The sequence below is a fragment of the Arthrobacter sp. DMZ02-1R genome, from assembly GCF_057747935.1.
Map to the genome: position 1 here is coordinate 342,275 of NZ_CM173230.1, position 57,671 is coordinate 399,945.

The 57,671-nt window shown below is 63.7% G+C and carries 46 protein-coding genes, 1 tRNA gene, 3 rRNA genes and 1 pseudogene (2 of these 51 running past the window's edge); 25 read left to right on the forward strand and 26 right to left on the reverse strand.

All coding sequences use genetic code 11. The features are described from left to right. Positions 1-2,484 carry the 3' portion of an ATP-binding protein gene (locus tag AC3ANQ_RS01590; protein WP_488303498.1) on the forward strand. It extends 969 nt beyond the left edge of the window, so the window shows 2,484 of its 3,453 coding nt (coding positions 970-3,453); its start codon lies off the left edge, out of view; its stop codon occupies positions 2,482-2,484. 114 nt (positions 2,485-2,598) lie between these two features. Here the strand turns inward: AC3ANQ_RS01590 and AC3ANQ_RS01595 are convergent. Then, positions 2,599-3,093, reverse strand: a pseudogene (locus AC3ANQ_RS01595) (FBP domain-containing protein). Between the two features lie 469 nt (positions 3,094-3,562). Here AC3ANQ_RS01595 and AC3ANQ_RS01600 point away from each other — a divergent pair. Both AC3ANQ_RS01600 and AC3ANQ_RS01605 read left to right on the forward strand, forming a co-directional pair. After that, entirely contained in the window at positions 3,563-4,417 is an 855-nt protein-coding gene (locus AC3ANQ_RS01600) for an SGNH/GDSL hydrolase family protein (protein ID WP_488303499.1), read from the forward strand. A gap of 2 nt (positions 4,418-4,419) precedes the next feature. Further along, positions 4,420-5,229, forward strand: coding sequence for an SGNH/GDSL hydrolase family protein (locus AC3ANQ_RS01605; RefSeq protein ID WP_488303500.1), 810 nt, complete (start codon positions 4,420-4,422; stop codon positions 5,227-5,229). Between the two features lie 129 nt (positions 5,230-5,358). Here AC3ANQ_RS01605 and AC3ANQ_RS01610 read toward each other — a convergent pair whose 3' ends face one another. Further along, positions 5,359-5,643, reverse strand: a complete 285-nt coding sequence (locus AC3ANQ_RS01610; protein ID WP_488303501.1) for a YciI family protein — start codon at positions 5,641-5,643, stop codon at positions 5,359-5,361. Between the two features lie 61 nt (positions 5,644-5,704). Then, complete coding sequence (locus AC3ANQ_RS01615; RefSeq protein ID WP_488303502.1) at positions 5,705-6,337, reverse strand: NADPH-dependent F420 reductase; 633 nt, start codon at positions 6,335-6,337, stop codon at positions 5,705-5,707. 121 nt (positions 6,338-6,458) lie between these two features. On the opposite strand from AC3ANQ_RS01615, the gene AC3ANQ_RS01620 reads away from it, so the two are divergent. Both AC3ANQ_RS01620 and AC3ANQ_RS01625 read left to right on the forward strand, forming a co-directional pair. Beyond that, positions 6,459-6,938 carry a MarR family winged helix-turn-helix transcriptional regulator gene (locus AC3ANQ_RS01620; protein WP_268020097.1) on the forward strand — a complete coding sequence of 160 codons (480 nt, stop codon included), beginning with the start codon at positions 6,459-6,461 and terminating at the stop codon, positions 6,936-6,938. Between the two features lie 66 nt (positions 6,939-7,004). Next, the gene (locus tag AC3ANQ_RS01625) at positions 7,005-7,766 is read left to right on the forward strand and encodes an SGNH/GDSL hydrolase family protein (protein ID WP_488303503.1); all 762 of its coding nucleotides are present in this window, start codon (positions 7,005-7,007) and stop codon (positions 7,764-7,766) included. On the opposite strand, the gene AC3ANQ_RS01630 is transcribed toward AC3ANQ_RS01625, so the two are convergent. The 3 genes from AC3ANQ_RS01630 to AC3ANQ_RS01640 all read right to left on the reverse strand — a co-directional run bounded on the left by AC3ANQ_RS01630 (position 7,753) and on the right by AC3ANQ_RS01640 (position 10,626). Then, entirely contained in the window at positions 7,753-8,523 is a 771-nt protein-coding gene (locus tag AC3ANQ_RS01630) for an FAD:protein FMN transferase (protein ID WP_488305237.1), read from the reverse strand. The genes AC3ANQ_RS01625 and AC3ANQ_RS01630 overlap by 14 nt on opposite strands. A 61-nt stretch (positions 8,524-8,584) precedes the next feature. Next, entirely contained in the window at positions 8,585-9,115 is a 531-nt protein-coding gene (locus tag AC3ANQ_RS01635; RefSeq protein ID WP_488303504.1) for an FMN-binding protein, read from the reverse strand. 14 nt (positions 9,116-9,129) lie between these two features. Next, positions 9,130-10,626 (reverse strand): ferredoxin reductase family protein, encoded by a 1,497-nt coding sequence (locus AC3ANQ_RS01640; protein WP_488303505.1) that lies wholly within the window; start codon positions 10,624-10,626, stop codon positions 9,130-9,132. 440 nt (positions 10,627-11,066) lie between these two features. Between AC3ANQ_RS01640 and rpmB the strand changes: the two genes are divergently transcribed. From rpmB to AC3ANQ_RS01685, 9 genes are all read left to right on the forward strand, one after another. Further along, positions 11,067-11,303: a 50S ribosomal protein L28 gene (gene rpmB, locus AC3ANQ_RS01645; RefSeq protein ID WP_011693744.1), complete on the forward strand. Its 237-nt coding sequence runs from the start codon at positions 11,067-11,069 to the stop codon at positions 11,301-11,303. After that, entirely contained in the window at positions 11,303-11,470 is a 168-nt protein-coding gene (gene rpmG / locus AC3ANQ_RS01650; RefSeq protein ID WP_003798558.1) for a 50S ribosomal protein L33, read from the forward strand. Before rpmB ends, rpmG begins: the two co-directional genes overlap by 1 nt. Before the next feature lie 4 nt (positions 11,471-11,474). After that, positions 11,475-11,780: a 30S ribosomal protein S14 gene (gene rpsN, locus AC3ANQ_RS01655; RefSeq protein ID WP_268020102.1), complete on the forward strand. Its 306-nt coding sequence runs from the start codon at positions 11,475-11,477 to the stop codon at positions 11,778-11,780. A 636-nt stretch (positions 11,781-12,416) separates the two neighbouring features. After that, positions 12,417-13,941 (forward strand): 16S ribosomal RNA (locus AC3ANQ_RS01660). A 542-nt stretch (positions 13,942-14,483) separates the two neighbouring features. Then, positions 14,484-17,620, forward strand: a 23S ribosomal RNA gene (locus AC3ANQ_RS01665). Between the two features lie 172 nt (positions 17,621-17,792). Beyond that, a 5S ribosomal RNA gene (gene rrf / locus AC3ANQ_RS01670) occupies positions 17,793-17,909 on the forward strand. Together the 16S, 23S and 5S rRNA genes form the textbook arrangement of a ribosomal RNA operon. A gap of 599 nt (positions 17,910-18,508) precedes the next feature. Beyond that, entirely contained in the window at positions 18,509-18,793 is a 285-nt protein-coding gene (locus tag AC3ANQ_RS01675) for an HU family DNA-binding protein (RefSeq protein ID WP_184739845.1), read from the forward strand. 106 nt (positions 18,794-18,899) lie between these two features. After that, positions 18,900-21,065 carry a bifunctional copper resistance protein CopD/cytochrome c oxidase assembly protein gene (locus AC3ANQ_RS01680; RefSeq protein WP_488303506.1) on the forward strand — a complete coding sequence of 722 codons (2,166 nt, stop codon included), beginning with the start codon at positions 18,900-18,902 and terminating at the stop codon, positions 21,063-21,065. Beyond that, positions 21,065-23,038 (forward strand): NHL domain-containing thioredoxin family protein, encoded by a 1,974-nt coding sequence (locus AC3ANQ_RS01685; protein ID WP_488303507.1) that lies wholly within the window; start codon positions 21,065-21,067, stop codon positions 23,036-23,038. Before AC3ANQ_RS01680 ends, AC3ANQ_RS01685 begins: the two co-directional genes overlap by 1 nt. 251 nt (positions 23,039-23,289) lie before the next feature. Here AC3ANQ_RS01685 and AC3ANQ_RS01690 read toward each other — a convergent pair whose 3' ends face one another. Together AC3ANQ_RS01690 and AC3ANQ_RS01695 are read right to left on the reverse strand one after the other, a co-directional pair. Continuing rightward, positions 23,290-24,282, reverse strand: coding sequence for a hypothetical protein (locus AC3ANQ_RS01690; protein WP_488305238.1), 993 nt, complete (start codon positions 24,280-24,282; stop codon positions 23,290-23,292). A gap of 197 nt (positions 24,283-24,479) precedes the next feature. Continuing rightward, on the reverse strand, positions 24,480-25,037 hold the full coding sequence (locus AC3ANQ_RS01695) for a dihydrofolate reductase family protein (protein WP_488303508.1): 558 nt from the start codon (positions 25,035-25,037) through the stop codon (positions 24,480-24,482). A gap of 45 nt (positions 25,038-25,082) precedes the next feature. Here AC3ANQ_RS01695 and AC3ANQ_RS01700 point away from each other — a divergent pair, with 45 nt between their 5' ends. The 7 genes from AC3ANQ_RS01700 to AC3ANQ_RS01730 all read left to right on the forward strand — a co-directional run bounded on the left by AC3ANQ_RS01700 (position 25,083) and on the right by AC3ANQ_RS01730 (position 33,387). After that, a complete protein-coding gene (locus tag AC3ANQ_RS01700; RefSeq protein ID WP_488303509.1) occupies positions 25,083-25,661 on the forward strand; it encodes a DinB family protein in 579 nt (192 codons plus the stop codon). A 248-nt stretch (positions 25,662-25,909) separates the two neighbouring features. Beyond that, complete coding sequence (locus AC3ANQ_RS01705; RefSeq protein ID WP_488303510.1) at positions 25,910-26,095, forward strand: EAL domain-containing protein; 186 nt, start codon at positions 25,910-25,912, stop codon at positions 26,093-26,095. Next, positions 26,092-28,293 carry a glycosyltransferase family 2 protein gene (locus AC3ANQ_RS01710; protein ID WP_488303511.1) on the forward strand — a complete coding sequence of 734 codons (2,202 nt, stop codon included), beginning with the start codon at positions 26,092-26,094 and terminating at the stop codon, positions 28,291-28,293. The genes AC3ANQ_RS01705 and AC3ANQ_RS01710 overlap by 4 nt, the downstream gene beginning before the upstream one ends. 8 nt (positions 28,294-28,301) lie before the next feature. Then, positions 28,302-28,607: a hypothetical protein gene (locus AC3ANQ_RS01715; RefSeq protein ID WP_488303512.1), complete on the forward strand. Its 306-nt coding sequence runs from the start codon at positions 28,302-28,304 to the stop codon at positions 28,605-28,607. Positions 28,608-28,992: 385 nt separating this feature from the next. Next, positions 28,993-29,421, forward strand: a complete 429-nt coding sequence (locus AC3ANQ_RS01720; RefSeq protein WP_488303513.1) for a YybH family protein — start codon at positions 28,993-28,995, stop codon at positions 29,419-29,421. Between the two features lie 112 nt (positions 29,422-29,533). Then, complete coding sequence (locus AC3ANQ_RS01725; protein WP_488303514.1) at positions 29,534-30,523, forward strand: LLM class flavin-dependent oxidoreductase; 990 nt, start codon at positions 29,534-29,536, stop codon at positions 30,521-30,523. A 224-nt stretch (positions 30,524-30,747) separates the two neighbouring features. Then, the gene (locus tag AC3ANQ_RS01730; protein WP_488303515.1) at positions 30,748-33,387 is read left to right on the forward strand and encodes a trehalase-like domain-containing protein; all 2,640 of its coding nucleotides are present in this window, start codon (positions 30,748-30,750) and stop codon (positions 33,385-33,387) included. A gap of 90 nt (positions 33,388-33,477) precedes the next feature. On the opposite strand, the gene AC3ANQ_RS01735 is transcribed toward AC3ANQ_RS01730, so the two are convergent. The 3 genes from AC3ANQ_RS01735 to AC3ANQ_RS01745 all read right to left on the reverse strand — a co-directional run bounded on the left by AC3ANQ_RS01735 (position 33,478) and on the right by AC3ANQ_RS01745 (position 35,362). Continuing rightward, on the reverse strand, positions 33,478-34,404 hold the full coding sequence (locus AC3ANQ_RS01735) for an AEC family transporter (RefSeq protein WP_488303516.1): 927 nt from the start codon (positions 34,402-34,404) through the stop codon (positions 33,478-33,480). 144 nt (positions 34,405-34,548) lie between these two features. Continuing rightward, positions 34,549-34,977, reverse strand: a complete 429-nt coding sequence (gene panD / locus AC3ANQ_RS01740; protein ID WP_184739749.1) for an aspartate 1-decarboxylase — start codon at positions 34,975-34,977, stop codon at positions 34,549-34,551. A gap of 55 nt (positions 34,978-35,032) precedes the next feature. Next, on the reverse strand, positions 35,033-35,362 hold the full coding sequence (locus AC3ANQ_RS01745; RefSeq protein ID WP_488303517.1) for a putative antibiotic biosynthesis monooxygenase: 330 nt from the start codon (positions 35,360-35,362) through the stop codon (positions 35,033-35,035). A gap of 99 nt (positions 35,363-35,461) precedes the next feature. Here AC3ANQ_RS01745 and AC3ANQ_RS01750 point away from each other — a divergent pair, with 99 nt between their 5' ends. Next, the gene (locus tag AC3ANQ_RS01750) at positions 35,462-36,058 is read left to right on the forward strand and encodes a TetR/AcrR family transcriptional regulator (protein WP_488303518.1); all 597 of its coding nucleotides are present in this window, start codon (positions 35,462-35,464) and stop codon (positions 36,056-36,058) included. A 32-nt stretch (positions 36,059-36,090) separates the two neighbouring features. Here the strand turns inward: AC3ANQ_RS01750 and AC3ANQ_RS01755 are convergent, their stop codons facing one another. Further along, positions 36,091-36,945: a LysR substrate-binding domain-containing protein gene (locus AC3ANQ_RS01755; protein WP_488303519.1), complete on the reverse strand. Its 855-nt coding sequence runs from the start codon at positions 36,943-36,945 to the stop codon at positions 36,091-36,093. Between the two features lie 149 nt (positions 36,946-37,094). Here AC3ANQ_RS01755 and AC3ANQ_RS01760 point away from each other — a divergent pair, with 149 nt between their 5' ends. Continuing rightward, complete coding sequence (locus tag AC3ANQ_RS01760; protein WP_488303520.1) at positions 37,095-38,495, forward strand: MFS transporter; 1,401 nt, start codon at positions 37,095-37,097, stop codon at positions 38,493-38,495. 68 nt (positions 38,496-38,563) lie between these two features. Here the strand turns inward: AC3ANQ_RS01760 and AC3ANQ_RS01765 are convergent, their stop codons facing one another. The 3 genes from AC3ANQ_RS01765 to AC3ANQ_RS01775 all read right to left on the reverse strand — a co-directional run bounded on the left by AC3ANQ_RS01765 (position 38,564) and on the right by AC3ANQ_RS01775 (position 40,045). Next, the gene (locus AC3ANQ_RS01765; protein ID WP_488303521.1) at positions 38,564-39,697 is read right to left on the reverse strand and encodes a N(5)-(carboxyethyl)ornithine synthase; all 1,134 of its coding nucleotides are present in this window, start codon (positions 39,695-39,697) and stop codon (positions 38,564-38,566) included. Between the two features lie 17 nt (positions 39,698-39,714). Beyond that, complete coding sequence (locus tag AC3ANQ_RS01770; protein ID WP_264637052.1) at positions 39,715-39,849, reverse strand: hypothetical protein; 135 nt, start codon at positions 39,847-39,849, stop codon at positions 39,715-39,717. 122 nt (positions 39,850-39,971) lie between these two features. Further along, a tRNA-Gly gene (locus AC3ANQ_RS01775) sits at positions 39,972-40,045 on the reverse strand. Positions 40,046-40,308: 263 nt separating this feature from the next. Between AC3ANQ_RS01775 and AC3ANQ_RS01780 the strand changes: the two genes are divergently transcribed. Continuing rightward, positions 40,309-40,755, forward strand: a complete 447-nt coding sequence (locus AC3ANQ_RS01780) for an SRPBCC family protein (RefSeq protein WP_488303522.1) — start codon at positions 40,309-40,311, stop codon at positions 40,753-40,755. Between the two features lie 3 nt (positions 40,756-40,758). Here the strand turns inward: AC3ANQ_RS01780 and AC3ANQ_RS01785 are convergent, their stop codons facing one another. Next, positions 40,759-42,543, reverse strand: a complete 1,785-nt coding sequence (locus tag AC3ANQ_RS01785; protein WP_488303523.1) for a CAP domain-containing protein — start codon at positions 42,541-42,543, stop codon at positions 40,759-40,761. A 131-nt stretch (positions 42,544-42,674) separates the two neighbouring features. On the opposite strand from AC3ANQ_RS01785, the gene dcd reads away from it, so the two are divergent. After that, positions 42,675-43,250, forward strand: a complete 576-nt coding sequence (gene dcd, locus AC3ANQ_RS01790; RefSeq protein WP_488305239.1) for a dCTP deaminase — start codon at positions 42,675-42,677, stop codon at positions 43,248-43,250. Positions 43,251-43,435: 185 nt separating this feature from the next. Here the strand turns inward: dcd and AC3ANQ_RS01795 are convergent, their stop codons facing one another. From AC3ANQ_RS01795 to AC3ANQ_RS01840, 10 genes are all read right to left on the reverse strand, one after another. Then, on the reverse strand, positions 43,436-44,641 hold the full coding sequence (locus AC3ANQ_RS01795) for a cation:proton antiporter (RefSeq protein WP_488303524.1): 1,206 nt from the start codon (positions 44,639-44,641) through the stop codon (positions 43,436-43,438). Positions 44,642-44,646: 5 nt separating this feature from the next. Beyond that, positions 44,647-45,129 carry a cation:proton antiporter regulatory subunit gene (locus AC3ANQ_RS01800; RefSeq protein WP_488303525.1) on the reverse strand — a complete coding sequence of 161 codons (483 nt, stop codon included), beginning with the start codon at positions 45,127-45,129 and terminating at the stop codon, positions 44,647-44,649. A gap of 77 nt (positions 45,130-45,206) precedes the next feature. Beyond that, a complete protein-coding gene (locus tag AC3ANQ_RS01805; protein ID WP_488303526.1) occupies positions 45,207-45,992 on the reverse strand; it encodes a glucosamine-6-phosphate deaminase in 786 nt (261 codons plus the stop codon). 40 nt (positions 45,993-46,032) lie between these two features. Beyond that, entirely contained in the window at positions 46,033-47,562 is a 1,530-nt protein-coding gene (locus AC3ANQ_RS01810) for a glycoside hydrolase family 3 protein (RefSeq protein WP_488303527.1), read from the reverse strand. A 62-nt stretch (positions 47,563-47,624) separates the two neighbouring features. After that, complete coding sequence (locus tag AC3ANQ_RS01815) at positions 47,625-48,791, reverse strand: ROK family transcriptional regulator (RefSeq protein WP_488303528.1); 1,167 nt, start codon at positions 48,789-48,791, stop codon at positions 47,625-47,627. 147 nt (positions 48,792-48,938) lie between these two features. Beyond that, the gene (locus AC3ANQ_RS01820; protein WP_488303529.1) at positions 48,939-50,342 is read right to left on the reverse strand and encodes an MFS transporter; all 1,404 of its coding nucleotides are present in this window, start codon (positions 50,340-50,342) and stop codon (positions 48,939-48,941) included. Positions 50,343-50,579: 237 nt separating this feature from the next. Then, positions 50,580-51,176, reverse strand: a complete 597-nt coding sequence (locus tag AC3ANQ_RS01825; RefSeq protein WP_488303530.1) for a recombinase family protein — start codon at positions 51,174-51,176, stop codon at positions 50,580-50,582. 298 nt (positions 51,177-51,474) lie between these two features. Further along, entirely contained in the window at positions 51,475-51,639 is a 165-nt protein-coding gene (locus AC3ANQ_RS01830; protein ID WP_488303531.1) for a hypothetical protein, read from the reverse strand. A 262-nt stretch (positions 51,640-51,901) separates the two neighbouring features. After that, complete coding sequence (locus tag AC3ANQ_RS01835; protein ID WP_488303532.1) at positions 51,902-57,430, reverse strand: RHS repeat-associated core domain-containing protein; 5,529 nt, start codon at positions 57,428-57,430, stop codon at positions 51,902-51,904. Continuing rightward, positions 57,367-57,671, reverse strand: partial view of a hypothetical protein gene (locus AC3ANQ_RS01840; RefSeq protein WP_488303533.1) — the 3' end only. It continues 1,609 nt past the right edge of the window; the window shows 305 of its 1,914 coding nt (coding positions 1,610-1,914); its start codon lies beyond the right edge, outside the window — the gene reads right to left on this strand; the stop codon is at positions 57,367-57,369. The genes AC3ANQ_RS01835 and AC3ANQ_RS01840 overlap by 64 nt, the downstream gene beginning before the upstream one ends.

Below are 57,671 nucleotides of genomic sequence, written 5' to 3' on the forward strand. Positions count from 1 at the left end.
GCGAAGGCCAAGGAACTGAGCGCTGAGCGCGGCATCAGGGACTCCCTGGCCAAGGAGCTGCGCCAGCTCGAATCGGATTACAACAACCAGGGCGGGAACGCGATTTCGGCGATCGAGCAGTCGCTGGAAAATGCCCGTGTCGGCCTCAAGCTCCGCCAGCAAGTGGAGGAAGCGGCCCGCCAGGCATTGGCCGACGCCGGGCTGAACCTTGAGTGGACGGCTGCGGGTTGGGAGCAGGCCCACGAGCAGGCCGCGAGCCGCTCCGCCGAGCTCAAGGACGATTCCGAAGCGCTGCGGGAACTTCGCTTCGAAGCCTTCGACGGCCACGCAACCAAGAAGCGCGAACTCGCCGCGGCCCAGCAGGAGCTTGTCTCGCTGAAGACGCGCAAGTCCCTGCTGCCGCCGTCGAGCATTGAAAACCGCGCCGCGATCGCCGCAGCCACCGGCGTCCCCGAGGACCGCATGCCGTTCGGCGGCGAGCTGATCGACCTCGCGGTGGGGGAGGAACAGTGGCGGCCCGCGGCCGAGCGTGCTTTGCGGAACCTGGCCACGACGCTCCTGGTTCCGGGGGAGCATTTCGCCGCCGTCACGCGCTACCTCAACGACAACACCGTCCGCGGCGCGCTGCGCGCAGTGGACGTCTCCAAACCGCTCGCGGGCGGCGCTTTGGCTGTGGAGGACGTGTCCGACGGCGACTTGCTAACGAAGCTGAACATCCTCACCTTGGGGGCGAACGCCGACGCCGGAGAGTGGATCCGCGAGCGGATCGCCCTCGATTTCGCCTACCCGTGTGTGGAAGACCCGGACGAACTCGCAAAGCTGGACAAGGGCCTGAGCCTGGGCGGTGTGGTCAAGCGCAACAGGCACACCGTCGAGAAGGATGACCGCTTTACGAGCCGGCAGGACTACGTTCTCGGTTTCGACAATGCTTCCAAGCTGGAGCTCGTGGCTGCGAAAGTCGGCGAGCTCGAAAACGAGCTTGCGAAGGCCGCCGAACTCGCTCAAAGCCGCGAGGATTCCCACCAAGGCATGACGCGCCAACTCGAGGCGCTGCGCCGCATTGCCGACGACGAACGTGGTTGGGAACAAGTCTCGGCAGCAGTTGCCTCAGAGGAGCTCGCGAAGATGGAACAGCGGCTCAAGGATGCGTTGGCAGCTCAGGCCGACTTGGAGCCCCTGCGTGCGAACATCGAGGCCGTGCGCGAAAAGCACCAGTCCTCCACAGGGTCGGCGGCGGTTTTGCAGAGCGAATACAAGACCGTCGACCATCAGATGACCACGGCTGACGCCCTCCTGGATGCCGCGCGCAACCGCCTCGACCAGGCGCCGCCGTCGGGCACTACCGTTACTTCCCTCGAACCGTACTTCAGCGCATTCGCCGGGGTGAGCGAGCTCCACGAACTCGATACCCTGGCTGCGGAAGTCCGGAGCAAGCTCTTGGCAGAGCTGCACGCCGCAGAGTCCCGCGGGCAGGCGTTGGCCGAGCGGCTGACGCGCATGTTCGAAGGCTTCGTGCGCGAATGGGGCACCGCGATTTCCGCGGACCACGGCACCTCCATCGGCGCAGCGGGCGAGTTTGAGTCCCGCTATCACCAGATCGTCAGCGAAGGCTTGCCAGCGCAGGAAGCTGAATTCCGGCAGTTCTTCAACCAGCGCACGCACGAATCGTTCAGCACGCTTCTGCACCTGCTCGACGAGGAACGCCGCGCCATCACCAGCCGCATCCTGCCCCTCAACGGCATCCTGTCCGAGGTCAATTTCCATGAGGGAAGCTTCCTGGAACTCGACATCAAACAGACGCTGCCCGCCACCGCGAAGCAGTTCAAGGACGCCATCCACAGCGCGTTGAAGACGCGTCACACGCGGCCCTCCCGTGCGGCGGGTGCCGGCGCCTCGCCCGAGGCGGACGACGACGTCGAACTCACCAATCGCTACAAGTCGCTCGAAACGCTGGTCAAGCGTCTCGGATCGCAAACCCCGGAGGACCGGCGTTGGCGCGCAGAGGTGTTGGATGTCCGTGGGCATCTTTTCATCCAGTGCAAGGAGCATCGCTCCGTCCAAGGCCCGCGGGGCGGCAAGAAGACCGAGGTGTACATGCACGCGGACACCGGCTCGATGTCCGGCGGGGAGCGGCAGCGATTCACGGCGTTCATCATGGCCGCCGCCCTGAGCTACCAGCTGGGTATCGCCGAGCAGGGATTCACGACCTACGGCACGGTGATGATGGACGAGGCGTTCGTTCTGGCCTCGGAGGAATTCGCCGGTGCGGGGATCAAGGCGCTGCACGAGTTCGGCTTCCAGTTGTTGCTGGCCGCGCCTGAGAACGTGATAGACCTTTCCCGGCACCTTGGCTCAGTCACCGAAATCCTGCGCGACAAACGAACCAACCGCTCCGGAGTGCTTACCGCTCCTGTGATCGGCGGCCCGGCGGTTCCGGGTGAATGGCGTTCCGAGGCCAACCCCGTGGACATCGTGCTCCGCTAGCTCCGACGCTCGCTCACCTTTGGGGCACTTCCGGCGGACGCTCGCTCACCTTTGGGGCCCTTCCGGCGGACGCTCGCTCACATCAGGTGAGCGAGCGTCCATCCCGCTGTGCGGCTACTTTCCTTGGACCCGACCCAGGAACTGGGTGGTCCGGGACTGCAGCCCGGCGATCTGGCGAACGACGACGGCGGCCGGGTCCGGATTGATTGCATTGGCCGGCGGCTCCTTCCGGACGTTGGTGCAGCAGCCGAATTCGGCGCAGATCAACGTCCCCACGGTGTTTCCGTCACGACCCGATTGGCCGGCACGCTTGGCCACCCAGAGGTAGACATCGTCCTTGGAGAACACATCGCGGCACAACTCGCAAAGCACCGAGCGTTTCTTGCCGGACCCACCTTCGGGCTCCCGGAGCACGATGCCAGTGAGAGATCCGTTGTGGGGAAGGACGAGGTAGCCCCGCATCGGCATCTTTTAGTCGCGCCAACCAAGGAACTCGAGGTTTTCCAAGTCGAGGGAATCGAAGTCCTTTGGGAGGTTGAGCTTGGCGGCCTCCGAGCGGCTCGCATTGATGAACGATGAACGGATTTGTTGGGCGGTGATTTTCTGCACGGCGAAGTTCTTTCGAATCGTTTGGACCCCCAGAAAGGGGAAGGACGCTGGCGTCTGACGATCCGGGAGCACAGCAAAGGAACCCTTCGTTGTGCTTCTTGGGTGGGACGGCGGGGGTTAGTTCCCCGGGCCGCCGAACGGGATGGCCGACGCATGGGGAGCTGCAAAGCAGGCCAACGCGGCCACCTCGCCAACCATGGCAGCGACGACGTGTGCAGTGCGCATGCTCATCCTCTCGATCCTTGCCGCTTTGACGGCCTTGGCACGGTTCGTTGAATCAACCCGCCCTGTCATCTTCGCAAACGGCGTGTTTGGTGTCCAAAAATCCCTGCGCATTGATGCCCGCTAGCCCGCACGCTCGCTCATCATCAAATGAGCGAGCGTTCCGGCAAACGGCCTCATAGGTGAGCGAGCGTCGAATTAACCTGGGCTTTGCCGGCGGGCAACCGGGCGGGGTTAGGCTGGCGTGGTGGCTGGGAACCTGCTTCATGCTGACCAGAACGGACGACGGCGGTTTGTTGCCTTGGGCGATTCCTTCACCGAGGGCGTGGGGGACCGGAACAAGACGCTCCCGAACGGCGTCCGGGGCTGGGCCGACCGCGTGGCCGAGAAACTGGCCAAGGCTGAACCTGGCTGGGAGTACGCCAACCTTGCCGTCCGGAGCAAGCGACTCCGCCATATCGTTGAGGAACAGTTGGACCGGGCCTTGGCCATGGAGCCCACGCTCGTCACTCTCTATGCCGGCGGCAACGACATCTTGGACTTCGGCACAGATATGGACCAGCTCATGGCCGAATACGAAAAGCTCGTAGCGCGCCTGGCAGCGACAGGAGCCACGCTGGTCCTGTTCACGGGGTACGACGTCAAGGTCTCCGCTGTGCTGGAACCCTTCAAGAAGCGGCACGCCCTCTACAACGAACGCGTCCGCGAATTGGCGGCCAAGTACGGGGCCGTGCTGGTGGACTATTGGTGCCTTGACGCCTACCACGACCGCCGAATGTGGGCCTCGGACCGCCTCCACATGTCCAAAGCGGGACACAAATACATGGCGGCGCAGGTCCTGGATCACCTCGGCGTGCCGCATAAGTTCTCTCCCAAGGATTGGGAACCGCCGCAGCGCCTCAAGCTGCGCGATTGGGAACGTCGTCAGCGCCGCTGGGTAAACGAGTGGGTCCTCCCGCTGTTCGGCCGGAAGCTCCGCGGCGTCACACTCGGGGACATGCTGAGCCCACGTTGGCCGGAGTTGGTGAAAGTTCCGCGGAAGGCGGGGCTGCGGAAACTCGCGGAACGCCAAAGCGCCGCTCAAAACAACGGGGGGACATGACCATGACCACGCATATGCCGCGATTCGTCGCCGTCGGGGATTCCTTCACGGAAGGGGTCGGCGATGCCGACCTTCGCCTTCCCAACGATTGCCGCGGCTGGGCCGATCGCGTCGCCGAGGAACTGGCCAGGCACCAGCCGCGGACGCAGTACGCCAACTTGGCCCTCCGCGGGCTGCGGCTCAAACAGATCGTGGAGAAACAACTCAAGCCCGCGCTTGGCATGGCTCCCACACTGGTCAGTTTCCACGCCGGCGGTAACGATCTCCTCGGTGCACGGCTTGACATGCGCGCCCTGATCGGCGGATTCGAGGACGCCGTTGCCAGGATCGCGGAGAGCGGTGCCAAAATCCTGCTTTTCACTGAGTACAACGTGCCGCTCTCGCCAGTGTTGGAACCGCTCAAGCTCCGCACGGCCGTTTTCAACAAGCACATCCGGCGCATTTCCGCAGCCTACGGAACACTTCTGGTGGACCACTGGTGCTTCGAAAAGTACCAGGACCGCCGGATGTGGGCTCCGGACCGGCTGCACATGTCCGGAATCGGACACGAATACATGGCGAAGAAGGTCTTGGAAGTTTTGGGTGCCACCCATTCGCTCGGCTCACCGGTGCTCGGGGCCCTTCAGCCGCGGAGCCGCGCCGAGATCGTGGCCGACGACGTCGCGTGGCTCAGGCGCGATGTGGCACCGTGGCTCTCGCGCCGTTTCAGGGGAGTTTCGAGCGGGGATCACCTCAGTGCCCGCTGGCCCGCACTCATGCCGGTGGTCTTGCCGGAGCGCCTGGGGATGTTCCCTCAACCAGTCCGGCTTTGAGGTGCGGCAGCGTCACGCCTGACATCTTTTTGGGGATGGGCGGGCATCTTACCAGCGAATTTCCGGCGTTCTCGCTTAGGCGCGGCGCCAAAAATGTGCTCTGCGTGACGCCCCGGAACCGCAGCCAGGCTAGTCCAGCAGGTTTTCGTACTCTGTGGACGCCGTGGTCACCGTGAATTCGATGATCTCGAAGTCGGCTACCCCGTTGACATAGAACGGGTCCGTCGCCAAGGAAGCGTCCAGCGTCGCACGGTCAACGTTGGACAACAGCACACCGCCGATCGCCGGAACGCGCCGTCCGGATGCAAGGAAAGTGCCGGCGTCGAACGCTTCTTTGACCCAATCCATGTGCGCGGGGCGGTGGAAGTCGACGATCTCGTCGGGAACCTTGTATGTCAGTGAAACGACGAACATGCCGCCAGCCTACAACGCGGAGGGCGGCCAAACGGGGGCCGCCCTCCGAAACCGCAACGCCCTACGGCAGGAGCTTGACCGCGGAGTTCCAGTTGTAGTCGGGGTGGGCTTCGCTGATCTGCAGGGTCATAACGAGCAGCTGGAAGGCTTCGAGCTCACGCGAGCGGCGCAGCGGCCCGACGTTCACCGGGCGCAGCCCGGCACCTTTGACGAAGTCGACGACGGCGGCTGTCGCCTCGGTGTCGTCGCCCGCCACCAGCACGTCGAGGGTCTGGCCGCTCACTTCGCCGTCAGCGAGGGTGGCCGCGAAGACGGTGTTGAACGCCTTGACTACCGACGCGCCTGGGACCAGGGCCTGGAGTTCTTCGGCTGCAGAGGTTCCAGCGGGGACAGTGAGGGAATCGAAGGTTTCGAAGTTGACGGGGTTGGAGATGTCCACGATCGTCTTCCCGTTGAGCGCTGATCGATAGGAAGAAAGGACTGCCTTGGAGGCGTCGAACGGAGTGGCCAGCACCACGATGCTGCCTTCCACCGCGGATCCCGTGATGCCGGAGGTTCCGTTGACCGTCGCAGCAAGCGCAGCAGCTGAGCTTGCGTCGCGGCTGAGGACCTGGACGCTCTTGCCTGCCACAGCCGCGCGGGCCGCAATGCCGGATGCCATGTTGCCGGTGCCGATGATGGTGATGTCAGCCATTGTTGTTTCCTTTGCTCGATTGCTCATGGTTGGTTCATGTTCATTTACTTGAAGCTTCAACTAAAACAATAATGACCTTAAGTTGAAGTGTCAAGTATTAATTTCCTTCTAAGATGAATCCATGACCGAACCGCGCTGGCTCAATGCCGACGAACGCCGTGCCTGGCTGGCCCTCCTGAGTATCAACACCCTCCTGCCCGCAGCCCTGGACACCCAGCTGCAAGCGGCCGGCAAATTGTCGCTGTTCGACTACAACGTGCTCGCCATGCTGTCCGAAGCGGATGGGCGGTTCCTCCCGATGAGTGAGCTCGCGGCACGCACCAGCGCGTCGCTGTCCAGGCTGTCGCACGTCGTCACCAAGCTGCAGAGGCGCGGCTGGGTGGAGCGCGAGGCGCACCCGGGCGATGCCCGCGTCACCGTGGCGCACCTGACGGACGCGGGCATGGACACTATCGTGTCCCTCGCTCCGGGGCATGTGGATGCCGTCCGCTCGTTGATGTTGGATGCCATGACCGACGACGACGTCGCGGACCTGGCGCGGATCGGCGAGAAGATCGTGGCGCGACTGGACGACGATCACTGGATCCTGCGCGAACGCTGAGCTGCGCGAACGCTAGCTGCGAGCCGCTGGGTGACGGCCGCCCCGCACTAATGAAAGACTGGCGCCATGGATTTTTCTGCCCGGTATGTGGCGTTGGGAGACTCGTTCACCGAAGGGCTTGGCGACGCCGACCCCTCACGCCCCAACGGAGTCAGGGGATGGGCGGACCTCGTTGCCCATCAGCTGGCCCAAAGCAACAACAATTTCGGCTACGCCAACCTGGCAATCCGCGGCAAGAAGCTCCGGCAAGTCATGGCAGAACAGGTGGACGCCGCCGTCGCGCTTCAACCGACGCTGGTGACCCTGTACGCCGGGGCGAACGACATCTTCCGGCCCAAGGTGGACATCGACAGGCTCATGGCCGACTACGAAGCCGGCATCGAGAAGCTAAGCGCCACCGGCGCCACGATGCTTCTCTTTACCGGTTTCGACGCCCGCAGTTCCAAGGTTTTCGGTACCATGCGCGGACGCACCGCGATCTACAACGAATTGCTGCGGGAAATCGCCGAAAACCATGGTGCGCTGCTGGTGGACTATTGGCGCTTCAGCGAATACCACGACTGGCACATGTGGGCGCAGGACCGAATGCACATGTCCACTGCTGGCCACATCAACATGGCCAACCGCGTCTTGGCAGTCCTGGAACACGAAGGTTCCCTTGAGGTGCCCTCACCTGTCCCTCAACCCCAGCTTGCTCGGGTGGAAGCTTTGCGTGCCAACGCGCGGTGGGCCCGCGAACACGCTGCCCCGTGGGTCGTCCGCCGCGTTACGGGCAAATCGTCGGGCGACGGCCTGAGCCCGAAGTACCCGCAGCTCACCCGGCCCTAGCAGCGGGGTTCCTGAATCCCGGCGTGGCGAGCAGTCCGCCGTCGTTCTTCACGGCGAGCACGTCCACGTCCCAGCGGGAGGTGGCCAGCGCGAGGGTCCGGGCGCCGCCGGCCATGATGGCGGTGGCCAGGACATCGGCTGTGACGATATCGGCCGCCGCGACGGAAACTTGCCGGAACCCCTCGGCGCGCTCGGTTTGAAGGCCTGCTGACCAAATGTGGTGGCCGCGTTCGCTGGTTCCGGAGGTTGCCAGCGCTCGCTTGTTGCTGACAAGCGGAAACGCGGTCAGGAGCGTCGTCCGATCCGCCGGGTCGACAATCCCCGCCAGCCACGGACGCGCGCTGCCCGGTGTCGGCGAACCGTCCACCAGCACATCCCCACCCGCATTGAGGCACCAGTCCTTCAGGCCCAGTGCGAGCAGCGACGTTCCGGCTTCCCGTATCGCATGTCCCTTGACGATCCCCGCCAAGTCCACGACGCCGTCGGGCCGTTCCGCTGTGAACGTACCTTCGGTGAGCGTGCGCCACTCCGAGGCCTGGACATACAGCTGGCGCATGTCCGCTGAGGCATCCGTCAGGACCAGCTCGCCCCGGGCCATCGCGCTCGCCTCGGAGTCGGGACGGTAGAGACTAAACGTCCGATCCAGCCCGTTGAACAACTGCTCGACGACGGCGATGGCCGCCTCGAGCTCGTCCACCGCAGCTTGGGGAGCGGTCGCCGGACCAACAGGGACGGCCAGGCTCACCACAGTGCCCATGCTCGTGAACGTGCGGGAACGCAGTCGCGGCTCTTTATTGCCCTGCCGGGGCCCGCTGGGCTTAGAGATGGGCTGCATCGAGGGCTGCCTGGAGCGACGTCAAATACGCATCGCTGGTCACGGTGGCGCCGCCGATGGTCTGGACGTTCGCCGACTGTGCGCTGAGGACCTCTGATCGGAGCAGGGGCGACGCCCTGTTGCTGATCTGGACGGACCGTTGCTCATTGTCGGTCAGATGCAGGGCGGTGACATCCGTGATCACGCCGGCCTTGACCGTTATCTGGACTTGTACTGTTCCAAAACGGGTTTGCACCGAGGTTCCCGCGTAGGTGCCGCCTGCCTTGGCCGCCGCGCCGGCCTTGGCGCTCGTGCCGGTGCCTGAGCTGGAACTGGAGCTGGAACTGGAGCCGGCTGCGGTTCCCGAGGACGATCCGGAAGCGCCGCTCCCGGCGGTTCCGTTCGTCGTCGAGCCCGTGCTGCCGGTCCCGCCTGTGGCGGACGTCGTGACGGCCGAGGCGTTGGAGTCCGCCACGTGTGAACCTGCCTGCCAACCGACCAGCAGGATCGCCGCCGACGCCAGCGCTGCTGACATTCCTGCCCTGAGCCTCACCAGTCGAACCTTTCGTAGTGGAGTTGTTCCTCCCGCACACCGGCGCTTTTCGCGTCTGCCAAGACGTTGCGGGCCCAAGCGGACGGGCCGCAGATGTAGATATCGGCGTCGGCGATGTCCGGCACGTAGTCCCGCAGCCTGGTGGTACCTGCCGAGGCCGGCAACCACGCGCGCTGAGGATTCTCAGCCCGCGGGCCGGTTAGGTGGAAGAGCGTGGCACCGCGCCTTCTACACAACTCCAGGATCTCGTCGCCGAGGAATAGCTCATCTGCACTGCTGCCCCGCAGCAGGACTGTCGCTTGGCCGGGAGCAAAGGGAGTGGACTCCAGAAGCGCCCGGAGAGGCGTGATACCGATTCCTGCCCCGATCATCACCACGCGTTCCTGGCTTCGTGCTGCCGTACTGAAGACCCCGTAAGGACCTTCGATGGCCACTTTCGTTCCCGGCCTGAGCGAGGCCAAGCGGGCCGACCCCGCACCCAGGTTCCGGACGGTGATACGCAAGCTTCCTTGCCGCGGCAGGAAGCCCGACGTCGGCCCGGTCGACGGCGGCGCGACCTGCGGTTCCGCCGACAAACTGAACGGGTGTGCCTGCCACCACATGCCGGGAGCCAAGAAGCGCCACACGAAGAACCGGCCCCCGCTACCCGACAATTCGTTCAATCGCAGACCGCTCATTTCGACGCTGAAGACGCCCGGCGCAAGGCCCACCACGCGGCGCACCGTCAACTGGTGCCGGAATGTGGCCATCACGGGCTGGGCGACGCGGAACCAAGCCAACGCCGAACCCGTGGCGATGCAAAGGAGCAGCCAGTACCAGCGTTGCCAAGTGCCTTCAGCGAACAGGCCGCCCACACTGAATTGGTGTGGCAATGCCGTTGCTACCGCCAGATACGTGAGCAGATGAACGAAGTACCAGAATTCATAGGGAAAGCGGCGCCGCAGAGCCACAAGCGAGGTGACAACAACGGCAATGAACAGTGCCATGGACACGAACGCCAGCCACATATCGGGTACCAGGACCCAGAGCGCAATGGCCTCACTGACGGGGTCCAAACCCTCGGCCATCCCATAGCCGATCGCCAGAAGAAGTCCGTGTGCCAAGAGGAGATAGAGGGCCGGTTTCCCGAGTTTCCGATGGAATTCCAGCGCCCTGTCATGCCCGACTGCGCCGTCTACAAAAGGCAATCGCGCCGCGAGCAGAAGCATGAGGAAGACCAGATCCATGCCGGAAAGCCCCGCCAGGATCCCGACGGCGGTAACCGCTTGGGTGACATTCCCGATGGATGACGCCCCGCCGTCGGCGAGCCACAAAGCCAGCGCTGCCGCGAGGGAAGCCCACAGCGCTACCGTGAGCATGTCCGTTCGGAACATGCGCCGGCGATGCTGCGCGGCAAACCTTCCCACGGTGGGATTGCGCCGCGTGGGCGCCGGAGGCTGACCCTGGGGCGTGCCCACATGTTGGCCTGGAGAGGCGAGGAGTTGTGACTTCATGACTCAAGATTGAACTCTCAACCTTTCGTTCTCCTGTGAAGGGACTGGCCGCTACTTATGATTTGAGTGGCCGTTTTGTGGGGGACTCTTATACACCCGATTGGCCTTAATTTGCCCTAGACCCTAGACTTATTAGGCGCTAGGTGGCGCGGAGCGTGCGCAATTGCTCCGGTTGGCGGTGACTGTTGGCAACAACGGGGCATCTGCGGGCCGGTAGTTAGGGGCTCAAGTTGCGTGCATTCCAGTATTCGCCCAGTATCCCGGCCTGTTGTCCGGGGCCCACTACCTTCGCCGCAACGGTGACCGTTGGCTGATTCCAGTCAACCGGTCCAGCCTGCGGGAACTACCGAAAACGGTGTGGACTGGTTGCGGACGTCGCCTGTCGCACGGGAAGCAGGAACTCTGCTGGCCGTTTCAGATTATTTTTTAGGAGAGTCGTCATGGCAGCACACTGCCAGGTGACCGGAGCCGAGCCGGGCTTTGGACACAGCATTTCGCACTCGCACCGCCGCAACAAGCGTCGGTTCGACCCCAACATCCAGAAGAAGCGCTACTGGGTTCCGTCCCTGCGCCGTAATGTCACCCTGCAGGTCTCTGCACGTGGCATCAAGACCATCGACGTACGTGGCATCGACGTAGTCGTCGCCGCAATCCTGGCACGAGGAGTGAAGCTCTAATGGCAAAGGACAAGGACGTACGTCCGATCATCAAGCTCAAGTCGACCGCGGGCACGGGCTACACCTACGTGACTCGCAAGAACCGTCGTAACGACCCGGACCGTCTGGTCCTGAAGAAGTACGACCCCAAAATCCGCCAGCACGTCGAATTCCGAGAGGAGCGCTAAACACATGGCTAAGAAGTCAATGATCGCTAAGAACGAACAGCGTAAAATCATCGTTGAGCGCTATGCTGCAAAGCGCCTCGAGCTGAAGAAGGCTCTGGTTGATCCCAACTCAACCGACGAAGCCCGCGAAGCTGCTCGCCTCGGCCTGCAGAAGCTGCCCCGCAACGCCTCCCCGGTCCGTCTGCGTAACCGCGACATCATCGACGGCCGCCCGCGCGGTACCTTCCAGAAGTTCGGTATCTCCCGTGTTCGCTTCCGCGACATGGCTCACCGTGGTGAGCTTCCGGGCATCACCAAGTCTTCCTGGTAATCCAGAAGCACTAGAGGGGCCGGCAACCGTTTGGTTGCCGGCCCTTCTTGCGTTTAACTGTTGCTTCGGTTTAAGTGGTGCAGCACACAGCGCCGGATCACGACGCCGACAGCTTCTTTTTGCGCGGAACCGTCCGTTTTGCCGCGGATTGCCGCGGTTCTCGATCCTCTGGGCGTGGATTTGCCTGTGGTCTTCGGGGTGTGTAAAGTGATTCGAGTCGCCGCCGCTGATGCGGAAAAATTGCGGCAGACTCCCTTCCAAATGGAAACCAAATTGTTGGTTCGCTTTTGTGCGTTCCGGGGCGGTTTCGGGGGGTCTCGGATGGTGTTTTGTCCGGCGCGGTTCCCGGTTTCGGGAGTTGTGCGGGGAGGGCAGGTCTGGTAAGTTTGGGAAGTTGCTCCGGAGCGATCCCGGGCCCTTTGTGGGTGTGGGTGGTGTCGGGTGTGTCTGTTGTTTGAGAACTCAATAGTGTGCCAAGTTTGTTGATACCGGTTTATTTTATATGAATTGGTTGTTTTGGCTGGTCCTGTGTCACCTCCGTGGTGCGGGGCTGGTTTTTTCAGCTGGTTTCAAATTTTGTGCAGTTCCCGTGTCCGTTATTTCCGGTGCGGGGGTTGTGTCTGTTTTTGTTTTACTTCAACGGAGAGTTTGATCCTGGCTCAGGATGAACGCTGGCGGCGTGCTTAACACATGCAAGTCGAACGATGATCCGGTGCTTGCACCGGGGATTAGTGGCGAACGGGTGAGTAACACGTGAGTAACCTGCCCTTGACTCTGGGATAAGCCTGGGAAACTGGGTCTAATACCGGATATGACCGCCCGCCGCATGGTGTGGTGGTGGAAAGCTTTTGCGGTTTTGGATGGACTCGCGGCCTATCAGCTTGTTGGTGGGGTAATGGCCTACCAAGGCGACGACGGGTAGCCGGCCTGAGAGGGTGACCGGCCACACTGGGACTGAGACACGGCCCAGACTCCTACGGGAGGCAGCAGTGGGGAATATTGCACAATGGGCGAAAGCCTGATGCAGCGACGCCGCGTGAGGGATGACGGCCTTCGGGTTGTAAACCTCTTTCAGTAGGGAAGAAGCTTTCGGGTGACGGTACCTGCAGAAGAAGCGCCGGCTAACTACGTGCCAGCAGCCGCGGTAATACGTAGGGCGCAAGCGTTATCCGGAATTATTGGGCGTAAAGAGCTCGTAGGCGGTTTGTCGCGTCTGCTGTGAAAGACCGGGGCTCAACTCCGGTTCTGCAGTGGGTACGGGCAGACTAGAGTGATGTAGGGGAGACTGGAATTCCTGGTGTAGCGGTGAAATGCGCAGATATCAGGAGGAACACCGATGGCGAAGGCAGGTCTCTGGGCATTAACTGACGCTGAGGAGCGAAAGCATGGGGAGCGAACAGGATTAGATACCCTGGTAGTCCATGCCGTAAACGTTGGGCACTAGGTGTGGGGGACATTCCACGTTTTCCGCGCCGTAGCTAACGCATTAAGTGCCCCGCCTGGGGAGTACGGCCGCAAGGCTAAAACTCAAAGGAATTGACGGGGGCCCGCACAAGCGGCGGAGCATGCGGATTAATTCGATGCAACGCGAAGAACCTTACCAAGGCTTGACATGAACCGGTAACGCCTGGAAACAGGTGCCCCGCTTGCGGTCGGTTTACAGGTGGTGCATGGTTGTCGTCAGCTCGTGTCGTGAGATGTTGGGTTAAGTCCCGCAACGAGCGCAACCCTCGTTCCATGTTGCCAGCACGTAGTGGTGGGGACTCATGGGAGACTGCCGGGGTCAACTCGGAGGAAGGTGGGGACGACGTCAAATCATCATGCCCCTTATGTCTTGGGCTTCACGCATGCTACAATGGCCGGTACAAAGGGTTGCGATACTGTGAGGTGGAGCTAATCCCAAAAAGCCGGTCTCAGTTCGGATTGGGGTCTGCAACTCGACCCCATGAAGTCGGAGTCGCTAGTAATCGCAGATCAGCAACGCTGCGGTGAATACGTTCCCGGGCCTTGTACACACCGCCCGTCAAGTCACGAAAGTTGGTAACACCCGAAGCCGGTGGCCTAACCCTTGTGGGGGGAGCCGTCGAAGGTGGGACCGGCGATTGGGACTAAGTCGTAACAAGGTAGCCGTACCGGAAGGTGCGGCTGGATCACCTCCTTTCTAAGGAGCACCATTTCCGCTTCCTGTCCTGCCGCATGGTTGGTTGGGGGGTGGGTGGAAGCAAAGCCCATTGCGCAGGCGTCTGTTCTGCGGTGGGTGCTCATGGGTGGAATATCAGCAGATAGCGGCCGGTGGTTTCCTTTTCCGCCCCTAGTACGGTTGTCTTGTCCCTTTGCGGGGCGGGGCGTCCTGGAACGGTGCGGGTGGGGGAGGGCCGGTTTTCGTGTTTGGCACACTGTTGGGTCCTGAGGCAACAGGGCCGCGGCCTGCGGGTCCTTCCTTTGGGGGGGTGCGGGGTTGCGGGTTTGGTGTTTCTGGTTTCCTGGCTGCATGTCTTCGTGCGTGGCGGCTGTCCCTGTCCTTTGTGGCGGGGGTGGTTGGTGCGGGGGGTGTGGTACGGGGTTGTTGTTTGAGAACTACATAGTGGACGCGAGCATCTGACACGGGCAGGCCTTTGTGCTTGTTTGTGTCTACAGCAATTTCTTTTTATGAACCTGGCCCTTGTGGCCTGGTTCTCTCGAGAAGTTTTTTGATCTTTGTGTGGTCAAGTTTTTAAGGGCACACGGTGGATGCCTTGGCATTAGGAGCCGAAGAAGGACGTAGGAATCTGCGATAAGCCTGGGGGAGTTGATAACCGAACGTTGATCCCAGGATGTCCGAATGGGGAAACCCCGCCAGGCGCTGTGAGGTGATCTGGTGACCCGCATCTGAACACATAGGGTGCGTGGGGGGAACGCGGGGAAGTGAAACATCTCAGTACCCGCAGGAAGAGAAAACAAGAGTGATTCCGTTAGTAGTGGCGAGCGAACGCGGATGAGGCTAAACCGTTCCATGTGTGATAGCCGGCGGGCGTTGCATGGGCGGGGTTGTGGGACTTTCCGTGCTGGTTCTGCCGGACCGGTGGGGTGAGAGCATGGACATAGGTGAACGGTCTTGAAAGGCCGGCCGTAGAGGGTGGGAGCCCCGTAACCGTAATGTTGTGTGCCGCCTGGAGAGGATCCCAAGTAGCACGGGGCCCGAGAAATCCCGTGCGAATCTGTCAGGACCACCTGATAAGCCTAAATACTTCCTAATGACCGATAGCGGACCAGTACCGTGAGGGAAAGGTGAAAAGTACCCCGGGAGGGGAGTGAAACAGTACCTGAAACCGTGTGCTTACAATCCGTCGGAGCAGCCTTGTAGTTGTGACGGCGTGCCTTTTGAAGAATGAGCCTGCGAGTTAGTGTTACGTCGCGAGGTTAACCCGTGTGGGGTAGCCGTAGCGAAAGCGAGTCTGAACAGGGCGATCGTAGTGGCGTGATCTAGACCCGAAGCGGAGTGATCTACCCATGGCCAGGTTGAAGCGACGGTAAGACGTCGTGGAGGACCGAACCCACTTCAGTTGAAAATGGAGGGGATGAGCTGTGGGTAGGGGTGAAAGGCCAATCAAACTCCGTGATAGCTGGTTCTCCCCGAAATGCATTTAGGTGCAGCGTTGCGTGTTTCTTGCCGGAGGTAGAGCTACTGGATGGCCGATGGGCCCTACAAGGTTACTGACGTCAGCCAAACTCCGAATGCCGGTAAGTGAGAGCGCAGCAGTGAGACTGTGGGGGATAAGCTTCATAGTCGAGAGGGAAACAGCCCAGACCACCAACTAAGGCCCCTAAGCGTGTGCTAAGTGGGAAAGGATGTGGAGTTGCGAAGACAACCAGGAGGTTGGCTTAGAAGCAGCCATCCTTGAAAGAGTGCGTAATAGCTCACTGGTCAAGTGATTCCGCGCCGACAATGTAGCGGGGCTCAAGTACACCGCCGAAGTTGTGGATTTCAGATAGTAGACAAGCCTTCGTGGTTCAGTCGTCTGGAGTGGTAGGGGAGCGTCGTGTGGGCGGTGAAGTCGCGGTGTAAACCAGCGGTGGAGCCTACACGAGTGAGAATGCAGGCATGAGTAGCGAAAGACGGGTGAGAAACCCGTCCGCCGAATGATCAAGGGTTCCAGGGTCAAGCTAATCTGCCCTGGGTAAGTCGGGACCTAAGGCGAGGCCGACAGGCGTAGTCGATGGACAACGGGTTGATATTCCCGTACCGGCGAAGGACCGCCCATGCCAAGCGGGGGATACTAACCGCCCGGAGCCTGCCCAAGCACCCTTGTGGTGTGCGGGTTTTGGCCGAGCGCGGGACCTGATCCCGGGAGGTAAGCGTATTAACAGGTGTGACGCAGGAAGGTAGCCGGGCCGGGCGATGGTTGCCCCGGTCTAAGGATGTAGGGTCAGCGATAGGCAAATCCGTCGCTGTGTCTTTGATGACGATCCTGAGATCTGACGGGACCCCCTTGCGGGGGGATCCGGTGATCCTATGCTGCCTAGAAAAGCATCGACGCGAGGTCCCAGCCGCCCGTACCCCAAACCGACACAGGTGATCAGGTAGAGAATACCAAGGCGATCGAGAGAATTATGGTTAAGGAACTCGGCAAAATGCCCCCGTAACTTCGGGAGAAGGGGGGCCCCAACCTTGAACACCACTTGCTGGTGGGAGGGGATCGGGGCCGCAGAGACCAGGGGGAAGCGACTGTTTACTAAAAACACAGGTCCGTGCGAAGTCGCAAGACGATGTATACGGACTGACTCCTGCCCGGTGCTGGAAGGTTAAGAGGACCGGTTAGCCGCAAGGCGAAGCTGAGAATTCAAGCCCCAGTAAACGGCGGTGGTAACTATAACCATCCTAAGGTAGCGAAATTCCTTGTCGGGTAAGTTCCGACCTGCACGAATGGAGTAACGACTTCCCCGCTGTCTCAACCATAAACTCGGCGAAATTGCAGTACGAGTAAAGATGCTCGTTACGCGCAGCAGGACGGAAAGACCCCGAGACCTTTACTATAGTTTGGTATTGGTGTTCGGAGTGGCTTGTGTAGGATAGGTGGGAGACGTTGAAGCCCGGACGCCAGTCCGGGTGGAGTCATCGTTGAAATACCACTCTGGTCACTTTGGACATCTAACTTCGGCCCGTGATCCGGGTCAGGGACAGTGCCTGATGGGTAGTTTAACTGGGGCGGTTGCCTCCTAAAAAGTAACGGAGGCGCCCAAAGGTTCCCTCAGCCTGGTTGGCAATCAGGTGTCGAGTGTAAGTGCACAAGGGAGCTTGACTGTGAGAGAGACATCTCAAGCAGGGACGAAAGTCGGGACTAGTGATCCGGCGGTACATTGTGGAATGGCCGTCGCTCAACGGATAAAAGGTACCTCGGGGATAACAGGCTGATCTTGCCCAAGAGTCCATATCGACGGCATGGTTTGGCACCTCGATGTCGGCTCGTCGCATCCTGGGGCTGGAGTAGGTCCCAAGGGTTGGGCTGTTCGCCCATTAAAGCGGTACGCGAGCTGGGTTTAGAACGTCGTGAGACAGTTCGGTCCCTATCCGCTGCGCGCGCAGGAAATTTGAGAAGGGCTGTCCTTAGTACGAGAGGACCGGGACGGACGAACCTCTGGTGTGTCAGTTGTACTGCCAAGTGCACCGCTGATTAGCTACGTTCGGATGGGATAACCGCTGAAAGCATCTAAGCGGGAAGCTCGCTTCAAGATGAGATTTCCATGCACCTCGTGTGTGAGAGGCCCCCAGCCAGACCACTGGGTTGATAGGCCGGATGTGGAAGACAGGACCAAAGACTGTTGAAGCTGACCGGTACTAATAGGCCGACAACTTACACCACACAAACACAACACTGCTTGCGTCCACTATGTGGTTCCCGGACAACAAACACCCGTCACGGCTGTTTGCCCGTTCCAGGAACCAACACAACTGAATAACAACACCACAATGTTGTAACCAGTCTTCCCACACCACCACCCCCCGCAGGGTGCGGCGGTGACGGGCAACAGGGTTACGGCGGTCATAGCGTGGGGGAAACGCCCGGTCCCATTCCGAACCCGGAAGCTAAGACCCACAGCGCCGATGGTACTGCACCCGGGAGGGTGTGGGAGAGTAGGACACCGCCGGACAACCATCCAGGTCGAGACCCCCCAACCACCACCACGGTGGCCGGGGGGTCTCCCGCATTTAAACACCCACACCCACCCCCGGACCCTCCATCACACATGGGGGGGTTCCCACGAACGCTCCATCACATATGCGCCGGAAACCCCGGACCCTCCATCACATATGGAACCGTACCGCGTGACCCGCACATGGCGAGGCCCCGGAACTGCAGCCGCGTCGGCTCAGGACCGGCCACAAGTGAGCGAGCGTCCGGCCGGAAGGCCCCAAAACTGCAGGAGCGTCCGGCCGGGAGGCCCCGGAACTGCAGGAGCGTCCGGCCGGGAGGCCCCGGAACTGCAGGAGCGTCCGGCCGGGAGGCCCCAAAACTGCAGGAGCGTCCGGCCGGAAGGCCCCATAAATGAGCGAGCGTCGGGGGTCGGGGAGTTCGCCCGCGGCGGAATTGGCCCCCAAAAGCGCCCGAAATCGGGTGAATTTGGTCAAAAAAGCGCGGAAACACGCGGAATTTGCTGGCCTCGTCCCTCCAAGCTGGTAAGTTTTCGAACAGTGGCTCGCGCGCATGCCGTGTGTGAGCTCCAAAATCGTAAAGTCCAGGAGGACACAAATGGCTAAGAACCGTAGCGAACTGGTTTCCGAGGTAGCTGGCAAGGCTGGCACCAGCCAGGCCGCAGTCAACTCCGTGCTCGATGCACTGTTCGAAGTTTTCGAGACTTCCGTCGCCGCCGGCGAAAAGATCACCATTCCGGGCTGGCTCGCAATCGAGCGCACCGACCGCGCAGCCCGCACGGGCCGCAACCCGCAGACCGGCGAGACCATCCAGATCGCCGCTGGCCACAGCGTCAAGCTGACCGCTGGCTCCAAGCTGAAGGCAGCTGTCGCCAAGAAGTAAGACACTTCGGCGAACGCCTCGGAAAGGCGGCAACCTGCGGGTTGCCGCCTTTCTGCTTTAACCCGGTCGATTCGCCGCGCCGCCTACGTTAACGGACAATGGATAGGTGCCATCTGCCAAAACTCCCGCCACCGCCCCTTCACCCGCCTCCAAGCCGGGAACCAAGGCTGGCGCTGCCGTGGAAGGGATCGGATTGCCGTGGCAGTTGGCAGGCTTCGCCGCGCTCTTCCTGGCCCTCGCGGCCGCACTGATCTTCTCCGGCGCCGCGGCCGGCCGGCAGGTCGCTGATCCCGGCGCGCTGGTCCGCTGGGGACTGCCGGTGGCCAAAGCCGTCCATAACGTGTCCTTGGCGACCGTGATCGGGGGGCTGATCTTCGCCGTCGGCATCCTTCCCAAACACGCGTCCCGAGCTAAAGGCGACGACGCCATAGAGCACCCCGCGTTCACCCGTGCCTTGGCCGTCGCAGCAGCGGCCGGAGCTGCCTGGACGCTCTCCGCCGTCGCGGTCCTTGTCCTCACGTACGCCGATGTTGCCGGCCAGAGCCTTTCCGGCACCGCGGAGTTCACCGCCTCCCTGGTCTACTTCATGACCGACATCCAGACGGGCCAGGCATGGCTCGCCGTGACCATCATCGCTGCGATTGTCACGACGGCGCTGTTCGGCGTCCGCTCGTTGGCAGGACTCGCGTTGACTCTTGTCTTGGCCCTGGGCGGCTTGGTGCCGAACGCACTGATCGGCCACTCGGCGAGTTCCAGCGACCATGAAGGCGCCATCAACTCTCTTGGACTCCACTTGGTGGGTGTGTCCACTTGGGTGGGCGGCATCATTATGCTCGCGATCCTCTCGGGCATCCTGCGGGGTTCCAAGGCAACAGGCACCGGAGACATTACGGAGCAGACGCTCCGCCGTTTCTCCGCCTTGGCATGCTTTGCCTTCGTGCTCGTCTTCGCCTCTGGGGTCGTCAACGCGAGCATTCGTGTCACCAGCTTTTCGGCCTTGGTCGGTACCCCCTATGGGCAGATCATCCTGGCGAAGGCGCTGGCCACTGTTGTCCTCGGCGGCATTGGTTTCATGCACCGCCAGTGGGTGATCCCGCAACTGGGCCGCAAGTCCATGACCGCGCGTCGCGTGCTTTGGCAGCTTGTGTTGGTTGAACTTCTGGTGATGGGCGCGACGTCGGGACTCGCCGTCGCGCTGGCCAGTTCGGCACCGCCGCTGCCCACCACCTATGCGCCCGACGCCTCACCGGCCTTTATCCTGTCCGGTTACGAGTTGCCGCCCGAGCTGACCCCCGCCCGCTGGCTGACGGAATGGCGGCTCGACTGGCTCTGGGTAGCCGTTGCCCTCTTCGGCGCGGTGAGCTACATCCTGGGCGTGGTGAAGGTCCGCCGGCGCGGAGACTCGTGGTCCTGGTTCCGTGCCGTGAACTGGATGATCGGCCTCGCGGTGCTGACGTTCATCACGTCCGGACCGCCGTCGGTCTATGGGCGTGTGCTGTTCTCCGCCCACATGGTGGACCACATGGCGCTGACGATGGTGGCTCCGCTCTTCCTGGTCCTCGGTTCGCCGGTGACCTTGGCATTGCGTGCATTACCGTCCCGCGGCGAAGGATCGCGCGGGGACGGCTCGCGTGGACTTCGTGAGTGGATCTTGGTGGTTGTGCACTCGAAGTTCTCCCAGGTGGTGACCCACCCGCTGTTTGCCGCGGCAAACTTTGCCGGCTCGATCGTTCTGTTCTACTTCTCGGACGCGTTCGGCTGGGCGATGCGCGAGCACGTGGGCCATGAGCTCATGAACTTGCACTTCTTGCTGACCGGCTACATCTTTGTCCTCACGATGCTCGGCACGGACCCCCTGCCGCGCCGGGCGCCCTACCCCATGCGGCTGCTTCTCCTGCTGGCCACCATGGCGTTCCACGCCTTCTTCGGTGTGTCGATCATGGGTGGCACCGGGCTTCTCGCTGCCGACTACTTCGGCAACCTCGGCCGGACCTGGGGGCTTTCGGCCCTGGCGGACCAGCAGATGGGCGGCGCCGTTGCGTGGGGAATTGGTGAAGTCCCCACGCTGCTGGTGGCGATTGGCGTCGCGGTCATGTGGTCGCGCTCGGACGAGCGTGAGACCAAACGCACCGACCGGGCTGCTGACAGGAATAATGACGCAGACCTTAATGCTTACAACGATATGTTTGCGCGGCTTGCAGACCGTGATGCCAAATTGCCTGATCGGGGCTCCAAGCGCCCCGAAAGCAAAACCAATCTGGAAGGACGCTGATGAGCGACACCGTACGCACCCAACTGCGTGTCCGCGCCTCTGAACTGGTGGGCCGTGGCTGGCTCAACACCGGCGGGAAGTCCCTGGACCTGGAAGCGCTGCGCGGCAAGATCGTGCTGTTGGACTTCTGGACCTTCTGCTGCATCAACTGCCTCCACGTTCTGGACGAGCTGCGTCCGCTTGAGGAGAAATACTCTGACGTCCTGGTGACGGTTGGCGTGCATTCTCCCAAGTTCGAGCACGAAGCCGATCCCGTTGCTTTGGCCTCCGCCGTGGAGCGCTACGAAATCCACCACCCTGTCCTGGACGATCCCGAGCTCGCCACGTGGAAGGCCTACACGGCCCGCGCCTGGCCCACGCTGGTGGTAGTGGATCCCGAGGGCTACATCGTGGCGCACCTCTCCGGTGAGGGCCACGCAGACGGCCTCGCAGTGCTCCTTGAGGAGCTTGTAGCCGAGCACGAAGCCAAAGGGACCCTCCACCGCGGTGACGGTCCGTACGTGGCTCCCGTCCCGACGTCGGGCACCCTGCGCTTCCCCGGCAAGGCGACCCAGCTGGCTAACGGCAATTACCTGGTGGTCGATTCCGGCCACCATCGCCTCGTGGAACTGCGCCCGGACCTTGAGACCGTGGAACGCGTCATCGGCTCCGGCACCAAGGGTTACCTGGACGGCGCCGCGGAAATCGCCCAATTCAACGAGCCGCAGGGCGTCGCGGTGCTTCCGTCCGAACTCGCCTGGAAGCTCGGTTACGAAGCCGTGGTCGCGGACACCGTGAATCACCGCCTCCGGGGCGTCACGCTCAGCTCAGGTTATGTACAGACCGTTGCTGGCAACGGCGTACAGCGACTGCTCGACGCCGGCCCGGCCCGCGTGACGGAAACCGGCGCCGGAGTTTGGGCTGAACACCACGACGCCGGTCCGGCTGACTTCGCGGCCGACGCCCTCGACGTCGGGGTACTGGGTGTTGGGACCGGGGTCTCCCTGTCCTCGCCGTGGGACGTGGTGTGGAGCGAAAAGCTGCAGCGCATAATCATCGCGATGGCCGGCACGCACCAGATCTTTGCCTTCGAGCCTCTCAGCGGCGAGGTCTCCATCCTGGCCGGCTCGGGCCTTGAAGGTTTGCTTGATGGGGCTGCCGAGGAAGCCTGGTTCGCCCAGCCTTCCGGGCTGGCCGTGGATGCGGACCACAACATCTGGGTGGCCGACTCCGAGACCTCTGCATTGCGTCGGTTGGTTCTTGGCGAAACCGGTGTAACCGTTGAGTCGGCCGTCGGTAAGGGCCTGTTCGATTTCGGCTTCCGGGACGGCAAAGCCCCCGAGGCGCGCCTGCAGCACCCCTTGGGCGTCACAGTGCTCCCGGATGGGTCCGTGGCCATCGCAGACACCTACAATGGCGCCGTGAGGCGCTACGACCCCGCGACTAAGACCGTGTCCACTTTGGCGAGGGGACTCGCCGAGCCGAGCGACGTCGTCGTGGTCTACCCGGAAAGCGGGGAACCGCTGCTGGTGGTGGTCGAATCCAACAAGCACCAACTGGTTTTGGTCCCCATCCCTAAGGAAGCCCAGCAGGTGGACGAGGGTGCCTCCCAGACGCAGCGGCCAAAGAGCCCCGTGGCGCCAGGAAAGCTGGAGCTCACCGTGCGCTTCACGGCCCCGACCGGCCAAAAGCTCGACGACCGCTGGGGCGACCCCACGCAGCTGAAGATCTCCTCTACCCCGCCCGAGCTGCTGCTTTCGGGCGGCGGCACATCCGTGGGACTGCTACGGACCTTGGAGTTGTCCGCGGACTTGCCAGAGGGCATCCTCCACATCACGGCCCGCGCGGCCGCATGTGATGGACCCGAGACAGAGGACGGCGAAATCCCGGACCACGCAGCGTGCCACCTGTACCAGCAGGACTGGGGAATCCCTGTGGTTTTGCAGGCAGACGGTGATTCCGAGTTGGTGCTTGACCTGCGCGGGATGGACTAGGCACAGGCTCCCCTGTTGGGTTGCGTCACGTGACGCATCTTTTTGGCACTTTGCGCCGGTACCGGTCCCGGAGATCCGCGGTTCTGAGTACTGGGGGCCGCCAAAAGACTGTTACCGGCGCCACGGTGTCACGCTCAGCAATCTTTTGACGCCCAGCGTCGGGGACAACCGCGGAAACTCAGGGGTTCGGGAGTCGGTCACGGCCAAAAGCGTGCGCTACGTGACGGCTGGCCCTCGTGACGGCGCCTGCCCTAGAAGCTCACCAGCGGGGTGACCGTGATGGTGCCGGCGCCGATGTCCAACCGCGTGGTGAAGCTGAAATCGTGGACCGCGTTGAGGTCACCGACCAATCCACTGAAGAGGTCGATTTCGCGGGCGGTTACCCGGGCCTTGCCGTTGAGGGGTGCCACCACCCATTGCCCGTCAAAAGGATCGATGCTGACTTTGGGGTACTCCGTGATCTGCCACTTGATGGTGCCGTCCACCACGCGGCTGTTGGTGACGTGGTAGAACGGGCAGTCGGGCTGGAGCTTTTGCTGCTTGGTGGCTTCGGCGGCGCAGTTGTCCAGGAATTCCTTGACCTTGTCGCTGACCACCTTGGTCATGGCGTCCGTGGGCTTGGTCAGGAGGTTGAGGGGTGCCTGGGGCGAAGTGCCGGTAGTCACTGAAGTGCTGGCGGGCGGTGCCGAGAAGTATTTGCCAGTGAGGCTTGCCTCGTATTGGCCAGGGTAAAACACGGCAAAGCTATTGCGTCCATTGGGCAAGTTCACCGGGACACCGTTCAGGGTCGCCTCGCTGGCGTTGACTACGGTCACCTCGATAGTCGGCAGGGATGACGGCACGAAGGACCATTTGCCGAAGAACAGCCACTCGGTGCCCGTACGTTCAAGCAGGAAATCCGAGTGCAGTGGCTTGCCGTCCATCTGGTAGTCCATGGGGACCATGACCCGGTTGCCACCGCGGGATTCGGCGTTGCCGAGCTTGACATCGGTAATCTTCGACGCTGCCGTCTGAAGGGCGGTACCGTCCAGCATGGCGGCGTTGGCGTTGGGCACGGAGGCGTGCAAAAGCCCGAGGGCTTCCCCGCCATGCCCCTTCTGGAGGGCTGCCAGGTATTCGCGAACTTGCTGCTGCGGGCTGGCTACGGAGTTGCTCACGACGTTGATGGAGACGATCGCAGCGGCCACAGCAAGCATCAGACCGAGCAGCCACCCGGCCGCGGTCTTGACCAACGCTTGACTCAACTGCACGCCCTTTACGTTACCTGCAGGGTCCTCATTACTTAGGCATCCTTCCCCTCACGTGACGGATGGGCATGCTGGGGGAAGGGCCCGACGGCAGGCGGCAGCTCAGTTTTAGCGACGCCGACGCGATGAGGTTCCGAATACTCCGCAGAGCAATTCCCGGCCGAGCTGGGAGCCGAGGGACCGTGCCATGCTCTTTATGCACGCTTGGCGTATCGGAGGTACACGACGCCGTTGCCAAAGCGACGCTCGTCCAGCAGCTCAAGGGTCAGGCCCACGCCGTCGGGGAGGAATTGTTTGCCGCCTCCGACGACCACCGGCGTGAGGAAGAGACAGAACTCGTCCACCAGGCCGGCTTTAATGGCCTGGGCTGCGAGAACGGTGCCACCAATGGACATGTCCTGCCCTGACGACTCTTTCAGAAACTGGACGGCTCCGGCGTCGAACTCCCGTTCAATGCGCGTCCTGGCGGTGGACGGACTCTCCAAGCTGGTGGAGTACACAATCTTGTCTGTGGAGCGCCAAATCTCGGCATAATCCCGCATTGCCGGCGGCTCCCCGGCAAGGGACATGTCCTCCCATGCGGACATGACCTCGTACATCCGCCTCCCGTACAGATAGGTGCCGATCGGCCGCTCAAGGTCATTGACGAAGCTGTGCACTTCTTCGTCGGGCATGCTCCAATCGAACTTCCCATTGGCATCGGCAGTGTAGCCGTCCAGGGACATGATCCCCGCGTAGATCAGCTTTGCCATGCACAGACGGTACACGCGTGCGACGGCAACGGTATAGTGCCGGCCATGGATGACAAAGCGATTTTGCTCAAATACCTGCGTTCCCGTCGGGGCGAGCTCCTCGCCAAGCTCGACGGACTCGATGAATACGACGTCCGCCGGCCCATGACTCCGACCGGAACCAACCTTCTGGGACTCGTCAAGCATGTGGCCAGTGTGGAGCTCGAGTACTTCGGAGAGGTCTTTGGCCGGCCCAGCGGCAAGGACCTGCCGTGGCTTGCCGACGATGCCGAAGCCGATGCGGACCTTTGGGTTCCGCCGGAAGAGACTCGGGAGGAGATCATGGAACTGCACCACTTCTCTGCCGAGCACAGCGATGCAACCATCGAGGCACTGCCGCTCGATGCTCCAGGGGAAGTGCCGTGGTGGTCGGAAGAACGGCGCCGCGTGACGCTCCACCAGATCCTGGTCCACATGTGCGTCGAAACAGCCCAGCACTTGGGGCATGCCGACATCCTTCGCGAGCTCATCGACGGCTCGGCCGGGAAAGGCCCCGGCGACCTGAACTTGTCGCAGCGAAGCACCGAAGAATGGGCCGCGCACCGGGCCCGGATTGAAGCCGCAGCGCGCCTGGCCATGGCGTAGCGCCAGACGTGAGGTCTCGGCGCTTTGAGCGCGCCAAAGAGCCGAGATCTCACGTTTCGATGGAAGCCAGGGGCAGGCTGCTCCGAATCCTCGTTCGGCCCACGGCACGATCTTGATTGTGACAATGGTCGGCGAGTTCGCGCGGCGATACCATTGATGATTTCAAGTTGCCAGAATGCCACGCATTTATTCATCCCTCAGCAGCGAATCGGCGTCGGTTTTCGGTCTTGGCGTGATATTAACAGTCGGTGAGGGACATTGAAAGCAATGCGACGCCGTACAGCCAGCAGGATGCCAAGACGACGGCAGAGGGCGTCGAGCGAACTACGCAACTCACTGCGCTGCGTGGCATGGCCTGCGACACCGCCCAAGGCTACCTGATCTCACGCCCGGTAGCTCCGGCCGACGTCCCCGCGGCCCGCTGCCGCCGATGAACTTGAGTAGCAGTGGCCGACGCCAGCGCGGCCGACGCCGGCACCCCGACGGCGGCGATCTTGCCGAACGCGGGTCCGGGCGTCGCCGGCGTCTCGATGCGCGGAGCCTGGCACGGGAAGGCGTTGCCGGTTGGGCCGCCCACCTCGGTTCGCCGGAAGCTGAACAGACCCATCAGCGTCGAATGGCCCATGTCGGCGGAGTAACCTCAGCCGCGGCGCTTCTTGTGTACATCCTGTGGCGTATCGCCTACACGATGCCTTTGGCCGGACCCGATCTGCTCGCATCATGGGCTCTGGTCATATTCGAGGCCCTTCCGTTCGGCGCGGCAGTGGTCAATGTGGTGACTCTGTGGAATATTGACAGCCGACGGCCGGATCCGTTGCCCGGAGCGCAACAGATTCCAGTAGTCGCTGTCCTGATTCCTACCTACAACGAACCCGCCGAGGTGCTGACGCCCACGATAGCCGCGGCCTGCGCGCTTGAACCGGCGCACCAGACATGGGTACTTGATGACGGGGACCGGGAATGGGTCCGGGAACTGTGTCTGGCATACGGGGCGCGGTATGTCCGGCGCGAAGTCCACGATCACGCCAAGGCGGGGAACCTGAACCATGCCCTGCAACTGATGACAGAGGAGGAAGCGGAAGGTTCGCCCAGTATCGATATCATCGCGGTTCTGGATTGTGACCACGTTCCCCTACCGGCGTTCCTGACCGCGACTTTGGGATGGTTCGCGGACAAGGACATCGCTTTGGTGCAGGGTCTGCAGGCTTTCTACAATGCAGGGGCATTCGACGACGACGGGATCACGGGCGAGCAGGGCCTCTTCTTCAACGTCCAGATGCGGGCCCGCAACACCGCCGGGGCGGGGCCGTTCTGGTGCGGGTCCACGTCGCTGCTCCGCCGGCAGGCGCTTCGCGAGATCGGGGGTATTGCCACGGAAACCATCACCGAAGACATGCATACCACCCTTAAACTCATCCGACGCGGCTGGAAGACCGTCTACCACCACCAGACACTTGCCCTGGGTTTGGCACCGGCCACTCCGGAACAGTATCTCCTCCAACGCCGCCGATGGGGCCTGGGCTGCATGCAGATCCTCACCCGCGAACGGCTCTGGGCGGCCAAGCGATGGATGTCCTGGCGCAACTACCACGAGTACCTCAACGGAACTGTGTGGTGGCTTGAAGGCGTCGGCACGGTCATCGCGTTCCTGGTTCCGATGATTCTGCTGTTCTCCGGTGCGACCACGACGACGGTCGACCCTGTAACTTTCTCCACAGTCTTCACGCTGACTTTCATGACACGTCTTTGGGGAGCGAAACACTTGATGCGCAAGCAAATCCACTGGCCAACTGCATTCGCCCTCCGGATATTCCGCATTCCTGTCGGTCTGGCGTGCCTGTGGTGGCTCATGACGCGCAGAAGTCTCAATTTCGAGGTCACACCCAAGGGCGGGGCGGGCTCCCGAACCAAAGGTTCTGCGCCCCGGATCCTAGGCGTGTTGGCTCTGGCCAATTTGACGGCTATCGGCTATGCGACCGCAGGGGTGATGGGCGTCGCTCCCTCCTCTGCCGGAACAGCTTCAACGGTTGCCGCAGCAAGTTGGCTGCTTCTTGCAGCCGTCTTCCTCGCCATGGGAATGAGAAGGATCCGGGCCGAAGCGTTCGCGACCTCCCGACGCAACGCCCATCGCTTCCCCGTCACCGCCGCAATTGAAATCAACGGCGCGCAGGGAACCCTTCTCGATATCTCAGTCGGTGGCGTGTCTGTCCGGACGCCCAGCGGGCACCTTAGCGACGCAAAGACTGCAGTGCTTCGTCTGCCCGGCTCCGTACCGGTAACCCTCGGCGTCGTACGGGTCCAAAGGACCGGCACTGATCAGCAAACGGTCTCGTTGCGGGTAACCGAAGGCGATTGGCATGCCTACCGAATACTGTCTCTCTGGCTCTTTCACACGCCCACCGGCGTCCTCCCGCGCCTTCCGTCCGGCGCCCCCGCGGCCGCAGTCACCAAGCCGGAACCGTCGGAAGCAACTCACACAGCCATCAAGAAACCGCGTCCTCTGGCGCTGCACGTCCCTCGCCTGCGACGGAGACACCGTGACCCAAAGGCTAGCCAGCATGGAGGCCGAGCCCGTCGAGAGTGGCCACGGCCGTCGTCGGCCCGCCGCAGTCACGGCCGTCAGGGTATGTAGTCGTGGGCTTGAGCCTCGCATGGCTCATGCCGATCGACCAGCCAGAGGTGTTGGTGCCCGAGGTCGTGAGATCGAGTGGGTCGTCGTTGATGCCCGCCTCGATGCGAACGACGATGCTTCCGTCCGCCATGCGCAAGGGCACCGCTTGGGGCGCACCAGGCGAGGTCGGCAGGGGGATGGGACCGGGTGTGAGCGGCATCAAGGCATTGATAGAAAGGCTGTGGCACGTGCCGTCCTGGCACAGCTCAATGCCGAGTGTGGCGAGATTCGCCGCGCGCTCCGGCGTGACGTGCAAGGTCACCGACGAGCTGTAGCCGACAGCCGGGCACACCCTGGGGGAGCCGCACGACGAGAACAGGGGCGCCCCGACTGCGAGCACGCCAAGAACCGAACAAACGCGACCTACAGAACCGAAGCGACGCATCGCGGCCCCCTCACCAGAGTCATGGTAGGTCCCTGCCGCATCCTGCGGAAGGGCGCGGCCCCATCATGCTTGACGGAGCCGAGGCCGGGAATTGTGTCTCACTAGCCGATCCCATTGCGTGCCCCAGTGGTGATGAGGCCGCGGATCTGCCGTGTATCTGAGATTCGGACTCCAAGCAATGACTTCCATGCCGGTGGGCGAACCGCCGAGAGGGTCACATAACAGCCACGGTGTAGGCTTCCCACACAACGGCCCACATCAGAGGAGACTTTTTCGTGAGCAACGAACAAAGCCCGGTTGCACAGGCACTGGATTCCTACGCCGCCGCCGTCCACGCGAAAGACGTGGATGCGTTCACGGCGCTCTACGACGACAACGTCCACATCTACGATTCCTGGGGGCAATGGCAATACACGGGAATCGATGCTTGGCGGTCGATGGCGGGCGAATGGTTCTCCTCACTTGGCGACGAGCGCGTGCAGGTCGAATTCAACGATGTGCAGTCCGTCGCAGGGGAGGACGTGGCTTTCGGGCATGCGGCCGTCACCTTCGCCGGGATCTCGGCGGAAGGCGAACGGCTCAGGGCGATGACCAACCGCTTCACCGTTTGCCTTGAGAAGAAGAATGGCGCTTGGAAGATCGCCCACGAGCACTCTTCCCTCCCCATCGACATGGAGACCGGCAAGGGCATCTTCACAAGCTGAGACGGAACCCACGCAAGTTAACGAAATAACCCGGCCACCGCCGTCGTTGTCGCAAGAGTGGCCGGGAAACCGGCCGCTTGAACGAAACCACCTTCGAAAGGCCGGCACCAACGTGACTGTTCCCCTCTCCATCCTCGACCTGGCAATCATTGGCAAAGGCCAGACGGCGGCGGAGAGTTTCGCCGGGAGCGTCGCCATGGCGCAACTGGCCGAGCGGCTCGGCTACCGTCGGATCTGGTACGCCGAGCACCACAACATGGGCTCGATCGCTTCCTCGGCCACGAGCGTCCTTATTGCCCATATCGCTGCCAACACGAGTACCATCCGGCTCGGTGCCGGTGGGGTCATGCTGCCCAACCACTCGCCGCTCACTATCGCTGAGCAGTTCGGCACGCTCGAGACGCTGCACCCGGGCCGCATCGACCTTGGCCTCGGACGGGCACCCGGCAGCGAGCAGAACACCATGCGTGCACTCCGCCGCGACCCAATGGCCGCGGACACGTTCCCGCAGGACGTATTGGAGCTGCAGGGCTACCTCACGGGACCCACTCGCATCGAGGGGGTCGAAGCGACGCCGGGCAAGGGCACCAATGTGCCGCTCTACATCCTCGGTTCCTCCCTGTTCGGGGCGCACCTTGCCGCGCAGCTCGGCCTGCCCTACGCTTTCGCCTCGCACTTCGCGCCCAACGCGCTGCAGGACGCCGTCGCCATTTACCGCCGCGAGTTCAAGCCGTCTGAGCAACTGCAGGAGCCGTACGTGATCGCGGGAGTGAACGTGGTGGCTGCGGATTCGGCGGCGGAGGCCCAACGGCTGTTCCTTGAGGTCAAGCGGGACCGCGTCTCCCGTTTCCTGGGCGGTGGCCGCGAGTTCACCGACGCCGAAGCGGACCTGATCCTCGATTCGCCGCAAGGCCAGCACATCGCCCAAATGGTGAAGTACTCGGCAGTCGGCACGCCAGAGGTGGTGCGTGACTACCTCGATGAGTTTGCCCGCCATGCCGACGCCGACGAACTGATCGTGGCCCACCAAAGCACCGGCACGGAGCAGCGCCTGCATTCCGTGGACCTGGTCGCGGAAGCTGTGGGCCTGACCCGGGTGTAGCTGACGCCCGGCTCGCGTCACGCCGAGCAAACTTTTGAAGCGCACGACGGCGGCCTACCGCGGAATTGCGCGGAACGCACCGCTGCGCCGGACCAAAAGAATGCCTGGCGTGACGCGCCCTGCCGAGGAAACTCGGAAGCGTTACACCCCGGCAATGCGCGGGTCATGGAGGCGAAACTCCGCGAGCGGAAACTGGACGAATCCACCCCGGAAGGATCGTCCCCATGGCTACTCCGCTCAATTTGTCCGTGGCCGATTCGGCGTTGCTGACAAAATCGCTTCCGCTCGGCCTCCTGCGGACTTTCGCCCAGTCCGAGGCCGCCCACGACGGCATCACCCCGGAACTCCTCGCGGAACTGAGGATGCTCGCCCGAACTCCGGGACTCCTGGTGGCTTGCAATTACGGTGGGACCCTTTGCGCGGCCGAAGGCGTGTCCACGGAAACGCTGCCACTCGGGAGTGCCGCCGTCGCGCTCCGGGCACTGGCCGCACTGCCGAACACGCACACGGCCGTCATCTCAGGTAGGTCCCTGCGGGACTTGGCCGCTGTTTCCAGGCTCCCGGCAGAGGTCCACCTGGTGGGTTCGCACGGCGCTGAGTTCGACATGACTTACGCGTACGGCATTTCGATGGCCACGGAGGCCGTCCTTCAGCAGGCAGCCACCGCCCTCAACGAATCCATCGGCTTCGAAAAGGGCATCAGCATCGAGCGCAAGCCCGTGGCCGTCGCGATCCACACAAGGCCGGCGACGCCTGCCGTCGTCGCACGCGTGACGCGCGAGGCGCACCAGATCGCCCGGGAATTGGGCCTGTTCTTCATCGTGGACGGGTCAGTGCTGGACCTCTCCATCGTGGAGCCCTCCAAGGACGCCGCGCTGGAGCATCTGCGAACACAGTTGGGGGCCAGCGCGGCCCTTTTTGCAGGCGACGCGGACAGCGATGAACTCGCCATCGCCACCCTACGTGGCCCGGATCTTGGGCTGCACGTGGGCGACGGGGAAACCTCGGCGCGCCACCGTCTGCCGGACCCGGAATCCTTCGCCAAGGTGCTCGCCATTCTGTTCGAACTCCGCCGGGCGTGGCTGTTTGGCGAGGACGCAGTGGGGCTGGAGCGGCATTCGATGATCGGCAACGGGACCTCCACTGCGCTGCTCACCCCGGAGGCCAAGATTTGTTGGATGAGCCATCCCCTCCCGGATTCCGGCTCCTTGTTTGCCCACATCCTCGGTGGCGATCCCGCCGGCCACTTCAGCGTGGAACCGGTCAAGACGTCGAAGGTGCTGGGCCAGCGCTACGTGGACAACACCATGATCGTGGAGACGCGCTGGGCCGACGTCACAGTCACCGACTACCTTGAACCCGCACCGGATGGCATCACCAGCCTGGTCCGTGTCCTGTCCGGAACCGGCAGCGCTCGGATTGTTTTCGCACCACGCCCGGACTACGCCAACGCTCCGTTCAACATGGAAATCCGCGGCGAAGAGTTGCACGTCGTGGGCACTTCGGACCCCATCATCCTCTTCGCTCCCGGGGTCTCCTTCACCGTCACGAGCGACGGCAAGCACGGCACCGCCACCGCGGAAGTCAGCCTCACGTACGGTCCCGTAGTCATGAACCTCAGGTGCGGGGACACTGAGCCGACGACGCCGGACCCCGCCGGAGAGCTCGCCCGGCGGGCCGCCGTCGCGCACCAATCCCGGCAGTGGGTCCGCGGGCTGGAACTGCCCGACATGAAACCGTCGTTGGTGCGCCGCTCGGCGCTGGTCCTGAAGGCCTTGGTGCACGCACCCACAGGGGCAGTCCTCGCGGCACCAACCACGTCGCTGCCGGAAGGGATCGGTGGTACCCGCAACTGGGACTACCGTTACTGCTGGCTCCGCGACGGTTCCATGACAGTAAACGCGCTAGTGGATCTCGGTTCCACCGAGGAAGCGGACGGTTTCCTCCGCTGGCTGGGCCGCATCCTTGACAACGCACCCGGACCGGAATGGCTGCACCCCCTGTACTCCGTGACGGGCTCCCCGCTGTCCACGGAGGCCATCATCGAAAGCCTGCCCGGTTACGCTGGCTCACGGCCCGTGCGGATCGGGAACGCGGCGGACCACCAGGTGCAGCTGGACGTTTTCGGACCGATCGCCGAGCTCATCCGCGGGCTCAGCAAACGTCGCGGCACCCTGCCGGACGGGCACTGGAAACTCATGGAGCAGATGGCCTCAGCCGTCCTGGCCCGCTGGCACGAACCCGACCACGGCATCTGGGAAGCCCGGCGCGCACCGAGACACCACATCTACACGAAGGTGATGTGCTGGGTGACGCTGGACCGGGCCATGCAGACGGCGGTCCGGTTCCGTCGCCCAATTGGAGCCGCGTGGGAGGAGACGGCCAACATCATTCGCTCCGAGGTCCTCCGCGAGGGCTGGGATGATTCCGCCAGCTCCTACACCGTGGCTTACGACAGCCCGGACCTGGACGCGGCTGTGCTGCACATCGGACTTTCCGGCCTCCTGGATGTCCGCGACCAGCGCTTCCTGGACACCGTCACCGCCGTCGAGCGGGAACTCCGGGTGGGCCCCACCGTGTTCCGGTACAGGTACGACGACGGCCTGCCGGGTTTGGAGGGCGGGTTCCACATCTGCACCACCTGGCTGATTGAGGCGTACCTTGCCGTGGGCCGGCTGGACGATGCGCTGGAGTTGTTCAACCAGCTCGTGGCGCTCTTTGGGCCAACGGGATTGCTTCCAGAGGAGTTCGACCCCGGCACTGAGACCCACCTGGGCAACCACCCGCAGGCCTACTCGCACTTGGGTTTCATCCGGTGCGCGCAGCTCCTGGACAGGTACCTGGACTCGGTGGACGAAGAGTAGGCGCAAGGACACCAGCCATCCTCCGCGTGCTCGCTCGTCCCTCGCTTAGACGCACGCTTCCGGATAACTGGCGTCCTTGCTTGCGGAGATTTAGGCAAGCAGCAGTGCCACGGCGATCATTGCCGGGACGGCCACCACCGTGGTGATGAGGACGGTGTCCTTGGCGACGGTGATTCCGGTGTTGTAACGGCTTGCTGCGACGAAGACGTTCTGCGCCGTGGGCAGTGCCGAAGTGACCACCACTGCGAACAACGCGTGTCCCTCCAAACCCATCGCGAAGCGGGCAAACAGGTAGGCCATCAACGGGTGGACGAACAGCTTGAAGCCGCTGGCCAGCAAGGTGTCCAAGCGGCGGCCTGTGTCCTTTTGCAATGGACGCGAGCCGTTCAGGCTCATGCCGAACGCCATCAGCATCGCCGGAATGGCGGCGCCGCCGATCAGATGGATCGGCTCCATGATGAGCGAGGGCACTTGCCAGCCCGTGCCGGCCACCACCAAGCCGAGGGCCGATCCGACGATCATCGGGTTTCGCACGATCATCAAGACGAATCGCAGGGGAGTGGTGCGGTGGCTACTGGTGCTGGCATCGAGCGCCATCAGGTACATGGGCGTGAAGAATGCGAGCTGGAAGATCAGCAGCGGTGCAACGTAGCTGGCGTCGCCCAGGACGAACACTGCGATGGGGATGCCGAGGTTCGCGGAGTTGGCCAAGGAAGCGCTCATGGATGACATGAGCGATTCAGGCAGGGAACGTTTGAGCCAGAACTTCACAATGACGAAGAACAGGGTGCCTGTGGCTACGGCCCCCACGGCTGTGACCAGCAGCGGAGCAGCGAAGATTTCGTGAAGGTGCGCCTTGCCGAGGGTTTCAAAGAGGAGCGCAGGGCTCGCGACGAAGAAAGTCAGTCCGCTGAGGACCGAACGCGCATTGTCGCCCAGGATCCCGCGCTTGCCGACGAACATGCCCACCAGGATGATGGCCCACACCACGAAGAACCCGGAAAGGACGCCCAGCACTACGGCATCCGGAGGGGGATTTGCGCGGGACGGCGTGGGTTCACAGACCCAGCCTAAATCAGCTTTATTCGGCCGCGAGGCTCGACGGCGGGATGTTCCGCCATGTGGACGGCGCCAGGGGTGTGCCCCGCGGGGAAGGGGAGCCTAGTTCAGGTCGGCGTTGTTGAGGGCGTGCGGCGGGCGCATGAGGCCCGGAGTGAGGCCCTCGGCGGGATCGCTGCCGAGCTGGACGATCTTGTTGGACCTGTCCACATGGACAACCTTGGGTTGGTAGGCCTTGGCCTCTTCGGTGGTCATCTCCGCATAGGTGATGAGGATGACGACGTCGCCCACGTGCACCAGGTGCGCTGCGGCACCGTTGATGCCGATGACGCCGGATCCGCGCTCGCCGGCGATGGTGTACGTCTCAAGGCGCGCCCCATTGGTGACGTCAACAATCGAGACGAGCTCGCCGGGCAGAATGTCCGCAGCATCAAGCAGATCCAGGTCGACCGTCACAGAACCTACATAGTGCAGGTCGGCATGGGTCACCGTGGCACGGTGGATCTTGGACTTAAACATTGTGCGGTTCATAACGTGACAAGTTTAGCGCGTGGCCGCTCGATCGCCGGGTGATGCCTGACACAGCCTAGGCCCCGGAGTCGGCCTTCCTTGCCTGCCGCCTCTTCAAGGAGCCATAGCCAGCGAACAGTTTCGGAACAACAAAGTAGACGGCCGTGGGAACCACGAGGAGCGTCAGGACGAGGGCGCGGAAGGCAGGGTGCCAGGATTCGGTCAGCGGACCAAGGATCGTCAGGCCGATCGCCACGAGGGGGAAGATGGCCAGCCAAGTGATGACGGCGCGAGCGTGCACAGAAGGGACGTGCGCGGAATGCGCGTGAACAGAAGGCACGGGCGCGGAAACCGGCGCAGGCGCGGCGGTGTCCACGGGTGCGGTAACTGGGGATTGGGGGCTCATAAAATTCTCCAACTAATTAGTTGCTTTCCGGGTGAGTTCAGACTAGACGCCACTCGCGAAAACTGCAACTACTTGGTTGGAATCTGTTAAGATGGGTGCATGGCATGGGATACCGAGCGGACCAAGCGCCTCCTCCTTGAGGCGGCCACCGCCGAGTTCTGCCAATTCGGACTCGCCGGCGCCAGGGTAGACCGCATCGCAGCCGCGGCCGGAGTCAACAAAGAGCGCATCTATCAGTACTTCGGCAAGAAAGATCTCCTCTTCGACGCCGTGATCGCGTCCCAGCTCAGCAAGGTGGTGGACGAAGTCCGTATCGAGGGCAGTGGTCCCGAAGCCTTGGCCGACTATGCCGGACGCCTGTTCGACCACCACCATCAAGACGCCACCCTGCCGAGGCTGCTGTTCTGGGAGGGGTTGGAGCGGGGTGACTACGTGGTGAACCGCCCTGACCGGGCCGCGAACTGCCGTAACAAGGTTGACGGTGTCATCCGGGCCATGCCGGGCACTTCCAAGGAAGACGCGGCCGATCTGATGCTCACCATCGTTGCGCTGTGTGACGCCTGGCCGGTACTGCCGGAGCTGGATGGCCTCATGGCTGGCAAGGGATCAGGCAGGGTGGAGCGGCGACGGAAGGCGATTGTCCAGACCATCCTCCTGGCCGCGCGGGCATTGGTCCCCGAGCCTAGTCACCTCTAGTTCGGCACCTCGAGTTCCCGGATCCGTGGGGACTAGGCCTGCTTGTTGAGCGTCCTGCCGATGATCGCCTGCGTGAGCGCATCCACTACCTCTGCGTTCGCGAGCGGGTTGCGGATGAGGGTGAAGTCGACTTCGCCCACGGGTGGGAGGCCGAAGCGCCGGGTGATCACCGTGAGGTCCTCGGGAACCAGCGACGACGGCATGACGGCAACGCCGATGCCGGCGCGTACCGCCGCCAGGACGCCCGCGATCTGCTTGGTGGAGCAGGTGACCCGCCACGTCCTGCCCATGGCCTCAAGGGCATCGATGGCCAGTTTGCGGCTGACGCTCGGTGCTGGATAGCAGATCAGCGGCACGGGGCTTGCGGGATCCAACACGGTCTGTTCGACGCCGACCCAGGCAAAGTTGTCATGCCGGACCACGGTGCCGTCCTTGGCCTCGCCCACCCACTTCACGAACACCAGGTCCAGTTGGCCGGCGTTGAGGCGTTTGTAGAGTTGGTCGCTCTGGCTCACCGTAAGTTCGAGGTTGATCTTGGGATACAGTTGCCGGAATTCGCGAAGGATTCGCGGCAGGCCCGTAATGGCAAGATCGTCGGCGGTTCCGAAGCGCAGCCGGCCGCGCATGGCGGAACCGGAGAAATACCTCGCCGCGGAATCGTGGGCCGCCAGGATGTTCCGGGCAAAACCCGCCATTGCGTCGCCATTGTCCGTGAGCCGCACATCCCTGGTGTCGCGCGCCACGAGCGCCCGCTTTGCCGCCGTTTCCAGCTTTCTCACGTGCTGGCTCACTGTGGGCTGGGCCAGGCCGAGGCGCTCGGCGGCCTTGGTGAAACTCAGGGTCTCGGCTACGGCCAAGAAGGACCGCAGCTGCACTGGCTCGAACACGAGGCTCCTTGAAAGGTGGGATTACCGTTGCTCACGGTACTGTATTGCATTTCGCAATGCTAGTTATATAGCCAATTCACTTCCATAATTGTGGGCGCTCAACTTAGCGTTAAGTGCATCCCAGCGAAACGTCTATCCAAGGACTTCTTTTGGCACCCCCACCGCCCTCAGCGGCACATGTCAGCCAATCCTCCATCGATTCACTCGTCGCAAGCAGCAGAAATTCAGTCGCCGCTGACTACTCGGACACAGCCACCCAGCCGATCGCCGTCGTGAGCGAACGGCTACCTTGGCGGCACACATTCATTTCCCTCAAAGTACCCAACTTCAGGATCTTCGCCATTGGCCACTTCGTAGCCGTGATTGCGCTCTGGATGCAGCGGATCGCCCAGGACTGGCTGGTACTCCAGCTCTCCGGCTCCGTCACCGCCGTCGGAATAACCGTGGCATTGCAGTTCACGCCCGCGCTTTTCCTAGGCCCCTGGGGTGGCATGATGGCGGACCGCTTCCCCAAGCGACGCATCCTCATCCTGTGCCAAAGTGTCGCGGCCGGCCTCGCGGCCATCCTTGCCATATTGGCGCTGAGCCACTGCATCGAGGTGTGGCACGTTTACGTGATTGCGTTTGTCCTGGGCCTCGTGACCGTCCTGGACCAGCCTGCCCGGCAGGTCTTCGTCAACGAGCTCGTGGGGCCGAAGTACCTGCGCAACGCCATCAGCGTCAACTCCACCACGTTCCAACTGGGCGGCCTGATTGGGCCCGCCCTGGCTGGCGTGCTGCTGACCGCGGTCGGCGCGGGTTGGGCCTTCGCCGCAAACGCCGTCGCGTGCTGTTCCACGGTCACCATGCTCCTCATGCTCCGTAAGAACGAACTCTTTGTCAGCACGCCTGTGCCAAAACGCAAGGGGATGCTGCAGGAAGGCCTGCGCTACGCGCTGAGCAAGCCCACCATCTACTGGCCATGGCTCATGGCCGGTTTTGTAGCGGTCTTCGCGATGAGCCTGCCTGTGCTCCTCGCCGCCTTCGCGGACCACATCTACCATGCGGGCGCCGGCGGCTACGGCTTGCTCAACGCCATGGTTGCCCTTGGCGCGCTCGCCGGAGCAATCACTTCGGCCCGTCGCCGCCAATTGCGTCTGCGCTCAGTGGTCCTGTCCGCCGGGATGTACGGCTTGATGCTGTGCTTGGCTGCGTTGGCGCCGTCCATGGTGTGGCTCGCCGTTGCCATGGTTCTCTCCGGGTTCTGGTGCCTCATGTTCCTGACCGCCGCCAACCAACTGGTCCAAGTTAGCGCCAACATGAGCATCCGCGGACGCGTCATGAGCCTCTACATCATGGTGCTCATCGGTGGCCAAGCCATCGGCGGACCCATGATGGGCTGGCTCGCCGAGCACCTGAACCCGTATGCAGCGCTCTTGGTGTCCGGCGGGGTGCCGGCGCTCGCAGCGGCGACGGTCGCCGTCGTGCTCGCGCGGAAGTCTGAGTTGCGGCTCAAAGTGAACGTCCGGGACCGACGCCGGATGGTGCGGATCGTCGCGCAGTCGGCGTAGTGCCGAACGCGGCTGAGCCGGGCGCCTGCCAGGCGCCCGGCTGTCGGGGCGTTTGAACCAGAGTCCGCTTAGGCCACAAGGTGCGGGTAGTCGGCCGCGCGCCCTTGGAATTGCAGCACGTCCGGGTTTCGGATGATGCCGTCGCGGATCTCGATGGCACGGGAGATTGTCTCGTTGGCGTCCCAGGCTTCCGGGCCCGAAATGACGGTCTCGACGAACGGCAGGAGCGCTTCGCTGATCTCCCAGCTGGACGAGTTCCACAAGTAGGACGGGCTGTGGTCCACCGCGTAGTAGTTGATGTGGTCGCCCACAGTGAACATGGGTTCGGCGAAGGTCGTGGTCCGCGCCCAACTGAAGCCCATGCCTTCGTCGCAGGATACGTCGACAATCAAGCTTCCCGGCTGGAACGCGTCAAGGTCCTCAGTCCGCAGGTAAGTCAGCGGCGAGTTCGGGTCCTGCAGGGTGCAATTGACCACGATGTCGCTCGCGGCGAGGAATGGGGCCAACGGCAGGCGGCCGCGATCAGTAATGACTTCACTCAGGAACGGGGCGTTCTGGTCGTGGTCGAACTGCACGATCCGCACCGAGTGGATGGGGGAGCCGACCGCCGCGACGCCGCGGTTTGTCAGGACCTGGACGTCGTGGATGCCATGGGCGTTCAGGGCGGTGACCGCGCCACGCGCTGTGGCTCCGAAACCAATCACGACGGCGCTGAGGCGCCTCCCGTAATCACCGGTGGAGCCAGTCAGGGCAAGGGCGTGGAGGACGGAACAGTAGCCTGCAAGCTCGTTGTTCTTGTGGAAGACGTGGAGGCCAAAGCCGCCGTCGCTGGCCCAGTGGTTCATCGCCTCGAACGCGATCAAGGTCAGCTTCTTATCGATGGCGAGCTGGGTGATCGCCCGGTCCTGGACGCAGTGCGGCCAGCCCCAGAGGACCTGCCCGTCACGGAGATCGGCAAGGTCTTCCGGCTGCGGCTTGGGCAGGAGAATGACATCTGATTCGGCGATCAATTCTTCACGGCTTGCCATGCCACCGACCAACGGCTCCAGCTGGCTGTCCGAAAAGCCGAAGCGCTCGCCGTAGCCGCGCTCCAGCCGGATGTGCTGCCTGAGTTCCAGAGCAATGCGCTCCAGATGCAGGGGATGGACTGGAAGCCGGCGCTCGTCCGGCTTCCGCGATGAGGAAAGGATTCCGAGGGTCATGGCGCCTATATGGCCGCTCACTTTTTGTTGCCGGTTGCCGGCTTGGCCACCGTGGTTGCGGAGGACTCTGAAGCCCTTTTATCCGCACGCTTTTCTTTGATGGATTTGCCGGATTTTTTCGATGCAGCTTGGCGAGGTGATTTGTCAGCCATGATTGCTCCCTAGAGCAGAGCCGAAATGGCTCCTAGCTCCTGACGATACACCCTTCAGGGTTGGGCGCCTTGTATCCGGACGGCCGCCGAGGGGCCGGACAAGGATGCCCTGCTAGGGAAAATGGAGCGGGCGACGGGAATCGAACCCGCGTATCGAGCTTGGGAAGCTAGCGCTCTACCATTGAGCTACGCCCGCATTACTCCGCAAACCAGCCGGAGCAGATCCCAGCTTAGCGCAGATAACGCGGCGATCCAGACACAGACTCACCGGCTGCTGGCGCGTTTTCTTCCGCCGCTGTCACGGTCGCATCAAGTTTGGCGCTGAGCTCGTAAAGATTCGGTTAAGGCGCGACGCGGGTGTGTTGCCCCGAGCCGCGTCTGACTATTCTGTAGCAGTTAGCTGCTGTGTCATGGGGAACCCGGCTATGCCTATGAGCCGTAACGCCGAAAGAGGATTCCGTGGCATTTGCAGAACATGAAGTACTCATTGGGCGCGACGCCATGACCGTCTACCGGTTCCTTGTGGACGGCTTGAACAATCCCCTCTGGCGCAGCGGAATCCGCAGCATTTCCCTCCGTTCCGGACATGCTGGCAAAAAGGGGGCCGTCTATCAGCAGACCTTGACAGGCCCTGGCGGGCGGCCGATCGCAGCTGACTTCCAGATCACCGAGGCCCGGCCCGGCGCGGAAGTGCGTTTCGCCGTCGTCGCGGGTCCTGCGCGCCCCACTGGTGGGTACTATCTCAGCACTGAAGGCCCAAACACGCGCCTGCGGTTCGCGCTGGAGTTACACCCCAAGGGTTTGCAGAAACTCATGAACCCCGTGATTCAGAAGACCATGGAAGACGAAGTAGTCCAGCTTGAGCAGCTCAAGGCGGTCATCGAGGGGCAGGCGGTGGAGGCGTAGGGCCTACTGTGCCAGCTTGAGGCCGCCCAAACCGGTCATCGAAGTGCTTGGAGTGGCGAGGCGTCCGCCATCCAGGTCCCAGTATTCAACCGCTCCGTTGCTTAGCAGCCCGGCGACACCCGTGGAGTTGAGGCCGGTGACCCCCTTGAGTGAGCGCAAACCGGAGTAGTCTGTCCAGCCAGTTCCTACTACTAGCCGGGCCTCAGACTTTGGCGTGGTGAGGCCGGAACCACGGTAGAGTCGCAGGTTCCCGTTTGATTCCACCGCCAGCAGGTCCTGGAAGCCGTCGGCGTCGTAGTCCACCATGCTGAGGCGGACCGCGCTGACTCCCGAGCCCACTTGGGTTCGTCCCACCATGCCGGTGAGCCCCAGGTTCCGGTACAGGTAAAGCGCGCCGCTGGAGTCGGTGGCGAGGATCTGCGGGAGCCGGTTGTTGCCGCACCAAGTGCCCACGGCCATAGTCATCACCTGCCAACCTCCTGATCCCAATAGCACCGGCGCTTTGAATCCGCCGCTCACCACTCCGGGGTAGAGCAGGAGCCTGCCGTCCAGCATTTGGACCAGGACATCGATCACGCCGTCGCGATCCCAATCCGTTGTCATGACCTCTTTCGACCCCGCGAAACCGGATCCGACGGTCCGGGCAGGACCGAATGTGCCGTCGCCGAGTGCCGGATAGTCCTTGAGGAATCCGGAGGAGTCGACGGCGACCAGGTCACCGGCGCTGCGGATGGCTGCCGCGCTGAGGTCCAGCGTGGGCGGCTGATGCTTGGCGATGGGGTCGCAGACGCTCGGGGCCGGTGGCTGCGGCGGGGCGGTTCCAGCGCCGGGGCTGTTGACGGTGCCGGCGGGGAGAGTCGTATAACCGAAGAGATTAACCACGCCCCACATGGTGTAGCTATTGGGGGTGGTCTGGTAGTTGCCGTCCGTGAAGGTGATTCCGACGCCAATCACGTTGAAACGGGGATCACGAAGCAGGGCATCGTGGGCGGGCGAGCTTTTCCACCATTCGACAAGCTGGGCGGCATTCCGATCCCAGCGGACCGCAATGACTTCGCCCGCGCCGTTGTTGGGGTTCAAAGCCCTGGGATCGGTCCAGAAGTTGCTGCGGTGTTCGATCACCTGGCGGCTCGCGATGTTGTTGGACCAATCCTGCGAGAGGGAGGCCACAGTGGGGTTGTATTTCACCGGATTCAGGCCGAGGGAGGTCCGGTAGGCGTTGATGGCGTTGAAAACGGCCAGCACCTGGGCGGAGTTGTCGTCATTGACCAGTGTCTCGATGGAAACCCGTGGCACCGCCGCTGGGGAATTCTTCGTCGGGTCGGCCGGGGCCGGAGGCGGGACGTCCACGGCCGGGCCGCCGGGGAGTGGGTCCGGGCCGGATGCCGGCGGGATGGAGGGCACCGGGGGCGGTCCGTCCACCGCCTGGGGCGACGTCCCGCTGCGAGGCTCGACGGCGGTGCTGGCGTTCGCGGGCGCGGTCGCCGCATCCTTGGGGACGGAGGCGAGTGCCCCGCTGCTTTCTTCCTTCGGGGCGGTTGCGTGAGCGGCCGGGGCTGCCGCGGGTGACTCGGGCGCAGGTCCGGCCTGCGGGAGGCCGGATCCCGACGGCGGGGCGGACGCCGTCGTCGTACTCTCAGTGCGCGGGGTGGAGCCTGAGGTGGAAGGCGTAGCAGGCGCCGACGAGGCGGCGAGGGGGACCGAGGCGCCGGGTGGGCTGGAGGCAGGGGCCATCACCGTGAGAAGGCACGCCACCAGCACGGCAACGGGCACCGCAATTCGTCTCAATGTTTCCCCAGATTCGCGTCGTGCCACCGTTCCCAGACACAACAGCGGTAACGGTAGTTTATGTGGTGCACTATAGTCCCATCCGCCACTCCCGCACCACGGTCTATGGCGCATGCGGTATTTTTGATCCTGTGCTGATCTCTGACCGCGACATACGTGCCGAAATCGACTCCCGACGTATTGTCCTGGAGCCCTACGACCCCGAGATGGTTCAGCCGTCCTCCGTGGATGTGAGGATTGACCGCTTCTTCCGGCTGTTCGACAACCACAAATACGCGCACATCGACCCCTCCGAGGAGCAGCCTGAGCTGACCCGCTTGGTTGAGGTCGAAAGCGAGGAGCCTTTCATTCTGCACCCGGGCGAGTTCGTGCTCGGTTCAACGTATGAGACCGTGAGCCTGCCGGACGACGTCGCCGCACGGCTGGAAGGCAAGTCTTCGCTGGGACGCCTCGGTCTGCTGACGCACTCCACGGCCGGCTTCATCGACCCCGGATTCTCCGGCCACGTAACTTTGGAGTTGTCCAACGTTGCCACGCTTCCCATCAAGCTGTGGCCGGGCATGAAAATCGGCCAGCTGTGCTTCTTCCGTCTCTCCTCGGCCGCTGAACATCCCTATGGCTCCGGTGAATCCGGCAGCCGCTACCAAGGCCAGCGCGGCCCCACCGCGAGCCGCAGCCACCTGAACTTCCACAGGACGTCTGTCTAGGACTTCCCTTAGGCGCGCCGAGACGGGAGATCTCCCGGGACGCTCGCTCAGATTTGTGAGCGATAACGGGAACGCTCGCTCAGATCATGTGAGCGAGCGTTCGAAGGAAACGCCTAAAATGTGAGCGAGCGCTCGAAGGAAACGCCCCAAAAGTGAGCGAGCGTCGGAGGCTGGGCCAACAAACCTCACGTCTCGAAGGAGGCAACGGGTTCGGATGCTTTCGGCTTGCGTGGAGACTTGCGGAAAACCTTGACCACAGGCTCGACGAAACGGGCTGCGAGCGGTCCGACGATGGCCATGAGAAGCACATACGCCGTGGCGAGGGCTGCGAGATCGCGCGGGACTGCTCCCGACGTTACGGCGAGCCCGGCAATGACAATCGAGAACTCGCCGCGGGCTATCAGGGCGGCTCCCGCGCGGAACCGGCCAGGTAAGGCAATGCCTGCCCTCCTGGCGGCCCAGAATCCGGTCAGCAACTTGGTTGCGGCGGTCACCAAAGCCAAAAGCAGCGCCCAGCCGAGCACCGGCGGGATGGTGGACGGGTCCGTGTTGAGGCCGAAGGCCACGAAGAAGATAGCGGCGAAAAGATCCCGCAGAGGCTCAAGAATTCGCGTCGCGCTGTGGGCGGTTGCGCCGGAAATCGCAATGCCCAGCATGAACGCTCCCACGGCCGCGGAGACCTGGAGGGCGGACGCGACGCCGGCCACAAGTAGGGCGGCCCCGAGGAGATTGAGCAGGAAGACTTCAGAGTTTTCGCTGTGCACGGCCTGGGATACCCGGTGGCCGTGTTTGAGGGCCACCACCAGCACCAAGGTGACCACGGCCAATGCAATACCCACGGTCTGGAGTCCGCCCAGGAAGCCCACGCCCGCGAGGATCGCCGTGAGGATCGGGAGATAGATGGCCATGGTGAGGTCTTCGAACACCAGGATGGCCAGCACCACCGGAGTTTCACGGTTACCGATTCGGCCGAGATCCGTGATTACTTTCGCGGCGATGCCCGACGACGAAATATAGGTGACACCGCCCATGACGATCGCGCCCACAAGTCCCCAACCGAGCAACACCGCGATGCCCGCACCGGGAAGGAAGTTCAGTATCAGGTCCAGCACACCCGCCTGCCAGGACCGCCGTAATCCCGTGACGAGCTCGGCGGCCGTATATTCCAATCCGAGCATCAACAGGAGCAGGATGACTCCGATTTCGCCGGAAAGATGCGCGAACTCGTGCATGCCGTCGAGCTTGATCAGCCCACCCGCCCCGAAGGCCAGTCCCCCAACCAGATAGAGCGGAATGGGGGACATGCCGATCCTGCCGGCCAATCGAGCCAAGAGGCCGAGGCAGAAAACGACTGCGCCCAGCTCAATGAGGGTCAGGGCCAGGGGGTCCATGAACGTCAGCCGTTGCGCAGAATGGCAGCCGCAGAGTCAAGACCTTCCTGCGTACCGACAGCCACCAGCAAATCACCCGTGTGAAGGACGACGTCGGGTGCCGGTGACGGAACCACTTCGCCTTCGCGCATGATCGCCACGATCGAGACACCGCTGCGGGTGCGGATCTGGGCTTTGCCCATGGGCTGGTTGCTAAAAGGGGAGTCCGCGGTGATGGAGAACTGCCGCGTGGCAATGCCTGGGATTTCCTTGTGGGCTTCGGCGAGGCGCATGGCGATGTGCTGCCCACCCAGGAGGTTGCCCAGGGCGGCTGCTTCGTCGGCGGTCAACGGGATGGACGCCTGGCAGGTATCGGGATCGTCCCAGGTAGAGACGAAAAGCTCGGTTTCGCCTTCGCGCATCTCGACAACACCGATCCGGCGTCCCGAGGCCGTGATGAAATCCTTGCGGACCCCAAGGCCTGGAAGTTCTGTCTCATCCACGTTCATAAGTCCACCCTAGCCCTCTTGGTCGGGCGGTGGAATGACGCCACTCACAGCCGCCGAACGAAGCGGCCCGCCCCTTACTAGGGGGTCAGCGCGAGTCCGCGCGCGGCGTCGTCGTAGTATTCCCGGTTGGCGAGCCCGGCGGCGGCTGCCTCATCGAGAACCACCACGGCGTCGGCATGCCACTGCAGGATCGATCCGGGGCACGACGCCGTGAGCGGGCCCTCGACGGCGGCAGCGATCGCGGCCGCTTTGGCCGCACCGGTGGCGATGAGCACCAGCCGGCGCGCATCCAGGACGGTCCCCAACCCCTGGGTGATGCAGTGCGTCGGGACATCGGCGTCGTTGTCGAAGAACCGGGCGTTGTCCCGCCGCGTGCGGGACGTCAGCCGCTTCAGCCGGGTACGGGACGACAACGATGACCCGGGCTCATTGAAGCCCACGTGACCGTTGGCGCCGATGCCCAGGATCTGCACGTCGACTCCGCCAGCAGCGCGGATCGCGGCATCGTAGGCTGCTGCTCCGGCCTCGAGCTCCGCCTGCGTGGCACCCGTGCCGTCCGGAACGTTCAGCCCTGCCAGCGGGAGCCCGATGACATGGCAGACCTCACGGATCAACACCTGCCGGTAGGACTGGACATGTCCATCCGGGAGGCCTACGTATTCGTCCAAGGCGAATCCTACGGCGGCCGAGAAATCGACGCGACCAGCGCCCGCAGCGGCCGCGAGCTCGGCGTACAGGCCCAGCGGGGACGAGCCCGTGGCCAGGCCCAGCACTGCCCGCTTGCTCGCGGGAAGCCCCGAGAGGACGGCGTGGGCGGCAGCCGAGGCGGCAGATTCCGGGGTGGGCGCGACAATGACTTCCATGGCAACTTTCTGTCGATGGGTGGTGTGCGGGCTGCGGCAGTCAGGCTTTGACAGTGCCGTCCAGCAGCAGGGACGTTAGGGCCTGGGAGACCGTGAGGGACGCACCATAGGTAACGATGTCCGCCCCGCCGCGCGGCCAGCCGCACTCGACCGCGATCACCGCGTGTCCTTCCGCCCTCAACCGGGCAAAAACGGTCCAGAGCGGGTGCTCGGCATCCAGGCCGCGCCCGACGACGGCGACCCGGGCGCCGTCGGGCACCTCGCCTTCCCTGACCACTGCTTGAGTCGTGGAAGCGGGACCCCAGGGCACGTGACCGACGGCGAAATTGGCTCCGGTTTCAACCTGAACGATGGCCACGGGCTCCTGCCGCGCGAGCCACTTTTCGGCCGCCTCGGACACCTCGAAGGCCTCGGCGATGCGCTCGCCGTCGAGCTCCTTCGGGTCAGCGAGTGAGCCGGAAGGCTGCGGCTGACCGGTTTGGAGCCCTAGCTGGCCCCTGATGGCGGCCTCTTGGATTTCCGCGGCGCCCGCAGCGGGGAAGCGCAAGGACAGCGCCGCCGTGCGGGCAGCGGCATCCGCCAGCCGCTCGAGGGGCAGGCGTCCCTCCTCAACGGCGTCGGCGATCGCGTTGAGCGTCTGTTCGAAGAGGGCCGGGCCTGTTTCGGAGCCCAGGCACAGCAGGTCCGCCCCGGCTACCAGTGCGCGGACGGCCGCTTCCGGAACGCCCGTCTCGGCTGACGCCCCGGCCATGTCCAAGGCATCCGTGATGATGACGCCCTCGAATCCCATGTCACGGCGAAGCAGATCCTGCAGGATGCGCGAGGAGAACGTGGCGGGGTGGTCCGGGTCCAAGGCCTCAACCAGGATGTGGCTGGTCATGACGGTGGCACCGCCGGCCGCAACGAGCGCGCGGAACGGGACCAGTTCGCGGGCATCCAGGGTGGCGGCGTTGGCCGTGACCCGCGGGAGGGCCAGGTGCGAATCGGTGGTGGTGTCGCCGTGGCCCGGGAAGTGCTTGGCGCAGGATGCCACGCCGGCGTCTTCGAGTCCACGGATCCAGGCGGCCGTGTGCCGGGCCACCAGGTCCGGTTCGGCCCCGAAGCTGCGCACGCCGATCACGGGATTGTCCGGAGCGGAATTGACGTCGGCATCCGGGGCCAGGTTGAGGTTGATGCCCAGGCCAGCGAGTTCGTAGCCGATGGCGCTGGCGCTGGCGGCGGTCAGTTCGACGTCGTCCAACCGCCCAAGCACTGCGTTGCCGGGCTGCGTTGATCCCGTGAGGTAGTGCAGACGCGTGACGTCGCCGCCCTCTTCATCGACGGCGATGAGCGTGTTCGGGGAATGGGAGCGGAGCCCGGCGCATAGCTCGCGCAACTGCACCGGGGACGCCACGTTGGTGCCGTAGAGGCACACAGCCGCCAGGCCGGCGTCGTACGCGTCCAGAATCCAGACGGGGACGGCGATGCCGGTGAATCCTGGCATGAGGGTGCCTGCTGCCAATCGGCGGAGGTGCGCGCGGGCGGGCCCGGTGGCAAAGGACTGGGTAGCGGGGGACTGAATCGTGTCCATGTCCGGCTCCTTTGGAGGGATGCTTGTTGGGTAGTCAGGGCTGGAAACGGCAGGCGCGGCGCTCAGGCCACGCCGAGCTGGTTCCACAGGACCATCACGGCGGCTCCGCGCAGGACAATGTCCTGTGCGTCTGCCGCGAGACGGACGGACACCGGTGCGGGGTCCTGGTGCAGTAGCCGCTCCAGCAGCGTCTGCTGGACGGCGTCGAGAAGGGGGCCCGCCAAGAGCTCCCGGGGTCCACTGAGGACCACTTCAGCCAAGTCGAGCGCGCCCACCACGGGCGCGAGAGCGATGGCGAGCCGCTCGCCTGCTTCCCGGAGTACGACGTCGGCCGCCGCCTCGGGTGTGGCGCTCGCCGCCGCTTCGGCCAGGGCCCGTTCAAGGCTGGGAACGGACATCCACGTTTCGAGGCAGCCGGTCTTCCCGCACTTGCACATGGTTCCGCCGTCGGTGCCGACCGTAACGTGGCCGATTTCCCCAGCCGCGGAGTGGGCCCCCCGGGCACGCCGTCCGCCTACGATGAGTCCGGAGCCGACGCCGCGGCCGATTTTCACGAGGACCATGTCATCACTGCCGCCGCCGAAGGTGTGGTCCGCGTGGACTGCGGCATCGGCGTCGTTGGAGACGAGGGTCGGCAGGCCGGTGTGCTCCTGGAGGAGGTCGCGGAGGGCAACGTCTTTCCATTCGAAGTTGGGGGCCGTGGTGACCACGCCGTCCGCGTTGACGATGCCGGGGGTCCCGACTCCGATGCCCAGCAACGTGGCGGTGGCGCGCGCGACGGCCTCGGAAGCGAGTTCGAGCACCTGGTTGACCACGTCCCGCCCGGTTTCCGAAGCAATGGTGCGCTCCACGCGTTCGAGGATGTTGCCGTCAAGGTCCAGGACGGCGGCGCGCAGCACGGAATTTTCGGCCAGATCCATGCCGATCACCTGGAGGCCTTGGCGGTTGATGTCCACGAGGATGGCCGGTTTGCCGGGGCGTACTTCATCCGATTGCCCCAGTTCCACTACGTGGCCGCGCTCGAGTAGGTCTGAGACGAGGTCTGATACGGTGACGCGGGTCAGGCCCAGCGTCCTGGAGAGTTCCGCGCGGCTCATCGCACCTGCCGAGTGCAGCGTCTGGCGCACCAAGGAGAGGTTGTGGGCACGCCCGTCGGAGGGCAGGGTCGCGGCGCCTGTTCGATCGGGGCGGTGGCGGTCGGTCCGGGGGCGGTCACGAAGGGCTTCCATGTGAGTTAGTAAACTCTACTAACAATCAAAGATCAAGGGCTTTCCGTGTCATATTTTTGCCATCCCGCGCGGGTTCGCCCGTCCGGGGGCGGGCCTTCGCTTCAGCGCAGCTGTCTTTTTGCGCAGCGGTCCTTAGCTCAGCGGTCCTCAGCGCAGCGGGACTGTGGCGATTTCCGTCTTGCTAGGTGATTTGACGGGCAGGATCACCAACAAGCCGGCCAGGAGCACCACCATGATGCCCAGAATGCCCCAGCGTTGGGCTCCGCCCGGGGCCACCAGGGGTGTTGCCAGGGTGATGCACAAGGAAAAGAGCGCCGGTGCCAGGAAGCTCACTGCCCGGCCAGTAGTGGCGTAGAGTCCGAACAATTCGCCGGATTCGCCATCCGGTGCAAGCCTCGCGAGGTAGGCGCGGGAGGACGACTGGGCCGGTCCGACGAAGAGGCAGAGGAATAGGCCGAACACCCAGAAAGTGGTGCTACCTGCCCAGTGGGTCCCGAAGAATACGTAGTCGCCATTGCCGAGCACAAGAATCACGATGCCGGCCACCAGGAGCCCCATCAGGGAAATGATGATGACAGCCTTGGGTCCGATCCTGTCGTCCAGGAACCCGCCGATCATCGCGCCGACGGCGGCCACCACATTTCCGAAAATCGCGAAGAAGATGACTTGCTTGAGCTCGAATCCAAAGGTCCCGGCAGCAATGACTCCACCAAAGGTGAAGACCGCCGCCAGGCCGTCGCGGAAGATGGCACTCGCGAGGAGGAAATAGATAGTGTGCGGGCTGGTTCGATGGATAGCCACGATCCGGCGGCCCAACAAGCCGTAAGAGGCCAGGAACCCAAGCCTGGACGCCGGTTTCTTGACGGAAAGCTCCGGCACCGCAAAGAGGACCGGTAGCGCGAAGATGAAGAACCAAAGCGCGGAGAAAACAGCCACGAGCCTGATATTCAGGCTGTCCTGAGTGGAAGCTCCGAACCACTCAAACGACGGCTGGACGAAAAGCTGCAGCACCACGAGCAGCGCTACGATCCCGCCCAGGTACCCCATTCCCCAACCGAAGCCACTCACTTTGCCGATGTTGGCAGGGGTGGAGATCTGCGCCAGCATGGCGTTGTAGTTGACGCCCGCGAACTCGAAGAACACATGGCCAAGCGCAATAAGTGATACGCCCAGGAGCAGGAACTCGGGCTTGGGGAAGACGAAGAAGCACATGCCCGTGAGGACTGCGACAATCGCCGTGTTGACCCCGAGCCATAGTTTGCGGCGGCCACCGGAATCGGATCGTTGGCCAGTGATAGGAGCCAGGAGCGCGATCGCGACGCCGGCAATCGCCAACGCGGCCCCCAGTGCCGCAGATGCGGAATCTCCTCCGCCGAAGGCTTTGGACGTCAGATAAACCGTGAACACAAAAGTGGTCATAACGGCGTTAAAGGCCGCGGAACCCCAATCCCAGGAGGCCCACGCAAGAATCTGGCCCTTGTTGGACAGGGCTGGACCGGAAGCAAGCTCGGATGCCGGGTGCGGGGCCTCAGGCGCAGTTGCCGTGTTCATGGACTGAATGGTAACCGCCCGAAGCGACAGTTTTGGGCCCGGTACTCCTGAGAGTGTCGTCAGGGGCAATCTAGAGGGCCCGGTTCTTCTGAAAGTGTCGTGAGCCGCCAAGTTTGGTTTCGTGGGCGGGTGTCATTTCAACAGTCTTTTGGACGGGTGAGCAGATTTTCCGTGGTTGTGCAGGCGACTGCTGAGCGGCGGGTTTTCCGTACTCGTCTGCACAAGGCGTCCATTTGCTCAGTACACGCCTGCACGATTCGTCTGTGGCAGTCCATTGGGGTCCGGCTGAAGGTATTGGTAGACGGTTTGGCGGCTGACCCCGAATTCCCGAGCGAGTGCGGCTTTCGCCTCGCCGGCGGCGGCGCGTCGTACCAGGTCGGCCGCCTGCCCGGCGTTCAGCGCCTTGCCCCTGCCTTTGTAGACGCCGGCCTTTTTGGCCAGGGTGATCCCTTCACGTTGTCGTTCCCGGATGAGGGCCCGTTCGAACTCGGCGAACGCCCCCATCACGGAAAGCAGGAACGTCGCCATCGCGGTGTCGTCTCCAGTGAAGGTCAGGTTCTCCTTCACGAACCGGACCCGCACCTTCTTGCCGGTCAGGCGGCGGACGATGGCGCGCAGGTCCTCGAGGTTCCGGGCAAGGCGGTCCATTGAGTGCACCAGGACGGTGTCGCCGTCGCGGGCGAAATCGATCAACGCATCCAGCTGCGGGCGGTTCTGGTCCTTCCCCGACGCCCGGTCTATGAAAACCCGGTCGAGCTGCTCGCCGTCAAGTTGCCGGATCGTGTTCTGGTCCAGCGTGCTGACCCGTACATAGCCGAAGGTCTGGCCAGTCATTCTTCCCCACCCCATAGTGTCAGGGCAACTCTAAGAGCCCGCCACCCAAGTGTCAAGAAACGTCGCTTGCGACCCCAACCTGACACGTATCCATTGGGATCGTTTTACTCCGGGTTTACGTCAGTTTGGGGTGTACCCCAAACAGACAGTTGAGATCCAGTCACCGAGGAGGTCGCTGATTAGACTTTTCCGCCCTGATGGCCCCCGCTGAAGAGCGTCCTCAGCTTTGCGCCAATCGACGAAATAGACAATCTGTAACGGCCTGCGCCGCTCTTGAAGCTGCCATTCGCCCACCCTGTCACGGGCACGTCCTTCCAAGGTGCTGTGGAAGCGGGTAGGCATAGGTCTGGGCGCGGACGGCCGACGGCAAGGCGGCCGCCATCGAAGGCGTCACGAGGAGCGTACCAAGCACCGCCATCAGGGCCACGAGTAGCCAGCCCATTAGAAGTCGGATCGAGCCCATGGCTCTCCAACGGCCTCACGTTCCGCTTCTTGATTTGGTCGGAGGTCGAGCACTTCAGCGACAGATGGGTCGTAGTCGAGCACGTGACCAATTCCGACGACTCGGTAGGCGCTGGCGTCGTCCGGGTGCTCATCTCCGCAGAGGGCGCACCAATCACCATCTGGGCGAGTCACGTAGAGCACCGGCCTGCTCCGGTCGAGGACGTGGGTGCAGACATACGTCTTCGTCTCGTATGGAATCTCGGAGGGCATAGTTTGGGAGGCTACGGGTATCCACTCCATTCGTCAAGGGTTTTGGCGCCCTTCTGGCGATTGCAAGTTCGGCAGAGGTCCCAGATGTTATTGATCTCGCGACCGCCACCGCGTGAGTGCGCGAGGATGTGGTCGAACTCCCGCGAGTTGGCCGCCCCCGAGCGAGTGATGAGTTCAGTGCCACATGCCTGGCACCGCAAGATGCCGTTCGAGTCCGTCGCAGCTTGGTCGGCCGCTTGCCGGACCGCTGCGGACGGTCGCCGACCGGCCTTGGAGACGACACTTACAGCGTCAGCGACCTCCTCTGCAGACTTTGCGGCTTTGCCGATTTTGCCGATTGATCCGATGCCGGGTAGCGCGCTCATTGCGAGGTAGGGGGCGTCGTCTTCGCTGATCGCGGGTTTGCCCTCGATGGTGTTGGCCCAGATGTCGAGTCCGATCGAGCCGGCTCCGATGAAGGGGATGAACCCTACGTCGAAGCTGAGGTATCTCAGCGTTGTTGCGGCGGAGGCATTGACGCCGCGTGCGTGTATGTCGGCCATCATGCCGTCGGGATCGGACATGCCTTCCGCTATCAGGGCGAGATTGTCGCTCGCCGTCGGGCCGGCCGGGGCTGGGGTCGCCTGGAACACGGGGGCCAGCCCTGCTATGTCTCTGGCGTCGTAGTTGTCGGCTTGGCCCGGCGCCGTTGGCAGGTGCCATTGGCCGGGGGTGACGTCGGCATCCTTTCCGTGCCATGATCCGCCGTCGTCAAGGGCCGGCCCCAGGATCATGAGTCCGGAGGGGTCGGCGTTGTTGATCGCGTCAGCCTCGCCGTAGACGTACGGGGAGAAGTTCTTCGCCTCGCCCAGTTTCAGCACCGGGTCCGGGCTGGTGAAGGCACCGAGGACAGGGTCCAGGTCGCGGGCGCCGAGGTGGGTCAGGGTGCTGATGGTGTCGGCGAGCCGGCCGATGTACCCGTTGACGGCTCCGTATCCTGCCGGGTTGGCCGCGTTGGATCCCGTCCCGAGAACGCCCGCCGCGGCGGTGGCGTACGCGCCGGTTCCCGGTGCGGTCTGGGTGGGGCCGCGGGCGAGACCGATCGGGTCGGTGTAGCGGGTCTGGGCGGTGACGGGGGTGGCCCCGCTGCTGGCCTGCACGATGGTCTGGGCGGTGTCGACGCCGTCGCTGAGGATGAAGGCGAGCTTCACGGTCCCGCCTGCGGCGGTGCGCTGGGCGATGGTCTTCCCGGCTAGAGCGTAGGTCTTGCTCGCGGTCTGCACCCCACCCGGGGTGGAGTGAGCGGTGATCGCCCCGATGGTGACGGTGGTTCCGGCCCCGTCGGTGATCCCGACGAGGTTCCCTCCGGCGTCGTAGTACCGCGTCCCGGTACTCCCGGCGGTTCCCGATACGGGTGCGGGCGGGGTGCCCGCACTGGCGGACGGGTTCGGGTTCGCCGGCAGGCTGCTGCTGCCGGTCGTGGTGGCGAGCTTCCCGTCCGGGGTGTAGTTAAGGGTTTCCCCGGCACGGCCGGTCATCCGCCCTCCCGCGTCCCAGCTGAAAGTGCTGGTGGTCGGTGTCCCCGTCGCCGGGGTGCTGGTCATTGACTGAAGACGGTGCGGGCCCGGCTGGCCGCCGGTCGCGGGGGCGTTGAAGTAGCCCGTCGTGTCGGCGATGATGTCCACGGTGCCGGAGGAATTGTTCGTGAAAGAAACCGTCCCGTCGGCGCCGACCGGGGTGATCGCGAAGTCTGGGATGATCTGCCCGGGCCCGTAGTTCAGGTTCGAGGTGCCCGGCTGCTGGGTTCCGCCGGCGTAAGCGGTGATGAAGCCGTTCGACGTGGTGTTGGCGACGGTGATGTTCATCGCGACGGCCGACACCCCGGTGGCGGGCAGGCCACCGCGGCCGGTGACTTTGACGCTCACGGTCTGCCCGGCCCCGACAGGTCCGGTGACCCCGCCGGTGCTATTGCGGGTGTCGAGCTGCCGGAACGGGGCCTGCGCCGAAAACGCCCCGGGGGTTGAGGGCGTCCCGGACAGGTAGTAGCCGGAGGTGTCCGCGATGATCTGCACGGTCCCGGAAGAGCTGTTCGTGAACGAGACTGTCCCGTCCGTGCCGACGGGGGTGACGGCGAAGTTGGAGACGATCTGCCCGGGCCCGTAGTTCACGTTCGAGGTGCCCGGCTGCTGTGTCCCCCCGGCGTAGGCGGTGATGACCCCGTTCGAGGCGGCGCTGGCGACGGTGATGTTCATCGCGACGGCTGACACGCCGGTCGCGGGGAGACCGCCGCGGCCGGTGACTTTCACGCTCACGGTCTGTCCGGGCCCGACGGGTCCGGTGAACCCTCCGGTGCCGTCGCGGGTGTCCATCGTCCGGAACGGGGCCTGCGCGGAGAACGCGCCGGGATCAACCGGCGTGCCCGCGAGGTAGTAGCCGGAGGTGTCCGCGAGGATATCGACCGTCCCGGAGGAGGTGTTCGTGAAGGAGATCGTCCCGTCCGCGCCGACCGGGGTGATTGCGAAGTCGGAGACGATCTGCCCCGGCCCGTAGTTCACGTTCGAGGTGCCCGGGCGGGTGGTGCCGCCGGCGTAGGCGGTGATGAAGCCGTTTGAGGACGCTCCCGCGACGGTGATGTTCATCGCGACGGCGGACACACCCGTCGCGGGGAGCCCGCCGCGGCCTGTGACCTTCACGCTCACGGTCTGCCCGGGCCCGACGGGCCCGCTGACGCCGCCCGTGCCGTTGCGAGTGTCCAGCTGCCGGAACGGGGCCTGGGCCGAAAACGCCCCGGGGGCCGAGGGCCCGCCCGGGTAGGTGTAGTTTTCCGTGGCGGCGAGGTTCCCGGCGTTGTCAAAGCGTTTGACCTGGGACCGGTCCCCTGCCTGGGTGTACGCATAGGTCTGGGCGTACGGTGCCGGACCGCCCAGACCGGACACTGATGTCGCGGCCGGGGTCGGGGCGGTGGTGCAGTTCTTCGCCCCCGCGGTCCAGGCTGCCGAGAGCCGGGACGCGTAGTCGTAGCTGTAGCACTGGTAGTCATCCGGTGCGCCGGGGCGTGAGGGGTATAGCTGTTCGCGGGAGCTGAGCTTCCCGGAGGTCGTGTATGTGTAGTTCGTTACTCCGAGGTCGGCTATGGCGCCTTTGGATTGGTTGGTTGAGGATTGTCTGGCCAACCGTCCGGTGGTCGTGTCCCAGTTGAGCTGGGTTTTGTTCAATCCGGTGGTGTCGGCGGTGTTGCTGGTGTAGTTGGCGTCGAACTGCTGGAATCCGGCGAGCTGGTTGAACTCTGTGTAGTCGATGGCCGCGGCGATGGTGTCACTGCCGGTTGTGATGGTGTTCGGGTTGTCGAAATCGTCGAAGTTGGTGGTCTTGGTCTCTGCCGGAAGCCCGCCGATTGCCGCGGTTGCCTCGGTGGCGATGTTACCGGTGGTGGTGTAGGCACGGGTCGTCGTGTAGTCCCCGGCGTACCCGGTCAGGCCGCCGGGCAGGGTGGTGGTCGTCGTCGCGGGCTGGTAGGCGGCGTTATATCCGGACACAGCGGTGGTGACCTGCTGGTCGTAATTGGGGCCGTTGTACCGGGTCGCGGAGCTGAGCTGGCCCTTCTTCCCCCCGTTCGTCAAATCGTCGTAGGTATTGGTGGTGAGGGTGTGGGCAGTGCCTCCCTGCGGGGTGACACTGGTGCTGACGGTCCGGTCCAGAGCGTCGTAGGCATAGCTGGTGAGGTTCCCTGCACCGTCGGTGGAGCTGGCGACCCGGCCGGATGCGTCGTAGCTGGTGCTGGTGCTGCCGGTGTCGGGGTCGTTGGCGGATATTTGCCGACCCGCCGTATCGAACGCCCAGGACCATTGGTTCCCGGCGGTGTCCGTCATGGATGTCATCCGCCCCAGGGCGTCATAGCTGTAGCTGGTGGTGTCAGGTCTGTCGGTCGCTGTGGGTCCGTGGTACAGCAGCCGGGAGACCGTCTTGCCGGCCGCGTTCACGATTGTCGCAGTTGCGGATTCGTTCCCTGCGACGGTGCCGGGCGTGGTCGTGGTGGTGGTGGTGTCTGCTCCGGTGTAGGTGATGTTGGTTGTCCAGAGCGGCGCGCTGCTGTTGCCGTAGGCCAGGGCAGCGTCGGTGGCGAGGCGTCCGGCGCCATCGTAGGTGTACCTGTCCGAGGACGGTACTGCTGTTCCGTCGGGGAGCATGAGTGCGGCGCTGGGGTTGGCAGGGAACTGGTAGTTGTTGTTGACGATGAGTTTGGCGCCGATGGTGTTGTACGTCGTATCGGTGGCCATCGTGCCGCTCCGCGGGGAGGGCTTCTGGGTTTGCCGGAGCCGTCCGAGACCGTCATAGATCTCATAACTGGTGATCGCGTGGCCGAGGCCATTGATGCTGGTCCGCGCGATGGATGAGGGCACATCCTTGGAGATCGTGTACGCGGTGGCCTGGGTCGGGGTTGGGTTGGTGGCTTGCGGGCGCATGGGGTCCCACACGCCGGTGACGCGTCCGGAGGCGTCGTAACTGTAGCTGGTGACGTTGCCGTTCTCGTCCGTGGCGGAGGTCTTGTTTCCCCGGATGGCCTCGAACGCGGTGGTCGTGGTCCAGCCCAGCGGGTTGGTGGTCTTCACCGCGGTGGGCAGCCCGGTCGCCGGGGCGTAGGCGATGGAGGTGGTGCGTGCAGTGCCGGTGGTATTGTCCGTGGAGGACAGGACCCGGCCGAGGGTGTCGTAGGCCAGGGTGGGGCCGGTTTTCCAGGTCGTGACGGTGGTGCCGTTGATGGCGGTGGCCGTGTCTGTGCGTGCAGGGTTGCCCAGGGTCGGGGCCTGGTAACCGGGCGCGCCGGGCGCTGCGGCCATCGAGGAGTCATACAGGGTGGCGGTGGCGGCGATGATGTTCCCGGCCGGTGCGCCGTTTCCGGCGCAGGGCCCGGCGTAGGTGGTGGTGGTGGCAGGCAGGGCCAGGAGGTTGGCGTCGGTGTTGTCCGCGTAGGCGGTCACGGTGCAGCTGCCCGGGGTTCCGCCGGTTTCCCCGGAATTGGACACGGCCGTGACCCGCCCATAGTTTGGGTTGCCGGTGCCGTTGTCGATCGTGTTGGACGTGGTCGTGGTGCGGGTGCCTGCCCCGGTGCTGCTGGCCATGATGTTCTTCACGGACGCGGTGCCGGTGTGCCGGGCCGTCGGGGCTCCGGTCCCGGCTCCGGTAGCGGTCACGGGGGAAGCCCAGGGGACGGTGATGGCGGTGCTTAGTTGCGGGCCGGTCTCGCCGACGAATTTCTGCGTTTCAACAGCGGATCCGGCGAACCACGGGGAGTCGGTGATTGTCGTACCGTCCGAGGCGGTCACGGAGGCGGAAATCTTTCCTCCGCTGCTGTTTGAAGGCGTTCCGTCCAGGCCGCGCAGGTAGGTGGTCATGCTGGAGGGATTGAGTCCGGCGACGCCGGTGTTGCCCGTGATGGTCTTGACTTTGGACCAGCCGGCGTTCACGGACCAGGTCAACTGGGATCCGCCTGAGCCCGCTACGAATGCGGGAGCGGCGTATTTCCAGGCCGGGGTGCCCTGGTATTCGAAGCGGGTGGACATGTCCACCGAGCCGTTGGCCCCGGGCCGGCATTGGTTGAAATGGCAGCCACCGGGTAGATGTGGAAGTAGTCCATGCGCGCGGGCTGGGCGATCGGCGTCGTCGGGGTCCACCACTGGGGGAAGCAGCGTTTGGTGTTCGTCTCCGGAACTGCGGGAAGATTGGTCTGGGAGCATTCGGTCCCGAGGTAGGAGACCGTGATAGAGGCGCCCGTGACGGTCCTGATCGTGGAGATCCGGTACC

Bases quoted from the DNA above. Each gene is read 5' to 3' on its own strand.
- AC3ANQ_RS01635 (WP_488303504.1), bottom strand. From the start codon at position 9,115: ATGTCAGCAGCGCTGGCGTCGGCGGCGATCCTGCTGGTCGGTTGGCAG.
- AC3ANQ_RS01615 (WP_488303502.1), bottom strand. From the start codon at position 6,337: ATGGCTGACATCACCATCATCGGCACCGGCAACATGGCATCCGGCATT.
- AC3ANQ_RS01800 (WP_488303525.1), bottom strand. From the start codon at position 45,129: ATGAACGTGGATGAGACAGAACTTCCAGGCCTTGGGGTCCGCAAGGAT.
- AC3ANQ_RS01810 (WP_488303527.1), bottom strand. From the start codon at position 47,562: ATGGACACGATTCAGTCCCCCGCTACCCAGTCCTTTGCCACCGGGCCC.
- AC3ANQ_RS01805 (WP_488303526.1), bottom strand. From the start codon at position 45,992: ATGGAAGTCATTGTCGCGCCCACCCCGGAATCTGCCGCCTCGGCTGCC.
- AC3ANQ_RS01685 (WP_488303507.1), top strand. From the start codon at position 21,065: ATGAGCGACACCGTACGCACCCAACTGCGTGTCCGCGCCTCTGAACTG.
- rpsN (WP_268020102.1), top strand. From the start codon at position 11,475: ATGGCTAAGAAGTCAATGATCGCTAAGAACGAACAGCGTAAAATCATC.
- AC3ANQ_RS01610 (WP_488303501.1), bottom strand. From the start codon at position 5,643: ATGTTCGTCGTTTCACTGACATACAAGGTTCCCGACGAGATCGTCGAC.
- AC3ANQ_RS01625 (WP_488303503.1), top strand. From the start codon at position 7,005: ATGGATTTTTCTGCCCGGTATGTGGCGTTGGGAGACTCGTTCACCGAA.
- rpmG (WP_003798558.1), top strand. From the start codon at position 11,303: ATGGCAAAGGACAAGGACGTACGTCCGATCATCAAGCTCAAGTCGACC.
- AC3ANQ_RS01830 (WP_488303531.1), bottom strand. From the start codon at position 51,639: ATGGGCTCGATCCGACTTCTAATGGGCTGGCTACTCGTGGCCCTGATG.
- AC3ANQ_RS01835 (WP_488303532.1), bottom strand. From the start codon at position 57,430: ATGTCCACCCGCTTCGAATACCAGGGCACCCCGGCCTGGAAATACGCC.
- AC3ANQ_RS01700 (WP_488303509.1), top strand. From the start codon at position 25,083: ATGGATGACAAAGCGATTTTGCTCAAATACCTGCGTTCCCGTCGGGGC.
- AC3ANQ_RS01695 (WP_488303508.1), bottom strand. From the start codon at position 25,037: ATGGCAAAGCTGATCTACGCGGGGATCATGTCCCTGGACGGCTACACT.
- AC3ANQ_RS01640 (WP_488303505.1), bottom strand. From the start codon at position 10,626: ATGAAGTCACAACTCCTCGCCTCTCCAGGCCAACATGTGGGCACGCCC.
- AC3ANQ_RS01710 (WP_488303511.1), top strand. From the start codon at position 26,092: ATGAACTTGAGTAGCAGTGGCCGACGCCAGCGCGGCCGACGCCGGCAC.
- rpmB (WP_011693744.1), top strand. From the start codon at position 11,067: ATGGCAGCACACTGCCAGGTGACCGGAGCCGAGCCGGGCTTTGGACAC.
- AC3ANQ_RS01795 (WP_488303524.1), bottom strand. From the start codon at position 44,641: ATGGACCCCCTGGCCCTGACCCTCATTGAGCTGGGCGCAGTCGTTTTC.
- AC3ANQ_RS01820 (WP_488303529.1), bottom strand. From the start codon at position 50,342: ATGAACACGGCAACTGCGCCTGAGGCCCCGCACCCGGCATCCGAGCTT.
- panD (WP_184739749.1), bottom strand. From the start codon at position 34,977: ATGAACCGCACAATGTTTAAGTCCAAGATCCACCGTGCCACGGTGACC.
- AC3ANQ_RS01815 (WP_488303528.1), bottom strand. From the start codon at position 48,791: ATGGAAGCCCTTCGTGACCGCCCCCGGACCGACCGCCACCGCCCCGAT.
- AC3ANQ_RS01770 (WP_264637052.1), bottom strand. From the start codon at position 39,849: ATGGCTGACAAATCACCTCGCCAAGCTGCATCGAAAAAATCCGGCAAA.
- AC3ANQ_RS01730 (WP_488303515.1), top strand. From the start codon at position 30,748: ATGGCTACTCCGCTCAATTTGTCCGTGGCCGATTCGGCGTTGCTGACA.
- AC3ANQ_RS01620 (WP_268020097.1), top strand. From the start codon at position 6,459: ATGACCGAACCGCGCTGGCTCAATGCCGACGAACGCCGTGCCTGGCTG.
- AC3ANQ_RS01605 (WP_488303500.1), top strand. From the start codon at position 4,420: ATGACCACGCATATGCCGCGATTCGTCGCCGTCGGGGATTCCTTCACG.
- AC3ANQ_RS01825 (WP_488303530.1), bottom strand. From the start codon at position 51,176: ATGACTGGCCAGACCTTCGGCTATGTACGGGTCAGCACGCTGGACCAG.
- AC3ANQ_RS01675 (WP_184739845.1), top strand. From the start codon at position 18,509: ATGGCTAAGAACCGTAGCGAACTGGTTTCCGAGGTAGCTGGCAAGGCT.
- AC3ANQ_RS01750 (WP_488303518.1), top strand. From the start codon at position 35,462: ATGGCATGGGATACCGAGCGGACCAAGCGCCTCCTCCTTGAGGCGGCC.
- AC3ANQ_RS01765 (WP_488303521.1), bottom strand. From the start codon at position 39,697: ATGACCCTCGGAATCCTTTCCTCATCGCGGAAGCCGGACGAGCGCCGG.
- AC3ANQ_RS01630 (WP_488305237.1), bottom strand. From the start codon at position 8,523: ATGGGCACTGTGGTGAGCCTGGCCGTCCCTGTTGGTCCGGCGACCGCT.
- AC3ANQ_RS01745 (WP_488303517.1), bottom strand. From the start codon at position 35,362: ATGAGCCCCCAATCCCCAGTTACCGCACCCGTGGACACCGCCGCGCCT.